At 59.4% G+C, this 56,494-nt stretch carries 52 protein-coding genes, 1 tRNA gene and 1 other RNA gene; 36 read left to right on the top strand and 18 right to left on the bottom strand.

Annotated features, from left to right (window positions below; translation table 11 throughout):
• Window positions 1-3,550, top strand: a 3,550-nt coding sequence (locus PDO_RS05685) for an AsmA-like C-terminal region-containing protein (RefSeq protein ID WP_210161508.1), incomplete at its 5' end; no start/stop codon positions are given.
• A 47-nt stretch (window positions 3,551-3,597) separates the two neighbouring features.
• Here the strand turns inward: PDO_RS05685 and PDO_RS05680 are convergent.
• From PDO_RS05680 to ssrA, 4 genes are all read right to left on the bottom strand, one after another.
• Window positions 3,598-3,813 carry a ribbon-helix-helix domain-containing protein gene (locus PDO_RS05680; RefSeq protein WP_037072708.1) on the bottom strand — a complete coding sequence of 72 codons (216 nt, stop codon included), beginning with the start codon at window positions 3,811-3,813 and terminating at the stop codon, window positions 3,598-3,600.
• Between the two features lie 88 nt (window positions 3,814-3,901).
• Window positions 3,902-4,093, bottom strand: a complete 192-nt coding sequence (locus PDO_RS05675; protein WP_007599005.1) for a DUF4169 family protein — start codon at window positions 4,091-4,093, stop codon at window positions 3,902-3,904.
• Between the two features lie 64 nt (window positions 4,094-4,157).
• A complete protein-coding gene (locus PDO_RS05670; protein ID WP_007599004.1) occupies window positions 4,158-4,670 on the bottom strand; it encodes an SspB family protein in 513 nt (170 codons plus the stop codon).
• 137 nt (window positions 4,671-4,807) lie between these two features.
• Window positions 4,808-5,187: a transfer-messenger RNA gene (gene ssrA / locus PDO_RS26965) on the bottom strand.
• A 141-nt stretch (window positions 5,188-5,328) separates the two neighbouring features.
• On the opposite strand from ssrA, the gene PDO_RS05665 reads away from it, so the two are divergent.
• The 6 genes from PDO_RS05665 (at window position 5,329) to PDO_RS05640 (ending at window position 10,770) form a co-directional block, all read left to right on the top strand.
• Window positions 5,329-6,123: a thymidylate synthase gene (locus PDO_RS05665; RefSeq protein ID WP_007599002.1), complete on the top strand. Its 795-nt coding sequence runs from the start codon at window positions 5,329-5,331 to the stop codon at window positions 6,121-6,123.
• Between the two features lie 33 nt (window positions 6,124-6,156).
• Window positions 6,157-6,678 (top strand): dihydrofolate reductase, encoded by a 522-nt coding sequence (locus PDO_RS05660; RefSeq protein WP_007599000.1) that lies wholly within the window; start codon window positions 6,157-6,159, stop codon window positions 6,676-6,678.
• 154 nt (window positions 6,679-6,832) lie between these two features.
• On the top strand, window positions 6,833-7,936 hold the full coding sequence (gene hflK, locus PDO_RS05655; protein ID WP_007598999.1) for an FtsH protease activity modulator HflK: 1,104 nt from the start codon (window positions 6,833-6,835) through the stop codon (window positions 7,934-7,936).
• Window position 7,937: 1 nt separating this feature from the next.
• The gene (gene hflC / locus PDO_RS05650) at window positions 7,938-8,864 is read left to right on the top strand and encodes a protease modulator HflC (RefSeq protein WP_007598996.1); all 927 of its coding nucleotides are present in this window, start codon (window positions 7,938-7,940) and stop codon (window positions 8,862-8,864) included.
• A 6-nt stretch (window positions 8,865-8,870) separates the two neighbouring features.
• Window positions 8,871-9,056, top strand: coding sequence for a DUF2065 domain-containing protein (locus tag PDO_RS05645; RefSeq protein ID WP_007598994.1), 186 nt, complete (start codon window positions 8,871-8,873; stop codon window positions 9,054-9,056).
• A 112-nt stretch (window positions 9,057-9,168) separates the two neighbouring features.
• Window positions 9,169-10,770: a Do family serine endopeptidase gene (locus PDO_RS05640; RefSeq protein ID WP_007598992.1), complete on the top strand. Its 1,602-nt coding sequence runs from the start codon at window positions 9,169-9,171 to the stop codon at window positions 10,768-10,770.
• A gap of 4 nt (window positions 10,771-10,774) precedes the next feature.
• On the opposite strand, the gene PDO_RS05635 is transcribed toward PDO_RS05640, so the two are convergent.
• The 3 genes from PDO_RS05635 to serB form a co-directional block, all read right to left on the bottom strand.
• Window positions 10,775-13,015 carry a putative bifunctional diguanylate cyclase/phosphodiesterase gene (locus tag PDO_RS05635; RefSeq protein WP_244426358.1) on the bottom strand — a complete coding sequence of 747 codons (2,241 nt, stop codon included), beginning with the start codon at window positions 13,013-13,015 and terminating at the stop codon, window positions 10,775-10,777.
• A gap of 240 nt (window positions 13,016-13,255) precedes the next feature.
• On the bottom strand, window positions 13,256-13,807 hold the full coding sequence (locus PDO_RS05630) for a GNAT family N-acetyltransferase (protein ID WP_007598990.1): 552 nt from the start codon (window positions 13,805-13,807) through the stop codon (window positions 13,256-13,258).
• A 16-nt stretch (window positions 13,808-13,823) separates the two neighbouring features.
• Window positions 13,824-14,714, bottom strand: coding sequence for a phosphoserine phosphatase SerB (gene serB / locus PDO_RS05625; protein WP_007598989.1), 891 nt, complete (start codon window positions 14,712-14,714; stop codon window positions 13,824-13,826).
• Window position 14,715: 1 nt separating this feature from the next.
• Between serB and miaA the strand changes: the two genes are divergently transcribed.
• Window positions 14,716-15,627, top strand: coding sequence for a tRNA (adenosine(37)-N6)-dimethylallyltransferase MiaA (miaA, locus tag PDO_RS05620; RefSeq protein WP_007598988.1), 912 nt, complete (start codon window positions 14,716-14,718; stop codon window positions 15,625-15,627).
• 31 nt (window positions 15,628-15,658) lie between these two features.
• On the opposite strand, the gene PDO_RS05615 is transcribed toward miaA, so the two are convergent.
• Window positions 15,659-17,761 (bottom strand): ATP-binding protein, encoded by a 2,103-nt coding sequence (locus tag PDO_RS05615; protein ID WP_007598987.1) that lies wholly within the window; start codon window positions 17,759-17,761, stop codon window positions 15,659-15,661.
• Window positions 17,762-18,103: 342 nt separating this feature from the next.
• Here PDO_RS05615 and PDO_RS05610 point away from each other — a divergent pair, with 342 nt between their 5' ends.
• Together PDO_RS05610 and ilvN are read left to right on the top strand one after the other, a co-directional pair.
• On the top strand, window positions 18,104-19,882 hold the full coding sequence (locus PDO_RS05610) for an acetolactate synthase 3 large subunit (protein WP_007598986.1): 1,779 nt from the start codon (window positions 18,104-18,106) through the stop codon (window positions 19,880-19,882).
• 17 nt (window positions 19,883-19,899) lie between these two features.
• Window positions 19,900-20,472 carry an acetolactate synthase small subunit gene (gene ilvN, locus PDO_RS05605; protein ID WP_007598985.1) on the top strand — a complete coding sequence of 191 codons (573 nt, stop codon included), beginning with the start codon at window positions 19,900-19,902 and terminating at the stop codon, window positions 20,470-20,472.
• Between the two features lie 70 nt (window positions 20,473-20,542).
• On the opposite strand, the gene PDO_RS29395 is transcribed toward ilvN, so the two are convergent.
• Complete coding sequence (locus PDO_RS29395; protein ID WP_007598983.1) at window positions 20,543-21,037, bottom strand: metalloregulator ArsR/SmtB family transcription factor; 495 nt, start codon at window positions 21,035-21,037, stop codon at window positions 20,543-20,545.
• A 125-nt stretch (window positions 21,038-21,162) separates the two neighbouring features.
• On the bottom strand, window positions 21,163-22,008 hold the full coding sequence (locus PDO_RS05595) for an aldo/keto reductase (RefSeq protein ID WP_007598981.1): 846 nt from the start codon (window positions 22,006-22,008) through the stop codon (window positions 21,163-21,165).
• Between the two features lie 157 nt (window positions 22,009-22,165).
• Here PDO_RS05595 and PDO_RS05590 point away from each other — a divergent pair, with 157 nt between their 5' ends.
• The 6 genes from PDO_RS05590 to PDO_RS05565 all read left to right on the top strand — a co-directional run bounded on the left by PDO_RS05590 (window position 22,166) and on the right by PDO_RS05565 (window position 26,552).
• Window positions 22,166-22,759 carry a LysE family translocator gene (locus PDO_RS05590; RefSeq protein ID WP_007598979.1) on the top strand — a complete coding sequence of 198 codons (594 nt, stop codon included), beginning with the start codon at window positions 22,166-22,168 and terminating at the stop codon, window positions 22,757-22,759.
• 41 nt (window positions 22,760-22,800) lie between these two features.
• Window positions 22,801-23,592, top strand: coding sequence for a bestrophin-like domain (locus PDO_RS05585; RefSeq protein WP_007598977.1), 792 nt, complete (start codon window positions 22,801-22,803; stop codon window positions 23,590-23,592).
• A 165-nt stretch (window positions 23,593-23,757) separates the two neighbouring features.
• On the top strand, window positions 23,758-24,333 hold the full coding sequence (gene nthA, locus PDO_RS05580) for a nitrile hydratase subunit alpha (protein WP_085995746.1): 576 nt from the start codon (window positions 23,758-23,760) through the stop codon (window positions 24,331-24,333).
• Entirely contained in the window at window positions 24,330-24,989 is a 660-nt protein-coding gene (gene nthB, locus PDO_RS05575; RefSeq protein WP_007598973.1) for a nitrile hydratase subunit beta, read from the top strand. Before nthA ends, nthB begins: the two co-directional genes overlap by 4 nt.
• Window positions 24,976-25,350 carry a nitrile hydratase accessory protein gene (locus PDO_RS05570; RefSeq protein ID WP_007598971.1) on the top strand — a complete coding sequence of 125 codons (375 nt, stop codon included), beginning with the start codon at window positions 24,976-24,978 and terminating at the stop codon, window positions 25,348-25,350. Before nthB ends, PDO_RS05570 begins: the two co-directional genes overlap by 14 nt.
• 71 nt (window positions 25,351-25,421) lie before the next feature.
• On the top strand, window positions 25,422-26,552 hold the full coding sequence (locus PDO_RS05565; protein WP_007598969.1) for an ATP-dependent DNA helicase: 1,131 nt from the start codon (window positions 25,422-25,424) through the stop codon (window positions 26,550-26,552).
• 87 nt (window positions 26,553-26,639) lie between these two features.
• Here the strand turns inward: PDO_RS05565 and PDO_RS05560 are convergent, their stop codons facing one another.
• Complete coding sequence (locus tag PDO_RS05560) at window positions 26,640-27,332, bottom strand: MerR family transcriptional regulator (RefSeq protein ID WP_007598967.1); 693 nt, start codon at window positions 27,330-27,332, stop codon at window positions 26,640-26,642.
• Window positions 27,333-27,557: 225 nt separating this feature from the next.
• Window positions 27,558-28,574, bottom strand: a complete 1,017-nt coding sequence (locus PDO_RS05555; RefSeq protein ID WP_007598965.1) for a hypothetical protein — start codon at window positions 28,572-28,574, stop codon at window positions 27,558-27,560.
• Window positions 28,575-28,848: 274 nt separating this feature from the next.
• On the opposite strand from PDO_RS05555, the gene PDO_RS05550 reads away from it, so the two are divergent.
• Window positions 28,849-29,601: a pyridoxine 5'-phosphate synthase gene (locus PDO_RS05550; protein ID WP_007598963.1), complete on the top strand. Its 753-nt coding sequence runs from the start codon at window positions 28,849-28,851 to the stop codon at window positions 29,599-29,601.
• Between the two features lie 13 nt (window positions 29,602-29,614).
• Here PDO_RS05550 and PDO_RS05545 read toward each other — a convergent pair whose 3' ends face one another.
• A complete protein-coding gene (locus PDO_RS05545) occupies window positions 29,615-30,328 on the bottom strand; it encodes an aspartate/glutamate racemase family protein (protein WP_007598961.1) in 714 nt (237 codons plus the stop codon).
• 164 nt (window positions 30,329-30,492) lie between these two features.
• On the opposite strand from PDO_RS05545, the gene PDO_RS05540 reads away from it, so the two are divergent.
• Window positions 30,493-30,957, top strand: a complete 465-nt coding sequence (locus PDO_RS05540) for an Lrp/AsnC family transcriptional regulator (protein ID WP_007598953.1) — start codon at window positions 30,493-30,495, stop codon at window positions 30,955-30,957.
• A gap of 64 nt (window positions 30,958-31,021) precedes the next feature.
• Here the strand turns inward: PDO_RS05540 and PDO_RS05535 are convergent, their stop codons facing one another.
• On the bottom strand, window positions 31,022-31,264 hold the full coding sequence (locus PDO_RS05535; RefSeq protein ID WP_007598951.1) for a hypothetical protein: 243 nt from the start codon (window positions 31,262-31,264) through the stop codon (window positions 31,022-31,024).
• A gap of 410 nt (window positions 31,265-31,674) precedes the next feature.
• On the opposite strand from PDO_RS05535, the gene PDO_RS05530 reads away from it, so the two are divergent.
• The 4 genes from PDO_RS05530 to PDO_RS05515 all read left to right on the top strand — a co-directional run bounded on the left by PDO_RS05530 (window position 31,675) and on the right by PDO_RS05515 (window position 36,922).
• On the top strand, window positions 31,675-32,364 hold the full coding sequence (locus tag PDO_RS05530) for a TetR/AcrR family transcriptional regulator (protein WP_007598947.1): 690 nt from the start codon (window positions 31,675-31,677) through the stop codon (window positions 32,362-32,364).
• 24 nt (window positions 32,365-32,388) lie between these two features.
• Window positions 32,389-33,408, top strand: a complete 1,020-nt coding sequence (gene ilvC, locus PDO_RS05525) for a ketol-acid reductoisomerase (RefSeq protein WP_007598944.1) — start codon at window positions 32,389-32,391, stop codon at window positions 33,406-33,408.
• Between the two features lie 364 nt (window positions 33,409-33,772).
• Window positions 33,773-35,449 carry a methyl-accepting chemotaxis protein gene (locus PDO_RS05520; protein WP_007598943.1) on the top strand — a complete coding sequence of 559 codons (1,677 nt, stop codon included), beginning with the start codon at window positions 33,773-33,775 and terminating at the stop codon, window positions 35,447-35,449.
• A gap of 249 nt (window positions 35,450-35,698) precedes the next feature.
• Window positions 35,699-36,922: an aminotransferase-like domain-containing protein gene (locus tag PDO_RS05515; protein ID WP_007598941.1), complete on the top strand. Its 1,224-nt coding sequence runs from the start codon at window positions 35,699-35,701 to the stop codon at window positions 36,920-36,922.
• 79 nt (window positions 36,923-37,001) lie between these two features.
• On the opposite strand, the gene PDO_RS05510 is transcribed toward PDO_RS05515, so the two are convergent.
• Entirely contained in the window at window positions 37,002-38,903 is a 1,902-nt protein-coding gene (locus PDO_RS05510) for a CASTOR/POLLUX-related putative ion channel (protein WP_007598939.1), read from the bottom strand.
• 265 nt (window positions 38,904-39,168) lie between these two features.
• Between PDO_RS05510 and PDO_RS05505 the strand changes: the two genes are divergently transcribed.
• The 7 genes from PDO_RS05505 (at window position 39,169) to PDO_RS05475 (ending at window position 46,038) form a co-directional block, all read left to right on the top strand.
• The gene (locus tag PDO_RS05505; protein WP_458574638.1) at window positions 39,169-40,101 is read left to right on the top strand and encodes an ABC transporter substrate-binding protein; all 933 of its coding nucleotides are present in this window, start codon (window positions 39,169-39,171) and stop codon (window positions 40,099-40,101) included.
• A gap of 8 nt (window positions 40,102-40,109) precedes the next feature.
• Window positions 40,110-41,804, top strand: coding sequence for an ABC transporter permease (locus PDO_RS05500; protein WP_007598934.1), 1,695 nt, complete (start codon window positions 40,110-40,112; stop codon window positions 41,802-41,804).
• Window positions 41,792-42,817 carry an ABC transporter ATP-binding protein gene (locus PDO_RS05495; protein WP_037072716.1) on the top strand — a complete coding sequence of 342 codons (1,026 nt, stop codon included), beginning with the start codon at window positions 41,792-41,794 and terminating at the stop codon, window positions 42,815-42,817. Before PDO_RS05500 ends, PDO_RS05495 begins: the two co-directional genes overlap by 13 nt.
• 183 nt (window positions 42,818-43,000) lie before the next feature.
• Entirely contained in the window at window positions 43,001-44,110 is a 1,110-nt protein-coding gene (locus PDO_RS05490) for an endonuclease/exonuclease/phosphatase family protein (RefSeq protein ID WP_007598930.1), read from the top strand.
• 10 nt (window positions 44,111-44,120) lie between these two features.
• Window positions 44,121-44,846 carry a hypothetical protein gene (locus PDO_RS05485; RefSeq protein WP_007598927.1) on the top strand — a complete coding sequence of 242 codons (726 nt, stop codon included), beginning with the start codon at window positions 44,121-44,123 and terminating at the stop codon, window positions 44,844-44,846.
• Window positions 44,847-44,918: 72 nt separating this feature from the next.
• Entirely contained in the window at window positions 44,919-45,836 is a 918-nt protein-coding gene (locus PDO_RS05480) for a PhzF family phenazine biosynthesis protein (protein ID WP_007598926.1), read from the top strand.
• 126 nt (window positions 45,837-45,962) lie between these two features.
• Window positions 45,963-46,038, top strand: a tRNA-Lys gene (locus PDO_RS05475).
• A 341-nt stretch (window positions 46,039-46,379) separates the two neighbouring features.
• On the opposite strand, the gene PDO_RS05470 is transcribed toward PDO_RS05475, so the two are convergent.
• The 3 genes from PDO_RS05470 to PDO_RS05460 form a co-directional block, all read right to left on the bottom strand.
• The gene (locus PDO_RS05470; protein ID WP_007598924.1) at window positions 46,380-47,171 is read right to left on the bottom strand and encodes a heme ABC transporter ATP-binding protein; all 792 of its coding nucleotides are present in this window, start codon (window positions 47,169-47,171) and stop codon (window positions 46,380-46,382) included.
• 1 nt (window position 47,172) lies between these two features.
• Window positions 47,173-48,192 carry a FecCD family ABC transporter permease gene (locus PDO_RS05465; protein ID WP_192814351.1) on the bottom strand — a complete coding sequence of 340 codons (1,020 nt, stop codon included), beginning with the start codon at window positions 48,190-48,192 and terminating at the stop codon, window positions 47,173-47,175.
• A 65-nt stretch (window positions 48,193-48,257) separates the two neighbouring features.
• Window positions 48,258-49,133 (bottom strand): heme/hemin ABC transporter substrate-binding protein, encoded by an 876-nt coding sequence (locus PDO_RS05460; RefSeq protein WP_007598920.1) that lies wholly within the window; start codon window positions 49,131-49,133, stop codon window positions 48,258-48,260.
• A gap of 245 nt (window positions 49,134-49,378) precedes the next feature.
• Between PDO_RS05460 and PDO_RS05455 the strand changes: the two genes are divergently transcribed.
• The 7 genes from PDO_RS05455 to PDO_RS05425 all read left to right on the top strand — a co-directional run.
• A complete protein-coding gene (locus PDO_RS05455) occupies window positions 49,379-49,720 on the top strand; it encodes an antibiotic biosynthesis monooxygenase family protein (protein WP_007598917.1) in 342 nt (113 codons plus the stop codon).
• 7 nt (window positions 49,721-49,727) lie between these two features.
• Window positions 49,728-50,249, top strand: a complete 522-nt coding sequence (gene hutX, locus PDO_RS05450; protein WP_037072714.1) for a heme utilization cystosolic carrier protein HutX — start codon at window positions 49,728-49,730, stop codon at window positions 50,247-50,249.
• A gap of 129 nt (window positions 50,250-50,378) precedes the next feature.
• Window positions 50,379-52,994, top strand: coding sequence for a mechanosensitive ion channel family protein (locus PDO_RS05445; protein WP_007598914.1), 2,616 nt, complete (start codon window positions 50,379-50,381; stop codon window positions 52,992-52,994).
• Window positions 52,995-53,115: 121 nt separating this feature from the next.
• Window positions 53,116-53,391, top strand: a complete 276-nt coding sequence (locus PDO_RS05440; protein ID WP_007598912.1) for a hypothetical protein — start codon at window positions 53,116-53,118, stop codon at window positions 53,389-53,391.
• A gap of 222 nt (window positions 53,392-53,613) precedes the next feature.
• Window positions 53,614-54,438 (top strand): response regulator, encoded by an 825-nt coding sequence (locus tag PDO_RS05435; RefSeq protein ID WP_007598909.1) that lies wholly within the window; start codon window positions 53,614-53,616, stop codon window positions 54,436-54,438.
• A 104-nt stretch (window positions 54,439-54,542) separates the two neighbouring features.
• Window positions 54,543-55,844, top strand: coding sequence for a diguanylate cyclase (locus PDO_RS05430; protein ID WP_052023394.1), 1,302 nt, complete (start codon window positions 54,543-54,545; stop codon window positions 55,842-55,844).
• 90 nt (window positions 55,845-55,934) lie between these two features.
• Window positions 55,935-56,494, top strand: a 560-nt coding sequence (locus tag PDO_RS05425) for an ABC transporter ATP-binding protein (RefSeq protein WP_007598904.1), incomplete at its 3' end; no start/stop codon positions are given.

Raw genomic sequence — 56,494 nt, 5'->3', positions numbered from 1 at the left:
CGATCGGAACGGATATCGACGGTACACCGCTCGTGCAAATCGCCCGTTTTCCCTTGATGCGGAACTGGCCCCGTTGCTGTCTGGCGAGGCGCGTATCTTCGACATGCGGATCGAGGAGCCAAAAGCCCGGATCCGACTTCTACCTGATGGTACGATGGACTGGCTGCGGGGTAGCAAGCCCAATATTCCGGCCCGGACCGTCGTCCTGGAAAGCGTTTCCGTCAGCGGCGGCGAGGTTGAGTTCATCGACCAGCAGTCCGGTCGCAATCGCCTGCTGAGAGATTTCGACGCCAAGATTTCGGCCCGCTCTCTCTCCGGTCCATGGACGGTCGAAGGACGGGCGTCGCTGGATGGTGAGGCGGCGCAGTTTTCCCTGGTGACATCGCCACCGCAGGACGCCGCGTTGCCCTTGCGCCTGAAACTTGATCCCGAAACGCGACCGTTCGATCTGGTTCTGGAAGGTGCACTGGCCTTCGAGGCAGGGCGGCCTGTCTACAAGGGCCGCTTTGAATCCAACTGGAAGGTGGCAGAGAACGCATCGCAACCGGGGCAGGCGAAGCCGCTGCCGGGGCCGCGCGTCAAGGGCGACTTCGAACTGACGAATGAAAGGGTTGCGGTTCCCAGTTATAGACTCGAGCTTGGCGATCCTGCCGATCCCTATGTGGTGAATGGAGAAGCAAAGCTGGACACCGGCACACGGCCGGAATTCCTGCTGACCGCAGATGGCCAGCAAGTCGACGTGAACCGTCTGGCGGGCGACGGGACCAAGGGCAAGACTTCGCGCAGCGTGGCTACATCCGTTCGCCAGAGACTGGCGCTTCTTCTGGCGACGGCGGCAGAGATTCCGATCCCCAGCGTGCCGGGGCGGGCGAGCCTGAAATTGCCGGCAATCGTCGCAGGTGACACTGTTTTCAGGGACATCCAGCTCGATGTCCGGCCGGCCGGTACCGGCTGGACGGTCGATCGCGCGGTTGCCGTCCTGCCCGGACGAACCCAGGTGGAAGCCAAGGGCTGGTTGAGGCTTGCCGGTGCGCCGTCTTTCGATGGCGAACTGCTTGTCGCTTCGACGCAGCCATCGGGGCTTGCGACATGGATTTCCGGGAAGGTCGATCCGGCGATCAGGCAGCTCAAGTCCGCCGGATTTTCCGCGTCGGTCAACCTGACAAGCGATCTGCAGCGGTTCGAAAAACTGGAACTGGCGATTGGCGCCGAGCCGCTCAAGGGGCGGGTCGAGCGTGAGTCCGTTGCTGGCTCGGCTGCCAGCCTATCGGTCGATCTAACCGGCGATGCGCTCGATCTGGATGCCGCACGCGCGATAGCGGTCCTGTTGGTCGGCGAGGATGCCGAGCAGCATCTGCTGGCGGAGCGAATTGCCGCCCGATTGAAAGTGGGAACGCTGTCGGCCTATGGGGTGGAGGGGCATGATGTCGATACGGTGTTTTCCTTCGATAACGGAAAAATCGCGATCGAAAGGCTGAATGTCGGTGATGTTTCCGGTGCGGCGATCGAGGCCAATGGCGCGATCGGGGGCACCTTGCTCAAGCCGAGCGGGCAGGGACACATCGCAATCAGCGCGCAAGACCCGGGTCCATTCCTCGACTTGCTGCGCCAACGCCTGCCGAGCAACCCGTTGTTGCCGAGGCTTTCAGCCAGCGCTGCCTGGTATGCCGACAGCAAGCTGACGGTCGATGTCTCCCTTGGCAACCAGGATGGCGGAGGCCTTGAAGCCAAACTTTCAGGGACTTCCAACGGCAGCCGGATCGAAGCACGCTACAATACGAGTGACCTGATCAATACGACCGTAAACGCAAAGGCGGACATCTCGGCCACGTTGGAAAACGACGAAGCCCAGATCCTGCTGGGGCAAGCCGGGCTCGATCCATTGCCGCTGGAGATCGGCGAGGGCGGTCTACTTGGCGTGACGATGAAGTCTGGTCCGTCCACGGCATCCGAAGCGGTCGTCACCTATACGTCAAACAGCACAAACCTCCAGGCACACGGCACGCTCGCGGCTGCGAACTCGGCCGATATGCTGGACGGAGACTGGGCGGTTGATTTCAACAGCGAAGACCTCGGACCCTATCTCTTGACGCTGGGTTCCATCCTGCCGGAAATCGGCACCGGGCTTCCGGTCACGCTGGATGCGGAAATCGGCCTGGCGAAACGCCAGATCGCAGTGAAAAAGCTTGCCACCGAGGTCGACGGCAATGCCGTCAACGCCACGGGGACGATCGACTGGCAAGGTGACCACCCCAAGGCGAGTGGTTCGATCTCGATGGATCGGGCAGACCTCGAATGGCTCGCGCAAACGGTCCTGGGGCCGGTTCGTGACCCGGCAAGCGGTGCTCTGCTGGAGAGTGCGCTGCCAAAGATTGCTGCACAGGCGGAGGTTGATGTCGAACTGACTGCCAAGCGGTTCGCGCCGGGATTTGCCGGCACGATCACGGAATTTGCCGGAAAACTGAGCCGGAAAGCCGGTGAGATTGTTCTTGATGACGTTACCGGACAATGGCTCGGTGGGCGGGCATCCGGCCGGCTGTCGCTGGCAAACAGCGAAGGCGCCGGCTTCCTGCAGGCGCGGCTCGATCTGAGCGGCCTTGATCTTGCCGAAACCCTGGCCACGTTGCGGACCGAACGCGGGATCGAAGGTGCCGGCGTCGCCGAGGGTAGGTTCGACGCAACATTTGTGGCCGAGGGCAGCGGCAATTCGGTTGCTGAACTGCTTCGCCAGAGCAGCGGATCCGGGGAAATCAAGCTGGCGAAGCTGACCGTGCCAGGTTTCAAGCTTGGCATCATGGCCGGCCTGCTCAGCGAAGCTGATGTCCTCGGAACGGCGATCAACGAGGAGAAGGTCCGCGAGATTGCTGATGGCCTGATAAAATCCGGCTCCATGCAGGTGGCTGACCTGTCACTGCCGTTCGCGGTGACGGATGGCGTGGTGCGTGTGCAAAATGCCACCGTGCAGACGTCCGAGGCGCAGCTCGGTGGTGATCTAAGGCTTTCGCTCGCCGACGGCGAGATCGAGGCGGGCGTTCAGGTGTCTCTTGATGCCGGAGAGGCGGCGCTGCCCGGCACAGACGCCGGTTACCGGATGATCTTGAATGGCGACGTCCTGTCGCCGACACGCTCGCTCGATGTCACTGGGCTGACCAATTTCCTTTCGTTGCGCGCGTTTGAAATCGAGCGCCGACGGGTCGAGACATTGCAGTCCAACGTGCTGGAGAAGCAGCGCTTGCGTCGTGAAGCTGCCTTGGCGCGGTTTCGGCAGGACGAGCGCGACAGGGCGGAAGTGGAGCGCTTGCGGCTTGAACAGGAAGCGCGCCTGAAGGCGGAGGCCGACGAGGCCGAGCGACTGGCGCAGGAGCAGCGCAGTCTGTCCTTGCCGGCAGATCCGGTCGGCACAAGGCCTGTTGAACCAGGCCTGTTGCCGCTGACGACGGAAACCGTTCCACCCAAACCCTCATTGCCGGTGCCACCGCAGGAGAAGGTCACGCGGCAGCCACTGCCGTCGGTTCCGCTGACTTTCGACACCCTTCCAGGATTGAATTGAGCCGAGCTGCGGATGTACCGGATTGCGCGATAGAGCTCGCGAATTGTCTATCCGGGCTTTGATTTCAGCCATTCGAGGACACGAAGCCGCAGGGCCGAGGACAGATTTGCCCCGGCGGGACGGTTTTCATCGATTTCGGCGATCAGGGCCGCCAAGGGCATTGACCGCTCGGTCGCCATAGCTCTCAGTTCGTCAAGGAACGCATCCTCGACCGAAAAGCTCGTCCGGTGGCCATGGAGAGTAATCGAGCGCTTACGGATCACCGGTGCCCCGCACTGCGTTCCAAGGGCTTCGCATATTGATTCCGCAAAGCCTGGCAAGCTGCTGATTGCGAATCTCTTTCGGGGGTGTTCATTCGCCTTTTGTGTCTTCCAGGCGGCCTTGTTCGTGCGTCTTGCTCGCCTTTTCGTTCAGGCTGCGCGTCAGGCTCTTTTCCGCCTTGGTCCGGCCGAATGAAATGCGGTTCTGTTCCGCTGTCGCATCCTTTTCGGTGCGCGCCTTGGCTTTGCGGAACTGGCGAAGATTGACGATGTCAGCGGCCACGATCGAGCATCCCCTGGAATCAGTCGGCCGGGAAAATGTCCCGGCCGATCATGATAAACCTGAATTACTGCTTCTTGCGGAAGGCATCGAGCGAGACGACCGAGCCTTCCTTCTTTTCTTCGCCTTCCTTCGGCTCGCCACCTTCTTCGGTGCGGGCCGCAGCGTCGACCGGATAGGCGGTGATCTCGGCGCTTTCGCCCTCTTCGTCCTCGTCTGCCAGAGGAACATCAAATTCGAGTTCGAAATTCACCGATGGATCATAGAAGCCGCGGATGGCATTGAACGGGATCACCAGCTTTTCCGGGGTGTCGGAGAAGGACAGGCCAATTTCGAACAGGCTGTCCGTCACCTTCAGTTCCCAGAACTGGTGCTGGATGACGATTGTCATCTGTTCGGCATATTTGGTCTTCAGGTGCTGCGAAATGCGCACGCCCGGAGCGCCGGTCAGGAAGGTGATGAAGAAATGGTGGTCACCCGGAAGGCGTCCTGCTGCCGCGACCTCGGTCAAAACCTTGCGGATAACACTGCGCAATGCGTCCTGGGCCAGAATGTCGTAGCGAATGTGGTCTTGCCCCATGAGATCCTGTCTTTCCTTATCATGCCGGTTTCAGTCGGCTGTATGCCACGGCGAGGGATTGCAGAAAAGCCCTGACGCACGAGTCTGATGCGGTGAGAATACATCATTTTAGAAAGATGGGGTAGCGGGGAAGGTAAGGTGAAGGCTTCTGTTGCCAGGTGCCTTCGGACCCCGCCTCAAGGGGCTAACCTAGAGGACTTGGTTCGGATTTCCCGCACCGCCATTAGGCAGCGAGAGCATAACCCTTAGCGTTGTTGTCGTTTGCAACTACACTTGTGACCCGATAACGGCGGTATCATGCCGAGCAAAAGTTCGATCTTTACGCCCTTGTCGATCCTATTTCGCCCCCATCAAAAGCCGGTCACGCCCATAGTTCGGGAGACCGACCGGTTTTTGGTGGAGGCGCCGGGTACCGCCCCCGGGTCCAATAGGTTTATTACACCGACCGTTTATTGCCATAGATGGCCCGAAAGCCAACGAAACTGATATAGGTGTTTCGGTCGCCAATGAAAAGGGGTGTTGGCTTGGTGGGGCCAAAAGACTTTGACGGCGGTAAACCACGCAAGCTGTTGATGGCCTCATCCTTCGCGTGAGGGTGGCTTGGTTTGGCCGGCGGCTGACACTAGAATGCAGTCAAACAGAATCGGCGGCCCGACCCATGAAGCAGTATCACGACCTTCTTCGCCATGTGCTTGAGACGGGGACCGACCGCGGAGACCGGACGGGAACCGGCACGCGTTCGATTTTCGGCTATCAGATGCGCTACGACCTGTCAGAAGGGTTTCCGGTCACGACGACAAAGAAGCTGCATCTGCGGTCGATCATTCACGAACTGCTGTGGTTTCTCAAAGGCGAAACGAATATCGGCTATCTGCGCGAGAACGGCGTGACGATCTGGGACGAATGGGCCGATGAAGACGGCAATCTCGGCCCGGTCTATGGTGCACAATGGCGGTCCTGGCCGGATGGCAAGGGTGGGCATATCGACCAGATCGAAAAGCTGATCGAAGGCATCAAGACCAATCCGAATTCGCGCCGCCATATCGTCTCGGCCTGGAACCCGGCGGAAGTGGACGAGATGGCCTTGCCACCGTGCCATTGCCTGTTCCAGTTCTATGTTGCCGACGGCAAGCTGTCTTGCCAGCTTTACCAACGTTCGGCTGATATCTTTCTCGGCGTACCCTTCAATATCGCTTCCTATGCGCTACTGACGATGATGGTGGCCCAGGTTACCGGTCTGAAGCTCGGCGATTTCATTCATACACTCGGCGATGCCCATATTTATTCCAATCATTTCGAGCAGGCACATCTGCAGCTCTCGCGCACCCCGAAGGCGTTGCCGCACATGCAGATCAATCCGGAGGTGAAGGACCTGTTTTCCTTCAAGTTTGAAGACTTTACGCTGGTTGGCTACGACGCTGATTCAAGCATCAAGGCGCCGATTGCCGTCTAGGCGCTGCGCAGAAGCCGAGCAAGGAGTTTGGCGATGGCCAGCATTGATATCGTCATCATCGTGGCCGTGTCGCGCAATGGCGTGATTGGTCGCGATGGCGATATGCCGTGGAAACTCTCGACCGATCTGAAGCGGTTCAAGGCTCTCAGCATGGGCAAGCCGCTGATCATGGGGCGCAAGACGTTTGAGTCTGTCGGCTCGAAGCCCTTGCCGGGACGTCCGCATGTCATCGTCAGCCGCAACAGCCGGATCGAGATGCCGGGCGTCGAGACGGTCGCTAGTCTTGATGCGGCTCTCTCCAGGGCGCGGGCTCTCGCGGAGGCTTCGGGCGTGCATGAGGTCTGTGTCGTCGGTGGCGGCGAGATCTACCGCCAGGCGCTGCCATATGCAGACGTCTTGTATGTCACTCATGTCGAGACCGAGATCGACGGTGATACGCACTTTCCCGAAATCGACCCGGCTGTGTTCGAGCAGGTCGAGGAAACCGTCGTTCCGGCGGGCGAAAAAGACAATTACGCCACCTGCTACGCGATATACCGTCGCAGGCGCGCCTGATAACGTAATATTTCCCCTGTCTTTGAAAGAAGTTGACTGGTTTGCGTTGAAAGCCGGTGGGCTGATACCTATAACCATGTCAGTCATTTGCGCGCTTGCCTTCCGGGGTGTCCGCGAGGGGCTTGGGAGCGATTTTACAACAAAAGAGGTATGAATGCCCTGGAGCAATCAGAACGGCGGCGGCGGCGGTCCATGGGGCGGCGGCGGCGGCGGAAACAATCAGGGCCCCTGGGGGCAGGGGCCGAACCGGCCACGTGGTGGCGGTGGCGGCAACAACACGCCCCCCGATCTGGAGGATCTGATCCGTCGCGGACAGGATCGTCTGAAGAGCGTGGTCCCGGGTGGGTTCAACGGTGGCGTGGTGGCAATCCTTGCCCTCGTTCTCGTGGCCTTCTGGCTAATCCAGGCCGTCTACACCGTCCAGCCGGACGAGCGCGGCGTCGAGCTGCGCTTCGGCAAGCCGACGGAAGACATCTCGATGCCCGGCCTGCATTTCCATTTCTGGCCGTTTGAGACGGTCGAGATCGTCAAGGTCACCGAGCAGCAGCAGAATATCGGCGGTCGCGCCAATTCCAGCAATGCAAGCGCTGGTCTGATGCTGACGGGCGACCAGAACATCGTCAACGTTCAGTTCTCGGTTCTGTTCACGGTTTCGGACCCGAAGGCCTATCTCTTCAATCTTGAAAACCCGGCGCAGACATTGCAGCAGGTGGCCGAGAGCGCGATGCGTGAAGTGGTCGGGCGTCGTCCGGCACAGGACATTTTCCGTGATGCGCGTCAGGACATCGCGGCTGGTGTGAAGGCGATCATCCAGGGCACCATGGATTCCTATGGGGCCGGTATCTCCATCAATGCCGTGGCGATCGAAGATGCGGCACCGCCACGCGAGGTGGCCGACGCGTTCGACGAAGTGCAGCGCGCCGAGCAGGACGAAGACCGTTTCGTCGAAGAAGCCAACAAGTATTCCAACACCCAGCTCGGTCAGGCCCGAGGCCAGGCTGCGCAGATCCGCGAAGAGGCGGCAGCCTACAAGGACCGTGTCGTCAAGGAAGCGGACGGTGAGGCTAAGCGCTTCGTCTCCATCTATGACGAGTACAGCAAGGCGCCTGACGTGACCCGCCAGCGCATCTATCTGGAAACCATGGAGCAGGTTCTGAAGAATTCGAACAAGGTCATCATCGACGAAAAGCAGGGTGTGGTTCCCTATCTGCCGCTGAATGAAATCACACGTCCGGCGCAGACGCAGGGAGGCAACTAAGATGTCCAATCGTTTGGCTGCAATCCTGATCGGTCTGGCCGTGTTGCTGGTGCTGATCTATTCGTCCGTCTTCGTCGTCAACGAACGCCAGCAGGCAGTGGTTGTCCGCTTCGGTCAGATCCAGGACGTCTACAGCGAGCCTGGCCTGTACTTCAAACTGCCGTTCGCCTTTGCCGATGCAGATCGGGTCCAGTATGTCGAAGATCAGGCGCTGCGTTTCGACCTCGACAACATTCGTGTCCAGGTTTCTGGCGGCAAGTTCTACGAAGTCGATGCTTTCGTGGTCTACAACATCACCGATCCGCGTCGTTTCCGTGAAACCGTATCCGGTGACCGGGAATCGGCGGAAGCCCGCCTTCGGACGCGTCTCGATGCATCGCTGCGCCGTGTCTACGGTCAGCGCAGCTTCGAAGCTGCCCTGTCGGACGAACGTTCCTCGATGATGCAGGAAATCCGCAGCGACCTGAAGGCCGACGCGGAAACGCTGGGCATCACGATTTCCGATGTCCGAATCCGTCGCACGGACCTGACGCAGGAAGTGTCGCAGCAGACTTTCGACCGCATGAAGGCCGAGCGTCTTGCCGAGGCCGAACTGATCCGCGCTCGCGGTAACGAAGAAGGCCAGCGCCGCCGCGCGATCGCCGACCGTCAGGTTGTCGAGTTGCAGGCGGAAGCGCAGCGCGATTCGGAAATCCTTCGCGGTGAGGGCGATGCGGAGCGCAACCGGCTGTTTGCCGATGCCTTCTCGCGTGACCCGGCCTTCTTCGAGTTCTATCGTTCGATGCGAGCCTACACGGCGTCGCTGAGCGACAAGAGCACGACCATGGTTCTGTCGCCGGATTCGGATTTCTTCCGCTTCTTCAACAGTGGCGTGGGGACCGGCCAGACATCAGGTACGCCAGCGGTTCCGGCTCCTGCCGGAAACTAAACTGCCATGGCAGACCTTTTGACAGGTATTGCCTTGTTTCTGATCATCGAGGGGCTGGTCTATGCACTGGCCCCTCGTTTTATTGTGCGCATGGCACAGTTGCTGCCAGGCATTCCCGAGGAACATCTGCGTCTCTCGGGACTTGTCGCGATCATATTTGGCGTCGGCATCGTGTGGTTCTTGCGCGGCTGACAAGATCTGGTCGCAAGTCTGCGCTAGGGGATTTCCGGCAAATGTGATTTCCCCTTCTGCCAATCCGCCTTATGTTTCGATAGCAGGACTGAAACCGACAATGAGGAAGCCCATGACCACGAACGCCCGCACCTTGCGAACGATCCTGCCGGCCTTCCTGATTGGTAGCGCCGTGGCGTTTGGAACCGTCAGTGCGCCGCAGCAGAGTTTTGCGCAGGGACCGGAATCCGTCGCCGATCTCGCCAGTGGCCTGCTCGGCGCGGTGGTCAACATCTCGACCTCCCAGAGCGTCAAGGAAGAGGGCAACGGTCCCCTGCCGCAGGTGCCCGAAGGCTCGCCGTTTCAGGAACTGTTCGAGGATTTCTACAAGAACCGCGAGGGTGGCGACAGCAGCAGCAAGGTCAATTCGCTGGGCTCCGGCTTCGTCATCGATCCGACCGGCTATATCGTCACCAACAATCATGTCATCGAGAATGCCGATGATATCGAGGTTATCTTTTCCGACGGCTCCAAGCTCAAGGCCAAGCTGATCGGCACCGACACCAAGACCGACCTGTCGCTGCTCAAGGTCGAGCCGCCGCAGCCGCTGACCTCGGTCAAGTTCGGCGATTCGCGCAAGATGCGGATCGGTGACTGGGTCATGGCGATCGGCAACCCGTTCGGTCTTGGCGGATCGGTTACCGTTGGCATCATTTCGGCAAGCGGCCGCAACATCAATGCGGGCCCCTACGACAACTTCATCCAGACCGATGCGGCGATCAACAAGGGCAATTCCGGCGGTCCGCTGTTCAACATGAGCGGCGAGGTGATCGGCATCAACACGGCAATCATTTCGCCGAGCGGTGGCTCGATCGGTATCGGGTTTGCCGTGCCGACGGAGCTTGCCGCCAATATCGTCAGCCAGTTGAAGGAGTTCGGCGAAACCCGTCGCGGTTGGCTCGGGGTGCGCATACAGCCGGTTTCCGACGAGGTGGCCGAAAGTCTGAAGATCGGTCGGGCACGCGGCGCGATGATCAGCGGCATCGTCGAGGGCGGCCCGGTTGAAAAAGGGCCGATCGCAGTCGGCGACATCATCGTGAAATTTGATGGCAAGGTGATCAGCGAGACCAGGGACTTGACCCGGATCGTGGCAGAAAGCGCGATCGGCACGCCGCTCGACGTCGTCATCCTCAGGGACGGCAAGGAGCAGAGCGTCAAGGTAACGCTCGGACGGCTGGAAGATGACGAAGTTGCCAGCAACGAAACCGAAGACGGACAACAGAGCGTCGCGCCGGAGGACGAGGATCAGGCGATGCCAGAGGACGAGACGCCCGATGGCGAAAACCAGTCCCCCGACAGCCAGACGCCGGATGACGGGCAATCCGGAGAGCAGGACCAGACGGCGCCTGCCGAGCAGAAATCGGCGGCACCTGTGACCGAAGGCCTGATCGGCGTGGAGATCGCAGTGCTGGATGACGCAGCTCGCAAGTCTTATGGAATTGCCGAGAGCGTCGAGGGCGTGGTGATCACACGGATCCTGCCCGGTTCCAAGGCCGAGGAAAAGGGCCTCAAGGCCGGCGACGTCATTGTCGAGGTGGCGCAGGAGTTCATGAAGACCCCGCAGCAGGTGGCCGAGAAACTGACCAGCATCAAGGGCGAGGGACGGCGCAGCGGGTACCTGATGATTGCCGATAAGGAAGGCAATCTGCGGCTCGTTGCAGTCCCGCTCGAATAGCCGATCAGGCGGAGAGACGCAGCGGCGCGCTGCTTTCAGCGGCGAGATAGGCTTCGAACTGATCGATCGGCATTGGTCGACTGACAAGATAGCCCTGTATTTCGCCGCAGCCGAACTGCTTCAAAAGGTCGAGCTGGCCTGTTGCCTCGATCCCTTCGGCGGCAACAGACATACGCAGTTCCTTTGCCAGATTGATGATCGAGCTGACGATGGCGCGGCTGTCGGCGTTGGTTTCGAGGTCGGAGATGAAGGACTGGTCGATCTTCAATTTGTCGAAGTGATAGTGGAGTAGGTAGCTGAGCGACGAAAAGCCGGTGCCGAAATCATCCAGCGCGATACGCAGGCCAAGCCTGCTCAACGCCTGAAGTGTCTCCCCAACGCCGGGCGTGGAGTTCATGAGCAGGCTCTCGGTGAGTTCCAGTTCGAGCCGCGCTGCCGTCATAGAGTTCTGCTGCAGCGCGTTTTCAATCATCGGCAGCAATCCAGGGCTGATAAACTGGCGCGGTGACAGGTTGACCGCGACGCGAATATGCGCCGGCCAATCGGCCGCAAGCTTGCAGGCCTGGTTGACCACCCAGGCACCGATGCCTGTGATAAGGCCTGTCTCTTCGGCGATCGGCACGAATTCCGCGGGACTTATTGGCCCCAATGTTGGATGATTCCACCGCAACAGAGCCTCGGCGCAGACCACCTTTCCGCTCTCCGCGCTGATCAGGGGCTGGAAGTTCAATGAGAGCGTGTCATTGGTCAGCGCCATGCGAAGTTCGTGTTCGATCTTATTGCGGCGGCGTGCCGAAGCGTCGAGCGACGTGTCGAAGAAGTGGAAGCGATTGCGGCCATCGACTTTTGCCCGGTAGAGCGCAAGGTCAGCATTGCGCAGCAGCTGGTCGGCCTCTGTGCCATCTATCGGCGCACAGGCAATACCAATACTGATACTGACACCGACCTGGACCGTGCCGGATTTCAGGGAGAAGGGTCGCTGCAGTCGTTCAATGATGCGTGTAGCGAGGACGCCGGAGCATTGGGGCCCCTCCGCTGACATGTGCAGAATGGCGAATTCGTCTCCGCCCAGACGTGCCAGAGTGTCGGTCTCGTCGCAGAGCGTATTCAGTACCCGCGCGACCTCCCGGAGCAATTCGTCACCGACGCCATGGCCGTGCGTGTCGTTGACTTGCTTGAAGCGGTCGAGGTCCAGCAGCAAGACCGAGAACGGATCTGCGAAGCGCTCGTGACGTGCAATGGCGCGTGTGAGATCTTCGTTCAGCAAGGTGCGATTGCCGACATCGGTCAGCGGATCATGGCGTGCCATGTGTTCGATCCGCAGCCGCGCTTCACGACTGGCGGTCACATCGCGGCCGACGCCACGGTAGCCTGTGAATGTGCCGGAAGCATCGATGATGGCCTTGGCTGTCAGCGACCATATCGCCAGTTCTCCGGCCTGTTCCACACAGATGTCGGCGTCACGAAACGATTGCTTCTGGCACATGCGACGGTGAAAGTCTTCCCGTGTCTCTGTTCCGTCGATCGGCTTGCTGCCGATCCGGGCGAAGGGCAGCGCATCGATGATCGGCTTGCCGAGAATGAATGTGTCGGGCACCTGCAACTGTTCGCAAAAGCGCGGCGAGGCGTGACCAATCCGCATGTCCGCATCCGTGCCCCAAAGCCAGTCTGCGGCGTTTTCCTCAAAATCGTTGAGAAGAAGATTGATCACATCGCGCTGTTCGAGAGCTGCCAACTTTGCCTGCACGCGCTCGGTGATGCTTTTGCAAAGTGCCAGAGACGCGCGGACAATGATGGCGGCATAGATCAGGAAAAGTGCGAAAAGATAGAGGCCGATCACATCAGATGTCAGCAGCAAGGATATCGCGACACCCATTCCCATTATGCCGCAGAACGCAATGGCCGCAGCGGGCACGGTGGCGAGGGCAAAGCCGGCACCGGCTGTCATGCCGACCGTCAGTGCAATAAGGACCTGTTTCTGGCTGCCGGTAGCGTCGGCGAAGCCGATAATGTCGATCGTCGCCCAGAGGAAGCTCAGCAATGCGCCGTAAATCACCGCATTGCGCGTGCCGCGAATGCTGGCATGCCTGCGGATGGGCTTGCCGTGCCCGCGCCACCAACCGAGGCTGGTATGAAAAGCGATCACTATCAGCAGCCCGCATACGATGTTGACCAGCAAGGCGGACGGATGGTTGGCAAAGACGATGATGGTCAAAACGGCATTGCCGAAGTTGGCTGCCATCATCCAGGGCGTGCTGTTCCAGACCGTGGCCAGCCGGACGGCCCGAATTCTATTGACTTCTTCCTCGCTGCTGCCTGTTTCCCCAAGGCGGAGGAAAGTGTCGGCCAGCGTCGAGATTTGTGCAGATAGTCGGGATCGCGATCGGTTGTGCATGCAACTTGATATATGCGAAACAACTTAATCTTGAATAAATCGCAAATATCAGATTGTCATCTTTGATGGTTTTGTGCCGCCTGTGCCGATTCAGGGGGCTGTTTTTGCTGCTTTGCGATACAGCACATGCCGTCTCAGCCCCGGATGAGTGTCCGGTACGCGTGGATGATCGAATGCGCCATTTTCGACGGCTGACATGCCGATTCGCTGCATGACGGCAATGGAGCGGGTATTTGCTTCGACCGCAAAGGAATAGATTTCGTGCAAGCCCTTGTTGTCGAAGCCATAATGGCAAAGTGCTCTTGCTGCTTCGGTGACGTAGCCATTGCCCCAGAAACGGGTGGCGAGCCGCCAGCCGATCTCGATTGCATCGTCAGGCAGGATTTCGGACAGACCCGCCGGAGACAGGCCGCAAAACCCCATGGCCTCATCCGTTGCCTTGTCCGCCATGGCGTAGAAGCCAAGACCGGTATCGGCAATCATCGACGTGACTTTGTCCATCAGCGCGTCGGCGTCTTCGCGGCTACGCCGGAACGGAAAAAATTCCATCACCTTTGGATCGCGGTTGATCTCGCGGAATAGATCCCGGTCGGTTTCGCGCCAGTTGCGTAGATAAAGCCTTGTGGTTTCCAGGACGATCATGGCTCTCCCTGCCGGATCAGGCCGTAACGAAGTCCGTCATTCGATAACCCTGCAAATAGAGCAGGGCGGTCAGGTCAGCGTGGTCGATGCGGATTTTCGCCTGGGCTGCGACCGTCGGCTTGGCATGCAGGGCGACGCCGGAACCAGCGATGCCAAGCATGCCGAGGTCATTGGCGCCATCGCCGACGGCAAGCGTGTCCTCCGGTCGGAGGCCGAGCCTGTTTGCGATTTCGAGCAGCGAATCAACCTTGGCCTGTTTGCCGAGGATAGGCTCAGCGACCTCACCGGTCAGCAGTCCGCCGCTTTCCATCAGGATATTGGCGCGGTTTTCGTCAAATCCCAGCGTTGCGGCGATCTTCGAGGTGAAGACGGTGAAGCCGCCGGAAACCAAGGCCGTGTAGTAGCCTTTCGCTTTCATCGTAGCGATCAGTTCCCGCCCGCCGGGTGTCATCGTGATACGCTTGGCGATCACCTCGTCGACCACCGAAATCGGCAGGCCCTTGAGCAGGGCAACGCGCTCGCGAAGGGCCGGCTCGAAGGCAATTTCGCCGTTCATCGCCCGGGCGGTGATCTCGGATACCTTGTCTTTCAGGCCGACTTCGGCTGCCAGCTCGTCGATGCATTCCTGACCGATCATGGTCGAATCCATGTCGGCGATCAGGAACTGCTTGCGTCGGGTGTCCGCGTCCTGGACGACGACATCGATTGGCAGGTCCGCGATGGCGTCGCGCAAGCGGTTTTCGGCAATCACCGCTTCGGTACCGTCTTTCAGAGCGATGTCGCAGGCAATGCCGTCGGCAAGCCAGTAAAGACCAGAGGCTGAAACAGCGGCTGCGGCTCCTTCGCCCAATGCCTGGGTGAGAACGGGATTTGACGGATTGGCAACAAGCGTGGCAACCAAGGCCATGATGGAAGATCCTAGACAAGACATCGACGCGATCCTGATAACCGGGCCGACCGCCAGCGGCAAGTCCGCAATGGCTCTTGAACTGGCGCGTCGCCATGATGGTGTCGTGATCAATGCCGACAGCATGCAGGTTTACGATACCTTGCGTGTGGTGACGGCGCGGCCGAGTGAGGCCGACATGGAGGGCGTCCCGCACCTGCTTTATGGCCACGTACCGGCGTCAACCAGCTATTCAACCGGGGACTGGCTGCGCGAGGTTGGAGTCGTTCTGGGTGGTCTGAAGGCCGAGGGCCGCATGCCGGTGATCATCGGCGGCACGGGGCTCTATTTCAAATCTCTGACCGGTGGACTGTCGGATATGCCGGCTATTCCAACGGCTATCCGTGACGCCCTGCGTCAGCGGGCTGTCGATGAGGGGGCGGAAGCGCTTCATGCCGAACTTTCCGGGCGCGACCCGGTGGTGGCTGAGAAGCTCCGACCACAGGATGGTCAGCGGATCGTCCGGGCGCTTGAAGTGCTGGAAGCGACCGGGCGGTCGATCTCGAGTTTTCAGGGCAAGGCGGGTCCGATGATTGTCGATCCGGCGCGGGCGGAGAAGTTCGTGGTTCTGCCCGACCGGGCCGTTTTGCACGAACGGATCAATCGGCGGTTTTCGATGATGATGGAAGACGGCGCCATCGAGGAGGTGCAGGCTTTGCTCGCTCAGGGGCTGTCACCGGAGATGCCGGCGATGAAGGCGATCGGCGTCAGCCTGATCGCCGATATGCTGGCGGGCAGGGTCAGTCGAGAGGAGGCGATCGAACGCGCCTCGGCGGCTACGCGGCAATATGCCAAACGGCAAATGACCTGGTTCCGCAACCAGATGGACGACAGCTGGTCGAGGATCGATCCGGCGCAACGAAAGCCCGTTTAAATTGCCGTAACCGCTTCACTTCAGCCGGAGCTCAGTCCTTCTTGTAGAGGCTTGAGAGCGGCTTCTTCAGGATGCTTTCGCGCAGCGACGGCCCAGGCTCGCGGCGCAGTGTCGAGGTGCCGAAGCCTGGCGTCGTGGCTACCGGTTCCCTGGCGAAGGCGGGAGCCGGGGCCGGAGGTTCCGGGCGATAGCGCTGGCCGTCATCCGCCGGCGGGTTGCGTGGCAGCATGTCGGGCCGATAGGGCTCAATCGGTGGCATTTCGGATGCCGGGAGTGTGTTGCGGAAGGGTGGAGGCTCGTAGGATGGCGGCGCAACGGATGGTCGCTGCTCGCTGACAGCAAAGGCCGGTGCGGAATAGTCGTCGTTATAGTCATCGGGCTCTTCATCGTCATAGAGGCCCGAAGGATCGCCTAAGCCGCGACTGCCAAGCATGCTGGAATCGAAGCTCTGCTGGAATGCTGAAATATCCGGTGCAGCGATGGCGCGCATGCGGCCGACAATCGTGCGCAGATCGACAGTGTCGGGTGATTCTTCCGAGCTCTTGGCCGTCGCGCCATTGGCCTTCGGCAGGTGGCTGGTATCGACGCGGGTGAAACGCATGCGCATCGGGACGGCAATCGCTTCACCAAAGGCGATGGCCTCCCCATTGCCAATCGAGGAAATGAAGCTTGTCGTCGAGATCGAGCTATCGGGAATGGCCGAGCGGATGATCTCCTGGTCGCGATCGTTCGACAGGCGCATGGCAAACAGCGTCGAGCACTGGGACAGGATGGTCTGGTCCAGCTCGCCCGGGCGCTGGGTGATGATGCCGAGCGAGACGCCGTATTTACGGCCTTCCTTGGCAATACGGGCGATGGCCTGGCGCGTCGGGATGAAGCCGAGGCTCTGGTCGGCGGGCACATAGCGGTGGGCCTCTTCGCAGACGACCAGCATATGGATCGCGCCGTTGGACCAGAGGGCAAGTTCGAAGGCCATGCGGCAGAGAACCGAGGCGACCGAGTTGACCACTTCGGAAGGGATGCCGGCGAGCTGGAAGGTGGAGATCGGTCGATCGTCGCCCGGAATGCGGAAGATGTGGGCGATGGTCTCCATGATCGTGTCGCTGATCGTGTTGCTGGAGAACATGAAGTGATAGCGCGGATCGTTGATCGCCGACATGATGCGCATTTTCAGCGCCCGCAGGAACGGCTTTTCGCCGCGCCCTTCGAGGCGACCGATGCGTTCGTCGATCAGGGCCATCAGATCGGCAATGCGATAGGGAACGGGCGTGTCGGCGGTCATCGAACTCTTGTCCGATGCACGGCGCATCAGGGCCGATTCGTTGCCGCGGAAGGCGCGCTTGGCCTCCGGCATCAGATCGCGCAGGATATCCAGCTCTTCGGGGACGGGCGGGCGGCCACGGAACAGCACTTCGGCAAATTCTTCCAGCCGCATTAGCCAGAAGGGCAGGTCCAGTGTATCGGTGTCGATGACCACGGCGTGATCTGGGAAGGCTGCGGCAAACTCGTTGTGCGGATCGAGGATCAGCACACGCAGTTTCGGATCGCTTTCAATCGCCTTGCGCAGGAGAAGGGAAACCGCGGTTGACTTGCCCACACCTGTCGAGCCGACAACCGCAAAGTGTTTCGACAGCATGGATGGAACATGGATGGCGGCGTCGATCGTCTCGTCCTGGGTCAGCTTGCCGATGACGCAGGTGTCGCCCTGACGAGTGTCGTAGATGCGCAGCAGGTCGGCTGCGCGGATGCGGTGGGCGATGGCACCCAGATACGGATAGCGCGAGATGCCGGTGGAGAAGATTTCCGATCCGTCATCGCCGACATGGACCTCGCCGAGAAGTTCGACTTCGATGAGGAAGGTATTGTCCTCGCCTTCGCCCCAGTCCTTGCTGCCCGTCTGCATTGAATAGGCGAGCGCCACGACTCGGTTCTTGCCGACGGTGATCGAGATCAGCCGTCCGACCGACCAGAGTTCGGTCAGGTCGGTGCCACCATCTTCGGCGACAGCCGCAATTGTTGCGCGGGCGCCATTACAGGCGACGACGCGTCCGAGCATTCGGTTGCCGGGCCGCATGACATCGCGGCGGTCTTGGTCTCCGGCAGCGCCAGACTTGTGAAGATCATCGTTCAACAAGAAAACTCCCAGTTAGACGAGAGCGTATCCGTGAACGACTTAAGACTTCGTATAGCTGCGGCGCACGCGACGGTCTCAGATCAGTTGCGCAATAAAACTGCGCCAAAGGGCGCAAAAATTCATCAATGATGCGTTGACGCTTAGATCGTTTGTGGCTAACACTTCGCACCATGAAAAACTCGAACGTACTTATCGTGGTGGGACAGCGCATGGGCAGGATGGTGTAACCATCCGGCGTTAGCCACCCATGCGCTAGATGACAGGCTCCTCAAGGGGCCTTTTTTTATGCCCAAAACCGGGGTATCAGCCCTAAAAATCCAGAAGGCAGATGGAAACCACAGCATGACGGGTAAAGACAACCAGATGACCGGCGCCGAAATCGTTCTGCGCGCGCTGAAAGACAATGGTGTAGAGCACATCTTCGGCTATCCCGGAGGCGCCGTGCTTCCGATTTATGACGAGATCTTCCAGCAGGACGATATCCAGCACATCCTCGTTCGCCACGAGCAGGGTGCTGGTCATGCTGCCGAAGGCTATGCACGCTCGACCGGCAAGGTCGGCGTGTTGCTGGTCACCTCGGGCCCCGGTGCGACCAATGCCGTGACGCCGCTGCAGGATGCGCTGATGGACAGCGTTCCGCTTGTCTGCATTTCCGGCCAGGTTCCGACCGCCCTGATCGGCTCGGACGCCTTCCAGGAATGCGACACCGTCGGCATTACCCGCCCGTGCACCAAGCACAACTGGCTGGTCAAGGACGTCAACCAGCTTGCCGGTATCATCCATGAAGCCTTCCGTATTGCTCAGTCTGGCCGCCCGGGTCCGGTTCTGGTCGATGTGCCGAAGGACATCCAGTTTGCCACTGGCACCTATACGCCGCCGGAAGCGCACAAGCCCGCCAGCAGCTATCAGCCGAAGCTGCAGGGCGATCAGCGCGCTATTCATGCTGCCGTCGAACTGATGGCCAATGCCCGTCGTCCTGTCATCTATTCCGGCGGCGGCGTGGTCAATTCCGGCCCGGAAGCCAGCAAGCTGCTGCGCGAACTGGTTGGGCTCACCGATTTTCCGATCACGTCGACGTTGATGGGGCTGGGTTGCTATCCGGCATCGGGCAAGAACTGGCTCGGCATGCTCGGCATGCATGGTTCTTATGAAGCGAACATGGCGATGCATGACTGTGACGTCATGGTCTGCATCGGCGCACGCTTCGACGACCGTATCACCGGCCGGTTGAATGCGTTTTCGCCGAACTCGAAGAAGATCCATATCGACATCGATCCGTCGTCGATCAACAAGAATGTTCGTGTCGATGTGCCGATCACCGGCGATGTCGGCAGCGTCCTGGAAGACATGGTTCGTGCCTGGCGCGCCCTGCCGAAGAAGCCGGATACGGCGCAGACGGTCGAGTGGAAGGAGAGCATCACCAAGTGGCGGGCTCGCAATTCCTTCGCATACACGCCGTCCAAGGACGTCATCATGCCGCAATATGCGCTGCAGCGGCTCTATGAGCTGACCAAACATCGCGACACCTACATCACAACCGAAGTCGGTCAGCACCAGATGTGGGCGGCCCAGTATATCGGCTTCGAACAGCCGAACCGCTGGATGACGTCGGGTGGTCTCGGCACGATGGGCTACGGCCTGCCGGCCGCCATCGGCGTTCAGGTCGCGCATCGCGACGCATTGGTCATCGATGTTGCGGGCGACGCCTCGATCCAGATGTGCATCCAGGAAATGTCCTGCGCCATCCAGCACGAGCTGCCGGTCAAGGTGTTCATCCTCAACAACCAGTATATGGGCATGGTGCGCCAGTGGCAGCAGTTGCTGCACGGCAACCGCCTGTCGAATTCCTATACGGAGGCGATGCCGGATTTCGTCAAGCTGGCGGAAGCTTACGGCGCCGTTGGTCTGCGCTGCGAAAAGCCGGATGAACTGGACGACAAGATCAACGAAATGATTTCGGTCAACAAGCCGGTGATCTTCGACTGCCGCGTGGCCAATCTCGCCAATTGCTTCCCGATGATCCCGTCGGGCAAGGCACATAACGAGATGCTGCTGCCGGACGAGGCGACGGACGAAGCCGTTGCCAACGCGATCGATGCCAAGGGCCGCCAGCTCGTTTAACCGAAGGATTGAAGACCATGAGTGCACAGCTTCAGCCGACCGGTTCGGCCTATTTCATCTCCAAGGAAACCGCAGCGGTCGAGAGCCACACGCTCTCGGTTCTGGTCGACAACGAGCCGGGCGTGCTTGCCCGGGTCATTGGCCTGTTTTCCGGTCGCGGCTACAACATCGAAAGCCTGACGGTTTCCGAAACCGAGCATGAGGCACATCTGTCGCGCATTACCATCGTGACACGGGGTACGCCGAGCGTGCTCGAGCAGATCAAGGCACAGCTCGAGCGTATCGTGCCCGTGCATCGGGTTCTCGACCTTACGGTTCGGGCGCGCGAACTTGGCCAGGAGCGGCCGATCGAGCGGGAAGTGGCGCTGGTCAAGGTTGTCTCGTCGGGCGAAATGCGGGCAGAGACTTTGCGTCTGGCCGATGCTTTCCACGCCAAGGTGGTGGATGCGACGGTTGAACATTTCATCTTTGAGATCACCGGCAAGTCGTCGAAAATCGATCAGTTCGTGGCGATCATGAAGCCGCTTGGCCTGAACGAGATTTGCCGGACGGGGATTGCCGCGATGAACCGTGGCTCGCAGGGTATGTAAGGTCCGCGATATCGCGTTGAATTCTTCGACGGGCGGCTTTGGCCGCCCGTATGCGTTTGAGGCTGGGGGCTCAGTCGAGGGCGGAAAGGAAATCCAGAAGGCCCATCTGCTGTGGCATCTCCTTTTCCGGTTTGCCCGGCTTCTTTTCCACTGCCTCGATGGATGCCTTCTTGTCCAGTTCCTTGGATTTCTTCTCGCCGGAGCTTGTTGGCTTGTCGGCTGCTTTTTTCGTTGTCTTTGTGATTTCGCCGCTTTCGCGCGGAGCTACATGGTCGACAAAACCTTGCAGCGTCCGGCGCAACGGATCCGGCAAGAGGCTGTAGTGGATGAACTGTCCGCGTTTGTCGCCCTCGATCAGGCCCGCATTCTCGAGAATGGCAAGATGCTGTGAGATCGACGGTTTCGCCATGTCGAAACGCGAGGAAATTTCGCCCGCAGTCAGGCTTGAGCCGGAAAGATGAACGAGGATCATGCGCCGGGGCTCCGAGGCCAGCGCATTGAAAACGCGTTGGGAGGCCCGGTCCATGATGTCGTTTGTGACATCCTTCTTCTGCTTCTTGCTCATCAGGGACACCCGTCACGCCTTTGCTGGAGAAAAGGAAGTTAGGAAATGCCCTAATTCCCTTTCTGCCTCGCGTAAAGGCGCCGGAATTGCCCGCGAAGCGCTGAGCATTGCAAGGATGGACTTACTCACAACATTTCGAGGGGCATCTTGCTTGATGGTGGCGGGAAGGCGACATCCAGCCGGTCGAAATCCTCGTCGGTGATGTCCAGTTCCACGGCATCGCGGTTTTCCTGCAAGCGGCTCAGGCTGACGGTCTTTGGGATCGGTATGACCCCCTCGCGGTCGAGAAGAAAGGCGAGGGCAATCTGGGCCGGCGTCGCCTGGTAGGCTTTGGCAATATGGACGAGCTCCTGATGCCGGAGCAAGCGCCCCTGCTCGATGGGTGAATAGGCCATGATCGGGACATGGCGCTCCTGGCACCAGGGCAGAAGATCATACTCGATGCCTCGGCGTGAGAGATTGTAGAGCACCTGGTTGACCGAGCAGTTCTTGCCGTCGGGCAGTTGGAAGAGTTCTTCCATGTCATCGAGGTCGAAGTTGGAAACGCCCCAGGACTTGATCTTGCCGGCAGCCTTCAATGTTTCGAGTGCGCCGACTGTATCGGCAAGCGGGTGCTCGCCGCGCCAATGCAGCAGGTAGAGATCCAGATAGTCGGTTCCGAGGCGCTGGAGGCTACTGTTGCACGCTTCGATCGTACCCTCGAAACTGGCATTCCACGGCAGGACCTTGGAAATGAGGAAGGCTTGCTCCCGTTGGTCTTTCACCGCTGCGCCGACAATCCTCTCGGATTCGCCAGCCGCATACATTTCCGCCGTATCGATCAGCGTCATCCCGAGTTCGAGGGCATGGCGTACCGCCGCGATTTCATCCGCCATGCGCCCTTTGTCCTCCCCCATCATCCAGGTGCCGAGACCGATGGTCGGCACGCTTGCGCCGCCTGGAAGGTTGACGGTCGGGATAGGGTCGTTCATGGCGCTCTCCTCGAATTCCGGCTGCGAAGATAGCAGTGAATGCGGAGCTTGCAAGAATGGTGAGTTGCGACGGGTTCGTGTCACGGAGACAAGTGACCGGCTGGTCAGCCATGTTGGGACAGCTATGCTGACCCAAAAATTGAACGGGAGGACGTCCATGTCCATCGACACATTGCTGGCGTTGATTCTTTTTGCCTTTTCGACGTCCATCACGCCAGGACCGAACAATATGATGCTGTTTGCTTCGGGCGTGAATTTCGGCTTCCGTCGCACGATTCCGCATATGTTCGGGATCGGTGCCGGATTCCTGTCGCTACTGCTCGGGGTTGGCCTTGGCCTTGGTGCGGTGCTGGCAACGGTGCCCCTGGTCTATACGGGCCTGAAGATCGCCGGCGGGCTGTACCTGATCTGGATCGCCTGGAAGATAGGCACGTCGCGAACGCTGGGTCAGGGTGAGACAAAGGCCAGCCCGATGACTTTCCTGGGAGCGGCAGCCTTTCAGTGGGTCAATCCGAAAGCCTGGGTGATGGCTGTCACGGCCATGGCGGTCTATCCCGATCCACAGAACTATGCCCTGACGGTGGGTGTCGTCGCGCTGGTCTTTGCAGCAGTGAATGTGCCAAGTGTTTCAACCTGGGCAGGCTTCGGCTCTGCGCTCCGAGAGTGGCTGTCGGTTCCCGTGCGGCTCAAATGGTTCAATATTACCATGGCCATCTTGCTGGTTCTCAGTCTCTGGCCCATGTTGAAATAACCGTAGCCGGCCGTCGCCGGCTTTGAGAGATGCGGCACATCATGATGGATATTGTTGGTTCCGGCTTTGTCGGCTTCGGTTTCGTTCTGGGCGCCGTCGGGCTTGTTCTCGGCAGCTATTTTCTGGCGCGCCGGCTTCTGACCAGCGGCGACGAGGGTGATCGAACGCATGACGCAGCCAGCACGGTAGCCGTTCGCGTGGCGGCGCTGCACGGGCTCATCCTGGCGCTCGTCTATGCCCAGGAACTCGACGACTACAAGGGCATCCGCACGGACCTGACCCAGGAGGCCGTGGCGATATCTGATGTTTTCAATGATGCGGCGCGCTATGACGGGCCGATAGTGGTTCCGGTCCAGCAACATCTGGCGCGCTATGTCGCGCTGGTGGTCGATGAGGAGTGGCAACGGCTCGCGCAGAGGCAAGGGCTGTCAGCGTCCGCCTGGGTCGAATGGGACAAGGCATACAACATCCTTCTCGACCTAGAGCCGTCGAGCGACCGGCAACGTTATCTTGCCCAGCACATGCGCCAGCGCATCACCGACATTGCCGGATTTAGGCAGACGCGTGAGGCGCCGACACTTGGTACGTTTGCCGGCCTGTTCTGGGCGCCGGCATTGATTGGCCTGATCTGTGTTGCTGCACCTTTCTATGTCTATCGGCCCACGCGCACGCATATTGCCCTGCTGTCGATGTTTGGCGCCTATTCCGGCGTCATCCTGTTCTTCATTTTTGCCTTCTCAAATCCATTTGCAGCACCCGGCCGGCTTGAGCCCGCACCGTTCCTGCACTTGCTGAAAGGCGATATAGGCAAGGCCTTGCCGATAGCAAAATGACAGGAACGGCTCTCCCAAGTTCTTGGCAGGCCGGGAGACGAAGCTTACAACCGTTCGTACAATCCTCTGGGAGGCTCGTCCTTGGTTCACGACCACAATCATTCCGACGACCATGATGCGCATGACGAACATCACGGTCATCACCACGACAACCAGTATTTAGACATGCAGGCGCGGGTGAAGGCGCTGGAGACCTTGCTGACGGACAAGGGCCTGATCGATCCTGCAGCGATCGACGCGATTGTCGACACCTATGAAACGAAGGTCGGGCCACGCAACGGCGCCAAAGTCGTTGCGAGAGCGTGGAGCGATCCGGCCTTTGCAACCTGGCTGAAATCGGATGCGACCGCGGCCATTGCCAGTCTGGGCTTTGCCGGTCGGCAGGGCGAGCATATGCGTGCCGTGTTCAACACGTCCGAGAGCCACAACATGGTCGTCTGCACGCTGTGCTCGTGTTATCCGTGGGCGGTGCTCGGACTTCCGCCGGTCTGGTACAAGGCGCCGGCCTATCGGTCGCGCGCGGTGATTGATCCGCGCGGCGTGTTGGAAGAGTTTGGTGTCGCCCTGCCGGACGGCGTCAAAATCCGTGTCTGGGATTCGACCGCGGAACTGCGATATCTGGTGGTGCCTTTGCGACCGGTCGGCACGGAGGGCTTCAGCGAAGAGCAACTGGCTGATCTCGTCACCCGCGATGCAATGATCGGAACAGGTCTTGCGCTTGCGCCGGAGGATATCCGATGAACGGCCCGCATGATCTCGGCGGCCAGATGGGGTTCGGCCCGATCGCTGCGGAGCGAAACGAACCTTATTTTCACGCCGAATGGGAAAAGCGCGCACTCGGCATTACCTTGTCCTGCGGCACCTTCGGTGCCTGGACACTCGATGAAAGCCGGCATGCGCGGGAAAGCATTCCGCCGGCCGACTATCTTGCGGCAAGCTATTACGAGGTGTGGATCCGCGGTATCGACACACTGCTGGAGCGGCATGGGTTTGCCAGCCGCGAAGAGTTGTCGTCGGGGCAGCATATCGCGCAAGGTGTCCGGCCAAAACGTGTGCTGAAGGCGGATATGGTTGAAAGCGTGCTGGCCAAGGGTGGCGCCTGCGACCGTCCGGTTCAGACGGCCGCGAGGTTTGCCGTTGGGGACCAGGTCAGGACGAAGAATTTCCATCCGCTCGGCCACACGCGCTTGCCGCGCTATGCCCGCGCCAAGCGCGGCGTTGTCGAAGCCGTGCAGGGCGGGTTCGTTTTCCCGGATGACAATGCCCATCACAACGGCGAAAATCCGCAATGGGTCTACACGGTCGTCTTCACCGCCGACGAGATCTGGGGCGAGGGTGCCGATTCTTCGTTGAGCATTTCCATCGATGCCTGGGAGAGCTATCTTGAGCGCGTGTGAACCCCCGTCACCGCTGTCGCAGTCTCCGGGCCGGCCGAGATCAACCGAAGGCGATCCCGTCTTTGCCGAGCCTTGGCATGCGCAGGCCTTTGCGCTGACGGTGCATTTGCATGACCGAGGACTTTTCGACTGGAGCGAATGGGCGGCCAGCCTGTCGCTTGAGGTGCACAAGCCGGGCAGGGCCTTGGACGGCTCCGACTATTTCGATGCCTGGGTTGCGGCCTTGACGGCATTGCTGGTCGGCAAGGGCGTGGCGGAACCTGAACAGGTTCTGGCCTTGCAGAAGCGTTGGCAGCGCGCGGCGGAAGCCACACCGCATGGCAGCCCGATCGAATTGGCAAATGCCCCGCTGGTCGTCTGATGTCCACTCTTTGTTCTTGTTTTCGGCCTTTTGACTTGCAATCAAAGCTCGAATCCGCGCATGCCTAGGTGATGGAATTTGCTCCGCAACAAGATGAAGCCCTGAAGGCCGTTTCCAAATGGTTGAAAGAGGGCAAATCGCCGATCTTCAGGCTGTTTGGCTATGCCGGGACCGGCAAGACGACGCTTGCGAAACATTTCGCCGAGCATGTCGACGGCGATGTGCTTTTCGCGGCCTTCACCGGCAAGGCAGCCCAGGTGTTGCGTTCGCGTGGGGCGTCCAATGCCAAGACCATCCATTCCCTCATCTACCGGCCGCGCGGCGAAGAGGCTGTCGAGGACGAGGAGACCGGCAAGACATCGATCGCGCCGATGTTCTCGATCAACCGGCAGAGTCCAGTCGCCAAGGCGGCAATGATCGTCATCGACGAATGCTCGATGGTCGATGAGCAGCTTGGCCGCGACCTGATGAGCTTCGGTACGCCGATCCTGGTGCTTGGGGATCCTGGACAGTTGCCGCCGGTCACCGGTGGCGGCTATTTCACGGAGCAGGAGCCGGACTATCTGCTGACGGATATCCACCGCCAGGCACGCGACAATCCGATCATCCAGCTTGCCATGCATATCCGCGAGGGCAAGGAGATCATGTATGGCGACTACGGGTCGACCGCGCGGGTCATCTCGAAGAACGAGGTGAATCAGGAACTGGTACTCGAGGCCGACCAGGTTCTCGTCGGGACCAACAAGACGCGCCGCCGCTACAACAAGCGCCTGCGTGAGTTGAAGGGGTTTACCGTCGAACATCCGCAAGCGGGCGACAAGCTCGTGTGCCTGCGCAACGATCAGGTCAAAGGTTTGCTCAACGGCTCGCTCTGGCAGGTCATGACATCCTCGCGGGAAACCGTAAAACCCGGGATCAACCTGCTGATCAAGCCAGAAGACGACGACATGGATCGCGGGGCGGCCAAGATCAAGCTGCTGAAAGCGGCCTTCGAGGACATCGAGGCCGAGGTGCCATGGACGACGCGCAAGCGCTATGACGAATTTGACTACGGCTATGCCCTGACAGTGCACAAGGCACAGGGTTCGCAGTGGAACAATGTCGTGCTGTTCGATGAGAGCTGGGCGTTTCGCGATACCCGCGAGCGTTGGCTCTACACGGCTGTCACCCGTGCGGCGGAGACGCTGACAATCGTGCGGTGATCGACCGACGTCGATGCCGCCGGCACTTGATGCACAGCAAGGTTTATCCCGCGGTGGGCCAAGCGGCCGTAGTGCAGACGTTCCAGATCAACTGGCGATCATTCCGAGCAAGACGGCCTTCGCGATGGCCTGGAAACGGTTTTGGGCACCGATCTTTTGAATGAGCCCGTTTTCGATCTCGGTTACTTCGTCGATTTTCATCTGGAAGTTCCTCGCGATCCGGCTTGTCGTATGTCCCTCGGCCATCATATGCAGGCAGCGATGCTCGATGTCGGAGAGATCTACCGTCTGCCTTGTCGGGGCAGTTCGTCCGGATGTCGCCGTTGCCTCGTTGGCCAGCAGTGTGTTGACCTGCTGCAATTGCCGGTGGATCGTCGAGAGGCTTGCGGTCAGCTCCCGTTGCCGTGTCATCAGTGCGTCTTCCAGCAGCGCGTTGGCCTCCGTCCGTGACTGGGCTGCGGACAGACGTTCGAACAGATCCTGAATGACAGATATTGGCATGCCGACTTCCCGGCATGTGTTGATGACCGCCATGCGTGCGACATCGGATTGGCCGTAGACGCGCATCAAGCCCATCCGGCCGGCGCCGATCAGGCCTTTTTCCTCATAGAAGTGAAGCGTCCTGTGGGTGATGCCGAAAAGTTCGGCCATGTCTGCGATTGCGACGGGCTCGGACGGCACATTGGGTGGCAATATGATATCTGGCAGGACAATCCGATCATCCCGCATGCGTCCGGTCGGTTTTTCTATTTTATGCAGATTTTTCGGACCGTTCGCCATGACTCCTCCCGTCCCCCAGCGTGTCGCTCGTCTGCTATTTTTTTCCGATGCACTCCTGCTATCTGCTGATCAACCGCAGAGCGTGTTCCAACTCTGCTCCTGTGAGCAGACGCTATATTTATATTACTTTTCGCCGAAATAAATAAATCTCTGCCACTGTAACGCTTGGTGAAGGGCGTTCTGCAATTTTTCGCATGGCGAACACGTAGGCGCGAACGGGTTGGCTCAGCCACGAAAAGCGGTGAGCGCCAGCAATTTGGGGATTTCGGTCACGATGTCATGTTGCCCGCTAAGCCCCACCCAGCGTTGCTGATGGCTTCTGGCATTTTGATAGGCGTCGTCGGTGCGCAGCAAGGCATAGCGATAGGTGGCATCGAGACATAGCATGAGCTGGCTTGAAAGGCCGCTCGCGTGGCAAAACTGATAGAGATGTCCGGGGAGTGTCAGCGTTGATCCGGTATACTGGTTAGCCAGGGCGCCGAGCTGAAGGACGGTACCGGATACGGTCTGCGGATGGATTTCTTGCGCGAGCGTCTGGCCGGATGCCACATGACGGAGCTTGACCTGGAGTGTGCCGTCATGGTGATCGGTTTTTACCTCCAAGACGAAAAACAGGTCTGTGGTATTTACCGATTGAGGCTCTGATCCCGGTTCGGGGCTGTCGCCAAGGGCGGCCAGTGAAACACCCCAGAGCCGGTCTGCCCAGAGACGAACTGCATTGCAGAAGATGTCGCCACGCCAGTCGCTTCCGGTTTCGATTTCAAAGAACAGCCGCGGCAATGCTCGGACAAGGTGGCCCGTCGAGGTCGGACCGGACAGTGTCGACCGTTCCCGGGGACCGGCTCCCACGGGCTGCTCCGCGACGAGGGTAGTATGATCCGGACTGCGGCGCGCGGGGACTGCACGCTCGTACAACGGCACATAGCCGCCCAGTGGAATACGGATGCGAAGTTGCTGGTTGCGCCCTTCATCGGCATAAAACTGGTTGAGAAGACGCCTGAGTTTACCGGCCTGAACCCGAACCAAGGGATCTGTTCCCGGATCGAAGGCCTCGTCGCGGCTGAAGACGTCTATCCCGATCGTGTACCCTTTCAGTTGATGACCGCGGCCAAGCTGTTCCATTTCGACCACGAATTTCAGGAATGAGCGCAAGCGTTCCGACCGAGAGAATGTCTGGCTGGCAAGAATTGTCTGCAAAGCCTGGTGAATCTCGTCGCGGTCGGCCCGCTGTTCGGCGCTCATTGCTTCTCCACGGACGGTTCGATCATTTTAGCAAACCCCTGAAATGTCGCGAATGGATTGTAAGCCGGACAGATGTTTTGTGCGTTTTGTCACACGGTTTAATCTGACTAATCTATCCAGGCCTTGCGTCAATACCCCAAAGTCTGCGGGGTCGCTGAAACGTGCGGATACTACTTATCAATTCGTTGTATCGGTTCATCTGCAATTCTCGTTGGTCTTCCCGTCGATGATGTCCTAAGGATGCGGTTCGTTTCAGACCTTTGGACAAGATCGAATGCCGACCAAGCTTTCCGTCAATCTCAATGCCATCGCCATGCTTCGCAATCGCCGGGATTTGCCGTGGCCGAGCGTGGCGGATCTGGGGCGCATTGCCCTGCAGGCCGGGGCAAGTGGCCTGACGGTGCATCCGCGACCCGACCAGCGGCACATCCGCTTCAGCGACCTGCCGCTGCTGCGGGCCCTGATCGATGACGAATTTCCGCAGGCAGAATTCAATATCGAAGGATATCCGACCGAGGAGTTCCTTGCCCTGTGCGAGGCGATCGAGCCGGAGCAGGTGACCCTTGTGCCGGATGATCCATCGCAGGCGACATCCGACCACGGCTGGGATCTGATCGCACATGGAGACGACCTGAAGAGGATTGTCGCCCGGCTTCGTGCCAAGGGCATGCGCGTGTCGCTGTTTGTCGATGGAGATGGGCAAACCGATACGATGGCTCTGGCCAAGGCGACCGGTGCCGAGCGTGTCGAGCTGTATACAGGGCCTTATGGTGGCTGTTTTGACAATCCTGAAGCGGCCGGGCGTGAGATTGCTTTGCTCGGCGCGACGGCCGATGCGGCCATTGCTGCGGGGCTCGCCGTCAATGCGGGTCACGACCTGACGGTTGCGAACCTGCCGGCTTTGGTCAGGCGCATTCCGACGCTGGCCGAGGTCTCAATTGGCCACGGCCTGACAGCCGATGCGCTCGAATACGGAATGGCAGAAACGGTACGCCGTTTCTGCCGCGCTTGTGGTCAGACGATCTGAACCCTTGCCGATTTCAGGCGGCGTTGGTCGCCAAACCGTTGGCCAAGCAGAAATCGACGGCCGACTCGGCATGGAGGGTGGTCGAATCGAAACCCGGCAAAGGCAGGGCGGTCGGGTCGAGGATCAGGCAGATTTCCGTGCAGCCCAGGATCACGCTGTCGGCACCCTCTGCCTTGGCCTGTTCGATGATGGCCATAAGCTTTTCGCGTGAGCTGTCGATGACACGGCCGGCGCAGAGTTCATCAAAGATGATGTTATGGGTCGCGGTGCGACCACCGGCATCCGGCACCATGATCTCGACGCCGTTCCGGCGCATGCGCTCGGCATAGAAGCCGTGCTCCATGGTATAGCGGGTTGCCAGTAGCAGCGGCCGCTTGGCGCCATTCTTCTTCAGGGCGGTCGCTGTCTCGTCGATGATGTTGATCAGCGGCACGTTGATGCGGGCCTGAACCTCGCCTGCGACCAGGTGCATCGTGTTCGTGCAGATCAGGACGCAGCTTGCTCCGGCTTTCTCCAGCCCTACTGCCACGTCTCCCAGGCGGCGCGCGGCATCATCCCAGCGACCGGCCTTTTGCAGTGCGACGATGCTTTCGAAATTGACGGAGTGCATGATGACTTCGGCCGAGGTCAGTCCGCCGAGCCTGGTCCGTACGGCTTCGTTGATCAGCCGGTAGTAAACGGCTGAACTTTCGAAACTCATCCCACCGATCAGGCCCATCATCTGCATAGCAATCTCCTTGTGTTTTGATGGTTGATGATCGCCGATTTGGCTCGCATCTGGTGTGCGATTTTGGCGGCAATAGCGCCTTTTCTTGCAAATCAAGACGTGTCATTTGTCTTTTTGGCGCGCAAATTTTGCGTCTTTGATTTCAGTTGTCGGAGAATATCAGCGTGATTGACGAAAGAGACCGGAAGATTCTCGAGTGGTTGCAAATGGACTGCGCCATTGCGGTCACGGATCTGGCCGAGAAGGTATCGCTTTCCGTGTCAGCTTGCTCACGCCGCATCCAGAAACTGGAGGAGGGGGGCTATATCGCTCGGCGCATTGCCGTGCTCGATCGCGAGAAGATGGGCGTGCCGACCACCGTTTATGCGCTGATCAAGACTGCCCACCACGCCGACGAATGGATCGAGGAATTCCGTCGGGCTGTCGGCGACATCGCCGAGATCGTCGAAGCCCATCGGCTCACCGGGCATTACGACTATATCCTGAAGGTCGTGTTGCCGAGAGTGGAGCATTACGACGTGGTCTATCGGCGGCTGGTCAAGCGGATCGAATTGTTCGATGTGTCGGCGTCGATATCGATGGAGACGCTGAAAAGCGGTTCGGCGATCCCTGTCGACTACGCGCGGTAGCCGGGTATAAAAAGCCCCGGAGCATTCACTTCGGGGCTGTTCGGCGAGCAGGTGAGACGTCAGATCAATCGTTGATGATGCCACGCTGAACCAATGTCACGGTGTGATCGGCGTTGACCCTGTAGACTTCCCGAATCTTGTCGCCTTTGAAATTGAAATTGTGGAACAGGGTCGATCCTACGGGGGCCTTCACGATATTGGCCTGCTTGCCGGCATAGGTAATCGAGCCCGGAATCGGTTCGAGCGCGAAGGCGGCAGATGCGCTGGCGAGTGCGGCGATGAGTGCGGTGGCGGCAATGATTTTCATGATCTTGCTCCTGATTTTATCGGGGAACGAAGTATCTCGTTCGGCAATGTGGATGTGGCGCCCAGACCTAAAAATTTCAATACCACATTGCGCGCAATCGAACTCTTTGGTTCGGTTGATTCCTTTTTATTTCTCTCGCAGCTAAAAATTTAACGCAATAAAAACAATTGCATAAATGTAGCATTCGCGGCAAAAATAGGAGTGAAGTATTATTATTATTATTGCTCCATTCACCTATTCGTGACTGAACTTGGGCGCGACCGGGCCTTGGCGCTGAACGTGCAGATGCTCAAAGCTTTTGCAGCGAGCGCTGCAAAATGCTTGCAAAAATAACAAGGCAGCTCTTGACCCGACACGCGTCTGGGCTCATAACGAGCAAGAACCGTACCGTACGGTACTCGGAGGCCGTCATGTCGAGCGAGAGCAGTCAGAATACCGAATTCACCCCACGCCAGAACGCTGTGCTGGCGGAAGCCTTGCGTTTGCTGGTCGAAGGTGGTGACAAGGCTGTGACGACGGCCGGCTTGGCCCGTGCGGCCAATTGCTCCAAGGAAAGCCTCTACAAGTGGTTCGGTGACCGCGACGGTTTGCTGTCGGCGATGATTTCCTACCAGGCCAGCAAGGTCCGCACGTTCGAGCGGCCGGGCGAGCGGCTGACCGCGGCAAGCCTCACCGATCATCTCGAGGTGTTCGCCAAGGATCTGCTCGAAGTGCTGGCAGGCGATGTATCGCTGGCGCTCAATCGCCTCGCCATCGGTCAGTCGAGCCGGGACGGCTCCAAGTTTGGCACTCTGCTGCTGGAGCGCGGCCGTCGGCAGATCGATCGCAGGGCGCGGGCGCTGCTCGAGGCGGGACAGCGCGATGGCCTGTTGCGCTTCAATGATGGCGAGGAAGCCTATCGTACGCTTTACGGGTTGATCGTCAGCGACCTGCATGTCCGCATGCTGCTCGGCGATATGCCACAGACGACGAGTTTCGGGTCGAGGGCCTCGAAGGCGGTTCACGCCTTCCTGATGCTCTACGGCACGGAGAGGATTTTGGCGGGTCTGGACGGGACCTCCCGTGCCGGCGTGTCGAACAACAACATTCACCACAACTGAGAAGCATAGGGAAGGAATACGAATATGCGCGTCTATTACGATCGTGATGCGGACTTGAACCTCATCAAGGCCAAGAAGGTAGCAATCATCGGTTACGGTTCCCAGGGTCGTGCGCATGCGCTCAACCTGAAGGATTCGGGCGCCCAGAACATGGTTGTCGCTTTGAAGGCCGGTTCGCCGACCGCCAAGAAGGCCGAAGCCGATGGTTTCAAGGTCATGACGGTTGCTGAAGCTGCCGCATGGGCCGACCTGATGATGATGGCAACCCCGGACGAGTTGCAGGCCGACATCTACCGCGATGAGATCGCCGGCAACATCCGCGACGGTGCGGCCATCGCATTTGCCCATGGCCTCAACGTTCATTTCGGCCTGATCGAGCCAAAGGCGTCGGTTGACGTCGTGATGATCGCGCCGAAGGGCCCGGGCCACACCGTTCGTGGCGAATACCAGAAGGGCGGCGGCGTTCCCTGCCTCGTTGCCATTCATCAGAACGCGTCGGGCAATGCGCTTGAACTGGCTCTGTCCTACGCTTGCGGCGTCGGCGGCGGTCGTTCGGGCATCATCGAAACCTCGTTCAAGGAAGAATGCGAAACCGACCTGTTCGGCGAGCAGGTCGTTTTGTGCGGTGGTCTCGTTGAACTGATCCGCGCCGGCTTCGAAACGCTGGTCGAAGGTGGCTACGCGCCGGAAATGGCGTATTTCGAATGCCTGCACGAAGTGAAGCTGATCGTCGACCTGATCTATGAAGGCGGCATCGCCAACATGAACTACTCGATCTCCAACACGGCTGAGTGGGGCGAATATGTCACCGGCCCGCGCATCATCACGGCTGAAACAAAGGCTGAAATGAAGCGCGTCCTGACCGACATCCAGACCGGGAAGTTCACCTCGGACTGGATGCAGGAATATCGTGCCGGTGCAGCCCGCTTCAAGGGTATCCGCCGCATGAACGACAGCCACCAGATCGAGGAAGTCGGCACCAAGCTTCGCGCCATGATGCCCTGGATCGGCAAGAACAAGCTGGTCGACAAGGCTCGCAACTAATCCGAGCGTTTCGACGGACTATGTCCGTCCCTGCAGTTCGCTGAATTTCCAGCCGGGGGCCGAAAGTCTCCCGGTTTTTTACCGTCGGATGCGCGATGATCTTTTGCTCGCAAAAATGACTTTTGTTCAATTTTATCCATGCAATGGCGCTATAGTGCAAAGATGTCGATTGAACATTCTAGCGGTTGTGCAGGCGGTATTGCGCTTACTTCTTGGTGATTTACGATTATCTAAAATATTTGCTTGAGTTGAGTCTGTTTTTAAGAATATTAGCAATTTGTATACCGGTGTTCATACACTTTATCGGTGTGCGAACCATGGGTGTTTCGCCATTCGCATCGGTTGGATGCATGGGGGAAATTGCATGCCTATCTTGAGAAATATAAGGGACTCCCTGGCTGAATCCGAGGCCCTGAGGCGCTCGCAGGCGGTGATCGAGTTCGATCTGAATGGCATCATTCTGACAGCCAATGAAAATTTCTGCATGGCGGTGAGCTATGCACTGTCCGAGATCCAGGGAAAACATCACCGGATGTTTGTTGATCCGGTCGAAGCGGCGTCGCCCGAGTACTCTTCGTTTTGGCAGCAGTTGCGCAGTGGGAAATTTGATCGCGGGCAGTATCTCCGTGTCGCCAAGGGTGGGCGGGAAATTTGGATCGAAGCGTCCTACAACCCACTGATGAAGGGCGGAAAGCCCTACAAGGTGGTGAAATACGCCACCAACATCACCGCAGCCAAGATCCGCGCGATGGAGGATGACGCCAAACTCAAGGCCTTGTCAGCATCGCAGGCAGTCATTGAATTCCAGCCGGACGGCACCATCCTGACGGCCAACGAGAATTTCTGCAAAGGCCTCGGCTACAGCCTTGCAGAAATTGTCGGCAAACATCACCGGATGTTCTGTGATCCGACCTATGTCAATTCGGATGACTATCAGGCGTTCTGGGGCAGGCTGGCCAGCGGCGAAATCTTCTCCGACGAGTTTCGCCGTGTCGCTAAAGATGGGCGAGATGTATGGATCCAGGCGAGCTACAATCCGGTGTTCGATTCGTCCGGCAAGGTCTACAAGGTGATCAAGTTCGCCACCGATGTCTCGTCACGGATGGACGCGATTGCGCAATTGGCCGGTTCTCTGAGTGGTCTGGCGGACGGCGATCTGACCTGCAGTCTGGACCGTCCTTTCGTGCCGACCATGGAAAAGGTCAGGAATGACTTCAACGAAGCGCTGACGCGATTGAAGCAGACGATTTGCACCGTTACGACCAATGCGCGTTCCATCGCATCGAGTACCGGTGAGATCTCCGATGCAGCCAATCAGCTTGCGCGTCGGACCGAAGTTCAGGCAGCCTCGGTCGAGGAATCTGCCGCGGCTCTCGAGGAAATTACCACCACTGTGGCGGAGTCCGCCAAGCGTGCGACGAATGTTGGAAAGCTTGTCGAGCAGACCCGTGCCAACGCAGAAAAGTCAGGTGCTGTGGTCCGCGATGCGGTCGGCGCCATGAGCGAGATCGAGCAATCCTCGAAACAGATTTCCAGTATTCTCGGCGTGATTGATGAAATCGCCTTCCAGACCAATTTGCTGGCGCTCAACGCCGGTGTCGAGGCTGCAAGGGCAGGTGAGGCGGGCAAGGGCTTTGCTGTGGTGGCGCAGGAGGTGCGTGAACTCGCACAGCGCTCGGGGAGTGCCGCCAAGGAGATCCGCCAGTTGATCAGCACCTCGGCGGCGCAGGTCAGTCGTGGCGTAGACCTTGTCGGGCAGACGGGTTTGTCGCTTGAACAGATCGCCAGCCAGGTCGAGGATATCACCGTGAACATCCGGGCGATCATCGAGGCAACTGAAGAACAGTCCGGATCGCTGAAAGACATCAACAGTTCGGTGAACCAGATCGATCAATCGACCCAGCAGAACGCTGCCATGGTAGAAGAGACTTCGGCAGCCGCGCACTCGCTATCGCGTGATGTCAACGGGCTGTTCCAGCTAGTTCAGCAGTTCAAGACAGCAACGTCCGTGCCGCAGCAAAGAGGACTGCATGCGGCTTGAAGCCAGCGTTGCCGGCACCCAACCGGTGTGTGAATTTCTAGAGATTCCGGGTGCCGATGCGGCTCCCGGGATCTGTCTTCTTGCGTTTTGACTATCAAAAAACATAATCAATTTTGCTTGTGTGTTTCTGATGGTTTTGTTCTTTTCAATGACTTATTTCTGCTGTCTGCAAGATGGGTCAGTATTGTTGACATATCGTTGTTTTCATGGTCTCGTTGGATGTCAAAAAGAACATCCGAGGAAATGCCTGTGCTCAATTGGGACCATATTTTCGCGACGCGCTCGTCGCGTATGCGTGCATCTGAAATCCGTGAACTGCTGAAGCTTCTCGATCGGCCGGAGATCATTTCGTTTGCCGGCGGGATTCCGGATCCGGCGCTGTTTCCGGATGAGGCGTTCAAGGATGCCTATGCCGATATTTTCACCAGCGGACAGGCGTGTGCCGCCCTGCAGTATTCGGTTTCGGAAGGATACAAGCCGTTGCGCGAGTGGCTGCAGGCGGACATGGCGCGGCTCGGCATCACGTGCGGCATCGACAATATCTTCATCACTTCCGGCTCGCAGCAGGCGCTGGACTATCTCGGCAAGCTGTTCCTGTCGCCGCGCGATACGGCTCTTGTCAACTGGCCAACTTACCTGGGCGCTCTGCAGGCGTTCAATGCTTATGAGCCGAGGTATGACCAGCTGAGCCTTGGCAATAGGACGCCGGGAAGCTACACGGCAGCGGCCGAAACCAATGGTGGCTCGGTGAAATTCGCCTATCTGTCTGCCGATTTTTCCAATCCGACCGGCGAGACGGTTTCGCTTGAAAATCGCAAGCGTCTGCTGGCTTTGGCCGATGAACTGGACATTGCGGTCATAGAGGATGCTGCTTATCAGCATCTGCGTTATGACGGCGAGGCGGTGACGCCGATCCTGGCGCTGGATATCGAACGTAGCGGCTCGATCGAAGATACGCGGACGATCTATTGCGGCAGCTTCTCCAAGACGCTCGCACCGGGATTGCGGGTCGGTTACGTGGTGGCGTCGACGACGGTCATCCGCAAGCTGGTCCTGATGAAGCAGGCGGCCGACCTACATTCGTCATCGATCAACCAGATTGCCATCACCCATGTCGCCGAACGCCATTTCGACGCGCAGGTCGCCAAGATCAGACGGGCCTACAGCGCGAGGCGCGACGCCATGCTGGCTGCACTCGATAAATACATGCCGGTTGGCACGCGCTGGACCCGACCCGAAGGCGGCATGTTCGTCTGGGTGACCTTGCCGGAGGGAATGGATGGTGCCGAATTGCTGGCGCTCTCGGTCGAGACCGAAAAGGTTGCCTTTGTTCCGGGGCAGGCGTTCTTTGCCAACCGTTCGGGCACCAATACGGTGCGGCTGTCATTCTCCTGTGCCAACGAACAGATGATCGATGAAGGCATCAAGCGGCTTGGACGGCTGGTCGGCGGAGCGCTCGCCAACGCAGCCTGATCATCTTGCATATGCAATCAAAGGGCCCGGAGCAGTTGTTTCTGCATCCGGGCCTTTTGCCATTGCGTCTGGAGTTTTGTCAGTCGGCCGCCAGGACGATAACCATGTCGTCCGGATTGAAATGCATCATCAGCGCCTTGGGCGGATTGACCACCACGCCGCCGAGGCGACGTGGGTCGGGGTCGGCATCGTTCTGCTTGCGGTAGCCGATGGCCACCTCGCCGCGGCGAAGGGCCGACAGCGTGACGGTGTAGAAGTTTACAGGCTTGTCGATCGTGACATAGTCCGAGATCGGACGCATGTAGATCTCCGAGCCGGCCTCATCGAGCAATTCGCCGAATATGGCCGCCATATAAGCGTTCTCCGAGGCCTGGGCGAGCATCAGGCTGACCAGCTTGTTGCTGACGACGAAGTCGTCGGCCCGGGTCACTTCCGCCAGTTGGCGGTTGCGGATGTCGATCATCTCGCTGACGACGCTGATGTGTTTTCCGGCGCGCTCTGCGATCTGGCGCAGTTGCAGCAGGGTGATCAGCGTGTGTGTGTCCGCGGTCTGGGCGGCCATCGTGTCGCTGTAACCGAGCACAAGGACATGGTCGTAAGATGGGATATCCAGTTCATTCAACGTGCCGCGATGGCTGGTGTCTATCGATCTGGCGTCGACCGTCATGATGTCGCGATCGATTTGCAGCGTGGAAACCTCATCGACGAAACCGGGCGTTTCTGCCGCAATCGTAAGGTGAGAACCCGGCGCCACGTAGCGGGAGAGCTCGGTTGCGATGATCGGGCCACGGCGGTTCCAACCCAGGATCAGGGTGCGTTCCGCCTGCTGTTCGCGCGCGACGGGTGGCAGGATCAGGCTCTGCGCAACGGTCGTCTTGCCAGCGTCCAGTTTGATCGAGGCGTCGTCCTCGGAAATGATGATGGCCTTTTCGCCGGCCTCGAATACGCGGTTCGGCGGCGGATTGAGGTGAACCGCGCCATTGTTGTCGCAGATGCCGATCAGCGTGCTTGCCTGATAGCTCATTACGGCCGTGCCGAACGGTTTTCCGGTCAGTTCCGGCTGTTCGAGCGTGTAGATTTCGCAGCCGTCGAAATCGAGCAGTTCGGAATAGACCGCAGAGAGGCCCGACTGGCGGCTTGTATGGACCACGATCCTGGAAATCAGGTCGTCGGCGAGGATGAGCTGCATCTCGCTGCCCCCGACGATACGGGCCACTTCGGCATTGGCTGCGTCGCGGATTTCTGCTGCAATCATATAGGGTTCGGTCCGGCGCTTCGGATCGTTGACCAGGGCCAGTACGGATTTGATCACACGGGAATCTGCGTCGTCGTCTTCCGGCGACAGCACGATGATCGAACGGGACGTCTGGGCGTTGACGATGTCGAGGTCATAGAGATCGGTCGGATCGCCGCTGCGGCAGATGATCCTGGTGTTCTTCAGGTCATCGACCTTGGTGGCGATCTCGTCCTCCATCTCCACCTTGTCCTTGTTGGCCATGATGACGATGCGCGGAGTGCGACGGCTCTGGTTGGCGATCACCAGTTCGCTGATGATGTCGAAGATCGACGGCGACCAGTTGAGAATGATGGTGTGGTCTGCCTCCAGTACCCGCGAGCGGCCCTTTCGCAACTCGTCGAGTTTGTTTTCCAAGCCCGAGCTGATGACGCCGATCAGGGCGGAAAAGACGAAGATGCCGGCGATGGTCACGACCAGTGAGACCATGCGGAACGACCAGCCGATATCGCCGCCCATGGTTCCTGCGTCCATGGTGCGCATCAGCGATTCCCATGCAGCTTCGATGAAGCTCACCGGTTCGCCGCCTTCCGGCGCGATGCCTGTCAAGGCGAGAAAGATACCTGCCAGCACGATGACGATCAGCGATATCAGCGCCAGCCATCCCATCAGCGCGATCGCGCCGGCCGCCATGCTCTTGTCGAACTCATACCGCAAGCGCGCGCGCCAATGGCTGCCTGTCTTCATGATACTGATTTTCCCGTGAAATTTCGTTTTCCAGATCGCAGCATTTGCCTGCGGCTGCAATCCTCGGAAGGGTGACTTTGCGGCAGCTTACCCAACAATAGTTCATGTAGGGTGCAAGCCCGGCATTGCAGATCCGGCCGGTAACCGGTGCGGCTGTCATGCACCTGTCAAAGGGAGCCACTAAGGAGCGGTGACTTCTAGCAACGAGGACACCCGGATGAAAAAGCTCCTTTGCGCCTTTACCGCGCTTGTTTCCCTTGGCCTGATGGTCGGTTCGGTCAATGCCGCCAATCTGGTGCTGTATACCAGCCAGCCGAACGAAGACGCGCAGGCGACTGTCGACGGCTTCATGGCGACCCATCCGGACGTGAAGGTGGATTGGGTTCGTGATGGCACGCCGAAGATCATGGCCAAGCTGATGGCCGAGATCGAAGCCGGTAATCCGGTCGCCGACCTGCTGCTGATCGCCGACACCGTGACGCTCGAGCGCATGAAGCAGGCCGGCCAGCTGCTTGCCTACAAGTCGCCGGAAGCAGCCAATTTCGATGCCAGCCTCTATGATGCAGACGGCGCCTATTACTCGACCAAGCTGATCACCACCGGCATCATGTACAACACGGCTGCCGGCATGAAGCCGACCTCGTGGAGCGACCTGGCAAAGCCGGAGGCCAAGGGCCTCGTCACCATGCCGAGCCCGCTGACTTCGGGTGCAGCACTCATTCATGCCCAGACCCTGGTTGGTGTTGATGGCCTCGGCTGGGACTATTACAAGTCCCTGCAGGCCAATGGCGCGACCGCATCGGGCGGCAATGGCGCCGTGCTGAAGTCGGTTGCGACCGGTGAAAAGGCCTATGGCGTGGTCGTCGACTACATGCCGCTGCGCGAAAAGGCCAAGGGCGCGCCCGTCGAATTCGTCTTCCCGACTGAAGGTGTCTCAGCCGTAACCGAGCCGGTCGCCATTCTCTCGAGCAGCAAGAATGCAGAGGCAGCCAAGCTTTTCGTCGACTACGTGCTTTCCGAGAAGGGCCAGGAGGGTTTCCTCAAGCTCGGTTATATCCCGGCGCGTAACGGCATGGCTGTTCCGGACGGTTTCCCGGCGCGTGACACGATCAAGGTCCTGCCGATCAATGCCAGCGAAGCCCTGAAGGCGAGCGAAGACGATCTCAAGACCTTCTCCGGGATCTTCGGCACCAATTGATCCCAGCAATGCCTCTCCATGCACAGCAGACGAACAGCCAGCCCCGCTGGCTGTTCCCCTTTGTCGGCCTGCTCGTCTTCAGCCTTTGCGCCGTGCCGCTGTTGCGTCTTGTCGCCGCCGGATTTCGCTCGATCTGGAGCGGCAAGGCATTGGACCTGCTGCGTGAGCCGGCTGTCTGGCAAGCGGCACTCAACACGCTGACGACCTCGTTCCTCGGCATGATCGTCGCCCTGATCATCGGCTCTTCGTTTGCGCTCGTCCTTGCCTTGACCGATGTCCGGGCGAGGGGCGTGCTGGGCTTCCTGTTCATGCTACCGACGATGATCCCGCCGCAGGTGACCGCGTTGTCCTGGGTTGGGCTGTCAGGGCCGTCCAGTCCGCTGCTGAAGGCGATCGGCCTTGCGCCTGCGCTCGGCAGCCCGCAGCCGCTCTATTCGATCTATGGCATTGCACTGCTGTTCGGCGTGCAGCATGCGCCGCTGGTGTTTCTCTCGCTCCGAGCCGGACTGCTGGCGCTGCCGCAGGAGGGCATTGACGCGGCCAGACTTTCCGGAGCCTCGTCGCGCCAGGTGCTGCGCGATATCGTGTTGCCGCTTGCCGTTCCCGGTCTCATTGCAGGGGCCGCCATCGCGTTTGTTTCGGGCGTCGGCAATTTCGGTATTCCGGCCATTCTCGGCATGCCTGCGGCAATCTACACGTTGCCGACGTTGATCTATGCACGCTTCGCCAGCTTCGGTCCCGATACATTCGGCGATATTGCCATGCTTTCAGCAATGATCGCGATCCTTGCCATCGCTGGCCTTGGCCTGCAGGAACGGGTGTTGCGCAACAGGGAATATCGGACCATCGGCGCCGCCGGCCTGACGGCGAGTTTCAACCTCGGTCTCTGGCGGCTGCCTGTCGAAATGGCATTGTGGCTGTTGTTGGTGGTGATGCTGGTACTTCCGTTTCTGGCACTGGTGGCCGGTTCTCTGGTCTCGACCTACGGCGTTGTGTTTTCATGGCAGACCATTTCGTTGTCGGCCTATGACGAGATCCTCTTCCGCCAGGCTGTAACCCAGACGGCCTTCGTCAACTCGCTGTTTCTTTCCGGGTTGACGGCCTTCGGGCTTCTGGTTTTCGGCGTTCTGACCGCCTATACCCTGACGCATACGAAAAGCCGCTGGACGGGACTTGTCGCGGCGATGATCGAGATCCCGTATGCGCTGCCAGGTGTCGTCATAGCGGTTGCCTTCATCCTGATCTTTGCCGCGCCCATCCCGCTTGTCGGCGTGACCCTGTACGGCACGCTGTGGATCATCCTGCTGGCCTATCTGTCCAGCTTTTTCGCCGTCGGCCTGAAGCCGATTATCAGCGCATTCCGTCAACTCGATCCGGCGCTGGAAGAAGCTGCACGGCTTTCGGGTGCCCGGTTCTGGCGGCGTCTCGCGGAGATACTGGTTCCCTTGATCGCACCCGCTGCCGGTGCATCGGTGATTCTGGTTTTCCTGATTGCCTGCAACGAGCTGACAGTTTCCGCGCTGCTCTGGTCCGCCGGGACGCAGACGCTGGGTGTTGCGATCTACAATCTCGACGACAGCGGCTCCTACGATCTGGCGGCAGCGCTTTCCGTGCTGGTGGTGCTGATGATCGTCGTGCTGATGTTGCTTCTCGAATGGATGGCGGCCTGGCTGCCGAAAGGTGTCGTGCCGTGGCGAAACTGACCCTGCATCAACTGAGCAAGGATTTTGGCACCGGCCGGCCGGCTGTCGATGCCGTGTCGATGGAGATCCGCGACGGAGGATTTCTGGCGCTGCTCGGGCCCTCGGGCTGCGGCAAGACGACGGTGCTGCGCATGGTCGCGGGCTTCGAGACGCCGACGGATGGCTCGATCCTGTTGGGTGAGCGGGTGATGTCGGATGCAGCAAGGGTCGTACCGCCGGAAAGGCGCAACATGGCCATGGTGTTCCAGTCCTATGCGTTGTGGCCGCACATGACGGTTGCCGAGAATGTCGGCTATCCGTTGAAGGTGCGCGGGGTGACCGGCGAACGCTACCGCGCGAAAGTGCTGGAGGCTTTGCGATCGGTGCGGCTCGAAGCGTATGGCGACCGGCGCCCAGCAGCGCTTTCCGGTGGCCAGCGCCAACGGGTGGCGCTGGCCCGCTGCCTTGTAACCTCGCCGGATGTCGTGTTGCTGGACGAGCCGCTGGCCAATCTCGACCGCCACCTGAGAGGCGAGATGGAGGACGCTTTCCGCGAGTTTCATGCGCGCTCCGGCGCCACGATGATCTATGTGACGCATGATCAGGCGGAAGCCATGGCGCTGGCGACCGATGTCGCGGTGATGGCGGACGGCAAGCTGCTGCAGATGGCGGCGCCGGACGAGCTCTATGCACGACCGGAGGGCCGGCGTGTGGGCGAGCTTGTCGGGCGTGGTGCCGTTCTGTCTGTCCGGGCCGCGGCAGGCGCTGCACGCCACTTCGACTGGCAGGCCGTCCAGCTGGCTTTGACGCGATTGGACAACGCGCCGTCCGTGGACCTTCTGGTTCGTCCGCAGGATGTCCATATTGGCGATGGTGGCTTGCCGGCAGTGGTGGAAAGCGTGGTCTTCGAGGGCGAGCGCTATACCATGGGCTTGCGCCTCGGCGACGGTCAGTGCCTTCGGGTTCACTGGCGCGAGCGTCTGCAGGTTGGTGCCGTGGTGCCGGTCATAATTGCCGGCGGTTGGCGTCTCTGAAGTCTTTCTGCATCCGGCTGCTTGCGCTTTGCCGGTCGATGCATGGCCACCGTCGATCGTGCTGCGGTTCGGCAAAGTCCATCCGAAATCGGCTGCTGTGTCGCGCTGCCGGAAAATCTCTGCAATAAAGCTCGAAGGTCGTTCCCACAGATTCTCCTCCCGGCTCGAAAGGCTGCAATCGAGATGTCGCTGCGTATCGCAACCTTCAATATCGAGAACCTGATCGCCCGGTTCGATTTCACCGGCTTTCGCAACCAGTTGCGCTCAGACCGGGTGCTGAAACTCTTCGAGATCAAGACCGAGATCGGCTATCAGCAGTTGGAGGCGGCGCGGGTTGTGGCCACGACCGACGACACAAGGCAGCTTTCGGCGCTTGCGATTGCCGATACCGATGCGGATATCCTCTGCCTGCAGGAGGTGGACAACATGGAGTCCCTACAGGCGTTCGAATATGGCTATCTCTTCCGCATGGCCGGGGCGGGCTACCGGCAGAAATACATTATCGAGGGCAATGACAGCCGTGGCATCGACGTGGCTGTGTTGATGCGCGAACAGACGCGCGGCGGCGAGCGGATCGAGCTTGTCGACATCAAGAGCCATGCTGCGCTCACCTACAGAGACCTGTCGCTCTACCATTCCGGCCTCGGTCCGAATCTGCAGCCGGACAGCAAGATCTTCAAACGGGATTGTCTCGAGCTTGATCTGCGCATCGGTGGTCGGCCGCTGACACTCTATGTCCTGCACCTCAAGTCGATGAGCAATGGTCGCGATGGGGCTGATGGACGGGAGAGCACCCGACCGGTTCGTGAGGCAGAAGCGAAGGCGGTGCGCCACATCATCGAAAACCGGTTCGGCGTGGATCAGGTCTCCGAAGCCAATTTTCTCATCTGCGGCGACATGAACGACTATCAGGAGCGCGTCGACGTCATCGGCGAACGGCGTCTCGGGTATCGGTTCGAGCCGGTGGGCGGCCTGAGCAGCGCCCTCGACATCTTGTCCTCTGACGGATTTGCCGAAAACGTCATGCTGCGCCGTCCTGTTCTCGATCGCTGGACGCTTTACCACGCGCGGGGGCCTGAAGAGCAGCATCTGTGCCAACTGGACTATATCTGGCTGTCGCCAGCGCTTGCGCGGGCCAATCCGACCGTTGCGCCCGACATCATCCGCAACGGTCAGCCGTTCCGGACACCGTTTCCGCCGGGCCAGGAAATCGAGCGTTATCCGCGTGTCGGCTGGGACAGGCCGAAGGCGTCCGATCACTGCCCGGTTGCGATAAGCCTGCATGTGCCGTGAAGAGGCCGTCATGATCGACGAGACCGGCCTCAGGGTCGATGGTACGGTGATGCCGATCCAGTCCTATCATCTGGCGGTATTGCCGGGTTTCCATCCACTGGAGGAGACCATGAGCGATGCCATCGCCGAAAACTGGGCTGTCGAGCACGCGGCCAATCCGAGGCTGTTCAATGGGCGAATGATCCTGCAGAACCGGATCAGGCTCAATGGGGCTGCGATCGAAGCCGAAGGTTATCTGTCATCATTCTCCACCTTTCTCTGGTGGCGCAAGCAGCAGGACCGGTCGGGGGCCTGCCATCTGTTCGGCTATCCGGTTATCGCCTCGTCCGACGGTGCGCTGATTGCCGTTGAGATGGCGCCGCACACGGCAAATGCCGGACAGGTCTATTTCGCGGCCGGCTCGCTGGATGCCTCGGATGTCGTCGATGGCGTCTGCGATCTTGCCGGCAATATGCGTCGCGAAGTGCTGGAGGAAACCGGGCTTGATCTCAATGAGGCTGCGACCGATGGTCTGATCTATGCGAGTTATCGATCCCGCAGGCTGACGTTTTTCCAGATCTTTCAATTCGATGCCGTGGCGGAAGATCTGATCTCGGCGATCAACCTGTTTGCCGATGATGCCGAAGACCAGGAAATTTCTGCCGCCGTTGCCATTCGTGACGGGGACCACAAAGCGCATCGCTACAATGTCGCCATGCTTCCAATTCTCGACTGGTACTTCGCGTCGCGGCGGTGACGCCCATTGCTTGCCTTGCGCGTTGCGCTGGGGCAGTGTGACGGGCCAAATGCGACCGACCGGAGATTGCCCGTGGCACGAAACTATTCCATCTATGACGTTTTCACCGACCGCAAACTTGCCGGCAATCCGCTGGCCGTGGTTTTCGATGGTGACGACCTCTCGGATCAGGCCATGCAATCGATCGCGGCCGAGTTCAATCTCTCAGAAACGGTCTTTGTGCAGAAATTCGGCAATTCTGCGCATGCCACGCGCATCCGGATCTTCACGCCGGCGCGCGAATTGCCGTTTGCCGGCCATCCGACAGTCGGCACTGCGATCGCGCTTGCGGAGCAGGCCTATGGCGATCAGGACGGCGGTCTCGATCTCGTCTCGGTACTGGAAGAAAATGTCGGCCCGGTCCGCTGTGCCGTCAGGCTGAGGCCCGGCGAGGCGAGCTTTGCCGAATTTGATCTGCCGCGGACCTCAAACCGCTATGATCTTCCACTCGACCGCCAAGGCATCGCTGACGCGCTTTCTCTGAAGGTGACGGCCATCGGTTTCGAGAACCACGTGCCGGCCATCTGGGGGGCAGGTGTGCCGTTTCTGCTGGTGCCGGTCCACGACATCGCGGCTGTCGAAAGCCTGGAGTTCGATCCTCAACTGTGGGAGCGGACAGCGCCCTTGTGTGAAGGGCGCCTTACGCCTGCCTATGTCTATTGCCGCGGCGGGGTCCATCATGCGGCGAAGTTCCATGCGCGGATGTTTTCGCCCGACATGGGCATCACCGAGGATCCTGCCACGGGATCTGCCGTCGCCGCTTTGTCGGGTGCCATCTGGCATTTCGATGGTTTGCCGGATGGCCATCACCCGCTGATGGTGGAGCAGGGCGTGGAGATGGGCAGATCGTCCCACATCCATCTGCATATCGACGTCAAGGACGGCGCGATTTCGCGCGCTCGCATTGGCGGTCAGGCGGTGCGTCTCGCGACCGGTAGCCTCGATCTTTGAAAAATAACGGAAATTTCGGATTTCTGAAATTTTTTGACCAAACAGCCAAGAATTTTCGTCTCGGCGCTAGACAAGGTCCGATATCCTGTTTATACGCCCGGTCACGCCTCCAGAACGGGGCGCGGCGGGTGATTAGCTCAGTTGGTAGAGCAGCTGACTCTTAATCAGCGGGTCGTAGGTTCGAACCCTACATCACCCACCATTTTCAATCTTTCCAATGATTTGGATGTTTGGTGACCCAAAATGTCGCCGGCGATTGAGACGTTCATGATCCCTTATGTTGTGCATTGACAGCGATCGGCGTGAGCCGGTTTGAGCGGATCGCGAGGCGAGGAAGTCAACGATCAAAATCAGCGAAACGGCATTGGCAGCCGGCTAACGTTTTTCCATGATTTCCCCTGCGGTGCTGCTGCCGGTGCGCATCCGAGATGTTCCCTGCATGTTCCCGCGTTTTGTCGGCCGCGTTCGCTTTCCGTTGCCATTTTCGGATGTGTTTATGTTTGCTTGCCCTGTGGATAACTGTGGATAACCTGCATAGCCGGCTCAGCGTTGAGCCGACTGCCTCGACTGCGGCAACACATAGGGAATGTGTGCGGCAGGTAGCCGGCCGACGGTGCCGCTGATGCCGTAGACCTCGCGGATGATGGTGTCGTCGATCGTATTTTCGGGACGGCCTTCGCAGACCAGCCTGCCTTTGTGCAGGATAGCTAGGTGATCTGCAAACTCTGCGGCAAGGTTCAGGTCGTGGAGGATCGCCAGCACGATGCCGCCGGCACGGGCGAAGTCACGGGCCAGTTCCAGGACGGAAATCTGGTGGCCGATATCCAGACTGGCCGTTGGCTCATCGAGATAAATCGCACACGGCTTGCCATTCGAAACGGGCGAGGGCATCTGCGCCAGCACGCGCGCCAGCTGCACACGCTGCTGTTCGCCGCCGGACAGCGCGTTGTAGCTTCTTGCCTCAAAGCCACCAAGGCCGACACGGGTGAGCGCTTGGCGCGCCGCAAGGCCGGGCTCCAGGCTGCCATGAGCGACCGCGCCCATGCGAACCACTTCCAGTGCAGTGAAGGGAAAAGACAGGGCCGTCGATTGTGGCAGGACTGCCCGTTCCGCCGCCAGTTCGATCGGCGAAAGGGCGGTCAGTCGGCGGTCGTTATAGAGGACCTCGCCATGGTCGGGTTTCAATTCGCCCGAGATGGCCTTGAGCAGGGTGGACTTGCCAGCACCGTTCGGGCCGATCACGACCGTGAAGCGTCCCGGTGTGAGATCAAGGCTGACACGGTCGACGAGTGCGCGGCCGCTGCGAATGATGCTGATTTCCCTGGCCCGGATCATCTCACAAGCCCTCCATGCTCGAACGACCGTTGCGGCCAAGCAGCAGCATGAGGAATACCGGCGCTCCAAGGATCGCGGTGATGATGCCGATCGGCAACTCGGCCGGCGCGACAATGGTGCGTGCAATGCTGTCGGCAAACAGCAACAGCGAAGCGCCACCAAGCGCCGAGGTGGGCAGGAGGAAGCGATGTGACGGGCCGATCGCCAGTCGAAGCAGGTGCGGGACGATGATGCCGACAAAGCCGATCGAGCCGGCGACGGCAACCGTTGCACCACAGGCGGCGGCCACGGCGAGGATCGTCAACCGCTTCAGGCGCTGGACCGGCACACCCATATGGAATGCTGCGGCGTCGCCGAGGACGAGCGCGTCGAGACCCTTTGCGACGAAAGGGATGATCAGCATGACGAAGCCGACAAAGGGCAGAATCGCGAGGATCTTTGAGGTGCTTGCGCCGCTGAGTGAGCCCAATGACCAGAAGGTGATGTCGCGCAAGGCGCGGTCGTCAGCCATGAAGATCAACAGACCGGTTGCAGCGCCCGTCATGGCGGCGATCGCGATACCGGACAGGATCAGGGCTGTCGTAGACGTCTGGCCGTGCCGTGTGGCGATGGCATACAGCAGGAACGTGTTGGCAAGGCCACCCAGGAAGGCCATCAGCGGCAGAAATTGTTCGCCAAGCACGGATTGCAGCGGGAATAGCAATGTCGGGCCAAGGACAATCGCGGTGACGGCCGCAAGTGCGGCCCCCGAGGTTACGCCGACAATGCCCGGATCTGCCAGCGGGTTGCGGAACAGGCCCTGCATCATGGCGCCCGAGACGCCAAGCGCTGCGCCGATCAGCAGGCCGATGGCAGTCCTAGGCAGGCGCACGGCTTCGAGGATCAGCAGGTTCTGGCTGTCGAGAGCGGCCGCATTGCCGCTCAGGTAGTCGAGCAGATGGGGCAGGCCGACTCCGGTCGGGCCTACGACGATCGAGGTAAAGATGGCAAGCACCAGGAGGAGCACCAGTGCGACCAGCATCAGCAGGCCGATTGCGGAACGGTCGCCGCTGACGGCGCGGCGACCGGCGAGAAGCGCCAAGGTATTCACGGCTTAGTCGCCTCCGGGTAGAGCTTGCCGTGCAATTCGGCGGCGGCTTCAGCTGCGCGAGGGCCGAGCCCAAGCAGATAGAGGCCGTCCATGGTGACGAATGCCTTGTTCCTGGCCGCAGGGCTCGACGCGAGGGCGGGGAGGGCGAAAGCCTGTTCAGCCGTCATCTGCATGGCGCCACCACTCATGACCAGCACGACGTCGGGTGCTGCCGCGATAACCGCTTCATCGGTCAGGGGCTTGTAACCCGAGACGGAACTGACGGCGTTCTCGCCACCGGCAAGCCGGATGATGGCATCAGCCGAGCTTTGCGAGCCGCCAGCCATGACGCGGCCATTGGCAAGCGACAGGGCAAAGAGTACTTTTTTCTTGGTGGTTGTGGACGCGGTCTTTTCTGCCGTCGCCTTCAGCGTCGCCTCGACCTTGAGCGCAAGTTCGTCGGCCTTGTCCTTGCGTCCGATCGCCTCGCCCACGGCGCGGATCTTGGCCGGAATGGCAGATGTGTCCGGCGGGCTTGGAATGCTGATCAGTGTCAGGCCACTTGCCTTGAGAATGTTCATTGCATCAACCGGGCCGGCTCCGGCCTCGGCGATGATCAGGTCCGGCTTCTGCGACAGGACGCCCTCGGCCGAGACCTGGCGGACATAGCCGATATTGGGCTTCTGCGTGGCCTCTGCCGGATAGCTGCTGGTCGTGTCGACGGCCACGATCCGATCGCCTTCACCCAGCGCATAGATGATTTCCGTCACCGTGCCGCCGATGGCGACGATACGCTTGGCATCGGCGGATTGGGCAAGCGTAGCCTGCGGGGCAATCACCAAGGCGCAGGCGAGAGAAAGGACGAGGCGGCGGTGCAAAGGAACAGAACGCATGTGATCGCTAAACCTATGGAGCAAGGCGATCGGCAGACCGTTCGGCTGACGTCACCTCGCGCTGTTTCGGGGTGTGATGGCGCCAGGAATGCAGCGACATTTAACTTGACTTAGTTACACAAGTTTATCTAGGAAGGCAACAGATTGCAGGCTTGCGGTTGCGTTGGTGAGATCTGAGAATGAGCTCCCGATGGCGAGTTGCCTGTGTCAAGCCGCATTCCATTTCAATCGAGAGGATCAGTCCCATGTATATTGCCATGAACCGTTTTCGCGTTGTGCCGGGCTTTGAAGAAGCCTTTGAGAATCAGTGGCTTTCACGCCAGGCGCGGTTGGCCGAGGTGCCGGGCTATGTCGAGTTTCACATGCTGAAGGGCGCCAAGGCCGAGGATCATACGCTTTATGCCTCGCACACCGTGTGGGAAAGCCATGCGCATTTCGTCGGCTGGACGCAGTCGGAACAGTTCCGCGCGGCACATGCCCGCACTGGCGAAAGCAAGGTCCAGTACCTCTCGGGTCCGCATTTCGAAGGGTTCGACGTGATCATCCATGAAGACCATACCGGCAAACGCGCCGAAATTGCTGCGTGAGCGCCTGATGGATATGTCTACTCTATCAACCAATGAACGCGCCGCTCGCGCTCGTGCCGCTCTTGCGGAAAAGCCTGAAGGCGTAATCGAACAGATCGCCGCTCAGGCCGATGTGTCGCCGGCGGAAGTACTTGCGGTGCTGCCGGCGGGTGCTGCCGTTCTGGTTCCGGCCGAGCGCTGGGATGCCGTCTGGAAAGACATGACCGGCTGGGGCGAAATCCTGCTGATCGTGCATACCGATGATATCGTGTTGGAGGTGAACGGCGCGTTGGTCGACGGCAGCGAAGGCCATGGCTGGTTCAATATCCACGGCGACAGTCCGATCGGTGGGCATATCCGCAAGGATCGTTGCGTGAATATCGCATTCGTCGATCGTGGCTTCCATGGCCGCCGGTCGTGTTCCGTCTGGTTCATGAATGGGGATGGCAAGGCCATGTTCAAGGTCTTCGTCCGTCGCGACAAGGACCGTGCACTGATCGAAGATCAGGTGCTGCGCTTCGAGGCCCTTCGGGTCGCTGCCGCCGCTTGATGGCAGAACTTTGTACAATGGCCGGTGGAGCATTTTCTCCGCCGGCCATCGTCGTTTAAGCGGTTCTTTCTTTTGCCTATAACTGCTTCTATGGTCCCGCCGATTTCTCATACAGGCTAGGGATTTGCATTGATCCGACTTCGATACGGCTTCTTTTCCATTGTTCTTGCGCTGGCCGCGGTCGTTTTGCCGCCAGTCGTTTTCCATTCCATGGTGGCGCAGGCGCAGACACAAGAGCAGGCACAACCCGCCGGGCAGGCTCCCGCAGGAGATGCCGCGCCCACGGTGTCCGCACCCGCTGCGGAAGCAACGGCGCCGGCAGCGGCGACCGAGCCTGCAGCCGCGCCTGCAGCCGTGCAGCCGCTTCGGGATGAAAAACTGGCGAAAGCCGACACGCAAATCGAGCAAGCGCGCAAGCGGCTGGAAAACCTAAACAATCAGGTTGAGCAGAGCAAGCAGGACGATCGTGTTCTGGCCGATCTGAAAGTGCAGGTCGACGGCATGGTCCGTGACCTGCTGGCAATCTCCGTCGAACTCAGACCGCGGCTGAATGATATCCAGACCCGCTTGACCGAACTGGGAGAGCCGCCCGCCGAAGGACAGCCGGCGGAAGCTGCCGACGTCACGGAAGAACGCAACCGACAGAATGCCGCACGCTCGCAGATCAATGCGCTGACCGGTCAGGCCGAAGATCTGTCGATTGAAGGCAAGTCGCTCGCCGATCGAATCACGGGCATTCGACGGGCAATCTTCACCGATCAGCTTTTTGAACATACCGAAATCAACACCGATGTCGCGGCAGAGGCGGCAGAATCGTTCTCTGCTGATGTCGGACGCGTTCATCGCAGTATCGTCAGCTGGATCGTCTTCGTCTTGAAGTTCAAGACGGTGCCGTTCGCGATCACGGTCTTTCTTTCGGTGGTGCTGGCGTCTGCCATGTTGTTCATCGAATACCGTTTGTTCGGTTCGCTGATCCGCCGTGACCCGATGGTCGAGAACCCAAACTATATGAGCCGCTTGTCGGTCGCCTTCTGGTCGACGATCCTGCCGTCGCTTGCGTTCGGATTCTTCCTGGCGAACACGTATTTTCTTCTCGATACGTTCAATATCCTGCGACCGGACATCGCACCGATCGTAAGTTCGATTTTCGGGTTCATCGGATTGGTCTTTTTCGTGTCGATGATCTCGCGGGCAGCGCTTGCTCCGCGAGCGCCAAACTGGCGTCTCGTCAAGCTGTCCAATGTCGGCGCACGGGACCTGACGATCGCCATCTTTCTGATGGCTCTGGTGAATGGCCTCGACTATGTCCTGGCGGTGATCAGCGAGGCGTTCAGCTCTCCCGTTGTGTTGACGGTGATGAAGAGCCTGATTTCGTCACTGACTGTCGGCCTGTTGTTGTTCATCGTCTCGTTCCTGCGCCCGGTGCTTGCCGAGAGCGGCGATCCGTTTGACAAGGGGAGGGCCTGGCCACGCAGCGTTTCGATGACGTTCAGGATTGTCGGCATACTGCTGATCTTCGCCAGCAGCATTGGTTATGTGGGCTTTGCGCGCTTCCTTGCCACCCAGATCGTCCTGACCGGCGCGGTGTTGGCGACGATGTATATCGGTATCCTTTCTGGCAAGGCGATCTCTGCCCCGAACCAGTTCGGCGATACGCGGATCGGGCAGTATGTCGCGAAGCGATTTCGCCTTGGCCCGGTGGGGCTGGATCAAAGCGGTATCGTCGCCGGCCTGCTGATCTACGCCTTTGCGCTGATCCTGGGCATTCCGCTGATTCTGATGTCATGGGGCTTCCAGCCTGGCGACATTCAGTTGTGGCTCTACAATCTTTTCACCGAGGTGAATGTCGGGACGATCCGCATTTCGATCTTCGGCATCCTTGGCGGCGTGCTGCTGTTTGCGCTGGGTCTGGTCGTGACGCGATGGCTGCAGAAGTGGCTTGACGGCAATGTCATGGCGCGGTCGCATGTCGATCCGGGTGTGCGCAACTCGGTGAAGACCGGTATCGGCTATCTCGGTACTGCGCTGGCCGGGATCGTCGGGATATCGGCGGCCGGTATCGACCTGTCGAGCCTGGCACTGGTTGCCGGTGCCTTATCTCTCGGTATCGGTTTCGGTTTGCAGAACATCGTGTCGAACTTTGTCTCCGGCCTCATTCTGCTGGTGGAGCGGCCGTTCAAGGTCGGTGACCATGTCTTGACCGGAACGACTGAGGGCATCGTCAAGCGCATCTCGGTTCGAGCAACCGAGATCGAGACCTTCCGTAAGCAGTCGATCATCGTGCCGAACTCGGAGTTGATCAACGCCCCCGTCGGCAACTGGACGCATCGAAATCGCATGCAGCGGTCGGAAATCCCGGTGAGCGTCGGTTATGAGGCTGATCCGCAAGAGGTGATCGATCTGTTGCTCGACATCATCAATACGGTTCCCCAGGTCCTGCGCAATCCCGAGCCGCATGTCGAATTTCTTCGCTTCGGCGCCTCGTCGCTCGACTTTGAGTTGCGCTTTCATCTTGCCGACATGAATGACGGTCTGGCGATCCGCAACAGCGTCCGTATGGAAGTCCTGCGGCGTTTCCGAGCGGAGGGCATCTCCATGCCCTATCCGCATCAGGATGTGATGCTGCATCTGAGCGACAGCGACCGCAGTGCGCTGCTGCGGCGCAAACGCGGAAAGGAAGCCGGACAGAAGCCGAACGAGAGCGAATTGCATGACGGGACGGATGATGACAAACTCCTGCCATGAATGCCTCATTCAGGTGCCATTCAGGGGGAATGCGTCAGAAGAGGGGTAAGGCCGCGGGGAAGAACCTTCCTGCGAGCGGTCATGCGCAACAGAGGGCGGGGCCTTGAACCCCGCGACCTAAATGATCAGAATTCTGGCAGTGGGTGGCGTGCTTTTCTCTTTGACCCCGGCTCTCGCCGGTGTTGCCGTGGCGGCCTCGATCAGCAACTCTGGCGCGTCTTCGATCGTGCTGATCGTGGTTGAGAACGGCAATCGCGCCGAGGTGTCGCTCGACGCCGGAGGCTCGGATTCGATCTGCCCGACAGGCTGCTTCGTAACGTTGCCAAATGGCGACAGGCTTGGCCTTGCCGGCGGTGAAACCGTCGATATCAAGGACGGTATCGCGACGATCAAGTGAAGTCGCCAGGACGGGCGTCTGTGTGGAATGTACTGGCAGAGAAAAACCGTTCTGCGTGTTCGGCGGCGATCTTGCGCAAGTACGATTGGTTGTCGAAAGGTCAGGCTTCCGCATTGCTTAACTATCGTCTCGCGTTGCTGCCTTAAAATGGTCAAATTAACGGTTCCGCAAATGATCACTGCTAAATGGCTAAGTGTTGAATAAAACACAAAAAGGCGAGTCATGGCAGTTCTAGGTATTTCCGGGATGCAATATTCCGGGGAAACATTCCCCGATGTTCGCATCATTCTCGGGGAAGATTCCAACGTCTTCACGCAGATGATCAGCCAGCGCCTCAAGGAGCTGATGGGCGTCGATATCGAGATCTGCAGAACCTTTGAAGACATGCAGATGGCCAATGAGCTCAATGACGAGCCAGTCGTACTTGCCATCTCGAACATCAATCTGCCCGGCGCCGAGAATGGCGAAGCGCTTGAATACATGATCGACTGCAATATCCCGACGATCGTCTTTACCGGGACGTTTCACGACGAAATCCGTGAAAAGCTGTTGGCCAAGGACATTGTCGACTACATTCTCAAGGACAACGTCTTTGCCGTCGATATGCTGGCTGAATCGGTCTACCGGTTTTTGACCAATCATCGGCATCATGTGCTGATCGTCGACGACAGCGCCACCGCCCGTGCTCTGCTCTCCAGTCGTCTCAAGCGTTACAATTTCCGTGTCAGTCTCGCCGATAGCGGTGCGAAGGCGATCGAAATTCTGAAGACCAATCCGGATATCGGTCTCGTTGTCACCGACTACAACATGCCCGACATCGATGGTTTCGAATTGACGCGGCGCATTCGTTCCGTTCGCGGAAGCCACGAATTGCGGATCATCGGCGTCTCGTCGTCCAACAATCGTCTGCTCTCCGCACGCTTCCTCAAGGTTGGCGGTAACGATTTCATGCTTCGCCCCTTCATTGACGAAGAATTCTACTGCCGCGTTAACCAGAACCTTGATACGCTGGTGCAAATTAGAGCGGCGCAAGCGCGGACTAAATAGGCGCGCAGAGCCAATTTCGCGTAGAACAAGCGGCAGGCGGGAGCCCGGTTCCACGCCTGCCGCTGGTATTGCAGGTCAATATGTTTAATTCTTTTGGTAGTCGCATGCCTGACCATGCCGTTCGGCCTGCGTCGCGAAACAAGGCTCATGTTCTCGTCATCGAGGACTCGCGCTCTCTTTCTTCAATCCTATGTCACCGTTTTGAAAACGAGCTGGGTTATCAGGTAACCCATTGCGCAACGGTCAAGTCGTTCGAGGCCGCGATTGCGTCTGATGTGTTCGATATCGCCGTTGTCGATCTGAACCTGCCGGATTCGTATGATGGGCAAGTGTTGGATCAGGTTGTGGCGCTCAATGTGCCGGCCGTGGTGTTTACCGCCGATTTCAATCGAGACATGCGCGAGCGCCTGCTCGAGCGTGGCGTTGCCGACTATCTGATCAAGGACAATGAGCGCGCGATCGACATGGTCGTTGAGTCGATCGACCGCATTCTTTCAAACCGAAATGTTGGCGTGCTGGTTGTCGATGACGTGGCATCGGCCCGTGCGATGCTGGTCGATTTGCTGCGCGTTCAGAAATTCCAGGTCTATGATGCAGAGACTGGGGCGCAGGCGCTGACACTGTTGGCCGACAATCCTCACATCGAACTGGTAATCACCGACTACCATATGCCCGATATGAACGGCTACGAGCTGACGCGGCGCATCCGGCGTCAACACCACAGCGACCGCCTGCGCATCATCGGAATTTCGTCGTCTTCGGATCGCTTGCTTTCTGCAAGCTTCCTCAAGGCCGGCGCAAATGATTTCGTCTATCGGCCCTATGTGGTGGAAGAGCTGCAATGCCGGATTCAGCACAATATCGAGACGCTGTCGCAGTTGCGGCAGCTGCGCTACGCAGCCTTCAGCGACTATTTGACCGGGTTGCGCAATCGCCGTTATTTCTTCGATGAAGGACCCGCCCAGGTGGCGAGTATTCGTGCACGCGGCGAGCCATGCAGCATCGCCATGCTCGACATCGATCATTTCAAGAAACTCAATGACGGTTATGGCCATGAGGTTGGGGATCGGGTGTTGAAGGCGGTGGCCGGGCGGCTGAGCGTCATGCTCGACGGAACCGGGCACATGCTGGCTCGCCTGGGCGGGGAGGAGTTCAGCGTTCTTCTGCTGGGCCTCGATGCCAGCGCTGCGGCGGCATTTTGCGAGAGTTTGCGCGAGGACATCGCGCAGATGCGCGTTGCGCTCGACGACTCGGAGCTTGGTGTCACCGTCTCCATCGGCGTCGCGGAGATTGCCGAACACGAGAGCTTCAGCAACTACCTGAATGCCGCGGACCAGTTGCTTTATATGGCCAAGGGCCTCGGCCGGAACCGGGTTTATTCGGAGAATATGCTGGTCAGCGGATAAGTTGGTGTCGGTAAGCCGTGGCTGTCACTGGTAACCGGGTATTCGACACCTATATTCAGCCAGCCGATAGCAAAAGCGAGTTTTCCGCCAATGGCGCCAATCATTTCCATTCGTTCCTTGTCCAAGACCTATTCCAATGGCTTCAAAGCACTCGACAATGTCAGTCTCGATATCGAGGAAGGCGAAATCATTGCGCTGCTTGGGCCGAACGGTGCGGGCAAGACAACGCTGATTTCAATCGTCTGCGGCATTACCAATCCATCGAGCGGGCAGGTGCTGGTCGCCGGCCACGATGTGGTCAAGGATTTCCGCAAGACGCGCGGCGAGATCGGTCTGGTACCCCAGGAGCTGACAACCGACATGTTCGAGACCGTCGTCAACACGGTCAGCTTTTCGCGGGGACTGAACGGCAAGAAACCGAACCCTGCACTGGTCGAGTCACTCTTGCGGGAGTTGACGCTGTTCGAGAAGCGCAACAATGCGTTGCGCGAGCTTTCCGGCGGCATGAAGCGGCGCGTTTTGATCGCCAAGGCATTGTCGCACGAGCCGCGCATCCTGTTTCTCGATGAGCCGACGGCCGGCGTCGATGTCGCGCTGCGCAAGGATATGTGGCAGCTCGTGTCGCGTCTCAGGCAGACCGGTGTCACGAT

Source organism: Rhizobium sp. PDO1-076, from assembly GCF_000247475.1.
GTDB lineage: Bacteria > Pseudomonadota > Alphaproteobacteria > Rhizobiales > Rhizobiaceae > Allorhizobium.
The sequence above is the reverse complement of the archived record's forward strand: the minus strand, read 5'-3'. Positions and strand labels throughout refer to the sequence as shown.

Coding starts and splice junctions, on each gene's coding strand:
- PDO_RS05670 (WP_007599004.1), bottom strand. CDS start 4,670: ATGGGGCAAGACCACATTCGCTACGACATTCTGGCCCAGGACGCATTG.
- PDO_RS05665 (WP_007599002.1), top strand. CDS start 5,329: ATGAAGCAGTATCACGACCTTCTTCGCCATGTGCTTGAGACGGGGACC.
- PDO_RS05660 (WP_007599000.1), top strand. CDS start 6,157: ATGGCCAGCATTGATATCGTCATCATCGTGGCCGTGTCGCGCAATGGC.
- hflK (WP_007598999.1), top strand. CDS start 6,833: ATGCCCTGGAGCAATCAGAACGGCGGCGGCGGCGGTCCATGGGGCGGC.
- hflC (WP_007598996.1), top strand. CDS start 7,938: ATGTCCAATCGTTTGGCTGCAATCCTGATCGGTCTGGCCGTGTTGCTG.
- PDO_RS05645 (WP_007598994.1), top strand. CDS start 8,871: ATGGCAGACCTTTTGACAGGTATTGCCTTGTTTCTGATCATCGAGGGG.
- PDO_RS05640 (WP_007598992.1), top strand. CDS start 9,169: ATGACCACGAACGCCCGCACCTTGCGAACGATCCTGCCGGCCTTCCTG.
- PDO_RS05635 (WP_244426358.1), bottom strand. CDS start 13,015: ATGATGGCAGCCAACTTCGGCAATGCCGTTTTGACCATCATCGTCTTT.
- PDO_RS05630 (WP_007598990.1), bottom strand. CDS start 13,807: ATGATCGTCCTGGAAACCACAAGGCTTTATCTACGCAACTGGCGCGAA.
- serB (WP_007598989.1), bottom strand. CDS start 14,714: ATGGCCTTGGTTGCCACGCTTGTTGCCAATCCGTCAAATCCCGTTCTC.
- miaA (WP_007598988.1), top strand. CDS start 14,716: ATGGAAGATCCTAGACAAGACATCGACGCGATCCTGATAACCGGGCCG.
- PDO_RS05610 (WP_007598986.1), top strand. CDS start 18,104: ATGACGGGTAAAGACAACCAGATGACCGGCGCCGAAATCGTTCTGCGC.
- ilvN (WP_007598985.1), top strand. CDS start 19,900: ATGAGTGCACAGCTTCAGCCGACCGGTTCGGCCTATTTCATCTCCAAG.
- PDO_RS29395 (WP_007598983.1), bottom strand. CDS start 21,037: ATGAGCAAGAAGCAGAAGAAGGATGTCACAAACGACATCATGGACCGG.
- PDO_RS05595 (WP_007598981.1), bottom strand. CDS start 22,008: ATGAACGACCCTATCCCGACCGTCAACCTTCCAGGCGGCGCAAGCGTG.
- PDO_RS05590 (WP_007598979.1), top strand. CDS start 22,166: ATGTCCATCGACACATTGCTGGCGTTGATTCTTTTTGCCTTTTCGACG.
- PDO_RS05585 (WP_007598977.1), top strand. CDS start 22,801: ATGATGGATATTGTTGGTTCCGGCTTTGTCGGCTTCGGTTTCGTTCTG.
- nthA (WP_085995746.1), top strand. CDS start 23,758: ATGCAGGCGCGGGTGAAGGCGCTGGAGACCTTGCTGACGGACAAGGGC.
- nthB (WP_007598973.1), top strand. CDS start 24,330: ATGAACGGCCCGCATGATCTCGGCGGCCAGATGGGGTTCGGCCCGATC.
- PDO_RS05565 (WP_007598969.1), top strand. CDS start 25,422: ATGGAATTTGCTCCGCAACAAGATGAAGCCCTGAAGGCCGTTTCCAAA.
- PDO_RS05560 (WP_007598967.1), bottom strand. CDS start 27,332: ATGGCGAACGGTCCGAAAAATCTGCATAAAATAGAAAAACCGACCGGA.
- PDO_RS05555 (WP_007598965.1), bottom strand. CDS start 28,574: ATGAGCGCCGAACAGCGGGCCGACCGCGACGAGATTCACCAGGCTTTG.
- PDO_RS05550 (WP_007598963.1), top strand. CDS start 28,849: ATGCCGACCAAGCTTTCCGTCAATCTCAATGCCATCGCCATGCTTCGC.
- PDO_RS05545 (WP_007598961.1), bottom strand. CDS start 30,328: ATGCAGATGATGGGCCTGATCGGTGGGATGAGTTTCGAAAGTTCAGCC.
- PDO_RS05535 (WP_007598951.1), bottom strand. CDS start 31,264: ATGAAAATCATTGCCGCCACCGCACTCATCGCCGCACTCGCCAGCGCA.
- PDO_RS05530 (WP_007598947.1), top strand. CDS start 31,675: ATGTCGAGCGAGAGCAGTCAGAATACCGAATTCACCCCACGCCAGAAC.
- ilvC (WP_007598944.1), top strand. CDS start 32,389: ATGCGCGTCTATTACGATCGTGATGCGGACTTGAACCTCATCAAGGCC.
- PDO_RS05520 (WP_007598943.1), top strand. CDS start 33,773: ATGCCTATCTTGAGAAATATAAGGGACTCCCTGGCTGAATCCGAGGCC.
- PDO_RS05510 (WP_007598939.1), bottom strand. CDS start 38,903: ATGAAGACAGGCAGCCATTGGCGCGCGCGCTTGCGGTATGAGTTCGAC.
- PDO_RS05505 (WP_458574638.1), top strand. CDS start 39,169: ATGGTCGGTTCGGTCAATGCCGCCAATCTGGTGCTGTATACCAGCCAG.
- PDO_RS05500 (WP_007598934.1), top strand. CDS start 40,110: ATGCCTCTCCATGCACAGCAGACGAACAGCCAGCCCCGCTGGCTGTTC.
- PDO_RS05490 (WP_007598930.1), top strand. CDS start 43,001: ATGTCGCTGCGTATCGCAACCTTCAATATCGAGAACCTGATCGCCCGG.
- PDO_RS05485 (WP_007598927.1), top strand. CDS start 44,121: ATGATCGACGAGACCGGCCTCAGGGTCGATGGTACGGTGATGCCGATC.
- PDO_RS05470 (WP_007598924.1), bottom strand. CDS start 47,171: ATGATCCGGGCCAGGGAAATCAGCATCATTCGCAGCGGCCGCGCACTC.
- PDO_RS05465 (WP_192814351.1), bottom strand. CDS start 48,192: ATGCTGGTCGCACTGGTGCTCCTCCTGGTGCTTGCCATCTTTACCTCG.
- PDO_RS05460 (WP_007598920.1), bottom strand. CDS start 49,133: ATGCGTTCTGTTCCTTTGCACCGCCGCCTCGTCCTTTCTCTCGCCTGC.
- PDO_RS05455 (WP_007598917.1), top strand. CDS start 49,379: ATGTATATTGCCATGAACCGTTTTCGCGTTGTGCCGGGCTTTGAAGAA.
- hutX (WP_037072714.1), top strand. CDS start 49,728: ATGGATATGTCTACTCTATCAACCAATGAACGCGCCGCTCGCGCTCGT.
- PDO_RS05440 (WP_007598912.1), top strand. CDS start 53,116: ATGATCAGAATTCTGGCAGTGGGTGGCGTGCTTTTCTCTTTGACCCCG.
- PDO_RS05435 (WP_007598909.1), top strand. CDS start 53,614: ATGGCAGTTCTAGGTATTTCCGGGATGCAATATTCCGGGGAAACATTC.
- PDO_RS05430 (WP_052023394.1), top strand. CDS start 54,543: ATGCCTGACCATGCCGTTCGGCCTGCGTCGCGAAACAAGGCTCATGTT.